The organism is Gilliamella sp. W8128, assembly GCF_016100545.1.
GTDB lineage: Bacteria > Pseudomonadota > Gammaproteobacteria > Enterobacterales > Orbaceae > Gilliamella > Gilliamella apis.
Map to the genome: position 1 here is coordinate 1 of NZ_JACFSE010000010.1, position 57,671 is coordinate 57,671.

A 57,671-nucleotide genomic window follows, 5' to 3' on the forward strand; every position below is an offset into this window, starting at 1 on the left:
TTAATGATATTGGTATGTTAGTACCAAGGGATACTGATTCTATTGCATTAAGTTCACTTATTGGCACACCGTATAATTATTGGGGGGATGATGATGGCGATGGTCAGGGAGTTAATGGTGTCACCGCTACCGGTAGTTTAAGATTATCCATTGTCGATAAAAATGGTCGAACTGTTGCCCGTAATGAAGTGTTGACTATTTGTGACGATAAAGCGCCTTATAAACTAACATTATCTAATACTAACGGTACATTAAAAACACGTTATGGTGTACCTAATGAAAGTCGTTTTACGGCAGGTAATGCCACTTATTATATTAATCCTAAGCAAACGCCAGTGATTTGTGTGGTAAAACCTGATGACGCCTCTAGGGATGGTTTTTCTGATGCTGCCATTTGGGACGACCATCTTAGGGGGTTTCTACCACAGTCAGTTACGCCGTCGTCTTATGGTTTAAACTTCCCAACTACTGGTGCTAATAAGTTGTATTTTGATTTAAAGTTAGGTGGTATTAGTCAGGCCTTATCTTGGGCTCCGGTTTCTCATGGTGGTATTACGGCAACGATGACCAATTCAACAAGTACCAGCGTTCGAGTCACCCTAACTGGTCCTGTTGCTACACGCTCGCAATGGAGTTCACTTAATCCAGGTCAAATCGCCAGACCATCTTTGCCGCAGGTGTTTGAGTTAGTCGGTCGTGATAGAAGAGGTAATGCCGTCATCAAATATGGATTTGAGTTAAAGCAATGGTTTGTTGTTCAAGGTTTTTCTCCTGATTTTAGTAGTAACTATGGATATTACTATTCTAATGTGTCATCTTGGTGTAATAGTCTTGGATACCGTCTCATAAAAGTCAAGGATTATACTAATGTGAATTGTGGTAGTTTGGTTGGATGCCAAAGTGCAACGCCTACGTCACCAGATAATGTTTTCGTACGTCACATTGGTGCAGGGCTCATCGCGGAGTGGGGGTATATGGACTATTACACTGATTCCGGCTTCCGTGCTGTAGGTTCTGTGTATACGTTTTGGACGAGTGATAAGTATGAGCTTGCTAATAACCACTATTTTGTAGTTTCCTGGTGGTCTTCTGGTGCTACCGTGTATATTTCTGATCCGAGTTCCTACAGCAGGTTTGGAATCTGTGTCTATCCTTAGCTATTATTTCTTAGTTCTTAGGTATTGAAGCTAAGGATAAGAAAAATAACGTTAGGGTGATAAAAACGATTTTGTGGTGCGACATTGGCAACGTGCTGACAACTGAGAGAGGTTAGCATGGCAAACAGGGATGTTTGCCAAGGCGGTGCTTTGTCAGGAACAAATCACAGCCGGTGCGTTAAAAGCGAACGAAGGCGGAAGGCAGTCACGCAGTGACCACTTGCGTGGTCGCCGCGGGAGATGGTAAAGAGGGTTCGCGGCAACCCTCTTAACTCGGACGTAATCACCATATAGAAACAACCGTAAAACAACAAACGTCCGAAACTCAAAGAATAAAAAAATTTGAGGAGAGGGGTTTTTGAAACTTAAATTCCTACTTATTGCTAACCCTTTTTTTTAACTTAAAATAAAATAATTAAAAATCAACACTTTGAAAAATGGCTCAAAAAAAGGGTTTTTATTGGTAAAAATGGACTTTGCCTTTTTGCCAACTGCATTTATAGTATACTGGATTCTAGTTCACTGCCGTATAGGTAGTTTAGAAAGATGGTAGTGTTTCTCAATTACGAGATCATCAGTTCACTGCCGTATAGGTAGTTTAGAAAAAAAATGCTCACCGCCAAACCTATAAAATGTCGTTCACTGCCGTATAGGTAGTTTAGAAATCGAGTTACAACTCCTCAAATTGCAGAACACGGTTCACTACCGTGTAGGCGGTTTTTTTATGCCTGTCATACGACCACTCAGCAGATGAAGTAACCAAACTTTTACAAAGAGCTAAAATTATCATTGATGTACAAAAAAGCAACGATAAGCTACGTGAAAATTGTAGGTAAGGATTATTTTAAAGATGATTATGAGAATGGAAATTTGTCTCAATATTGAGTGACCTTGTTTGTTGATTATGAAGCTAAAAATGATTTTGGTGTTGATTTAAAAAACACTTCAATATGTTATTTTTATTCTATTTTAATAAGAAATGATTATTTTATGTTCCCAGATTTTGATAAAATGGCGATCTCAAATAAAATATATAGTTATATTGATTTAATGGCATCAATAGAACATTTTCATTCTTCTTTATTTGATATTGGAAAAATAAGTATTGTCGATAAAATATCGTACCAGATTGATAAAAATAATTTCCTCTATTATGAGAATGATTGAATTAATAACTTTTATTGCACTTGGCTAACAAATTTTATACTATCTATCAAAATTATTTATAGGAGAATGGGGTGAAAAAATTATTATTATTAACGTGTTTAGGTTTTGTTTTCTCTGGTTGTAGTGTTCATCATCAATTTAATGATAGGTTGTCTTATCAATCATTAAAGCAAATAAAATCAGAGATACATATTACTAAAAAACAAAGCTTGGATATAACATGGATTCCTAGTGATTTTACGTCACGAATTGATATACAAGGGGCCTCAGGATTTGTTGGTGGTGGGACTCGTACTAGAATTCCGATTGGAATAGGTCTTTCATCAAGAATTGAAGAAGCAATTAGCACGTACGCAGATTTAAATTCTGGCGGTAGAAAGTTAACATTAATAGTTAATAATGCTAAAACAAAATTCACTTATGGAGTAACGAATATTGATAGTGCGAGCGTAATTTTAAATGTAACATTTGAATTATCAGGCAATAGATGGACTAAAGAATTTTCTACTAAACAGAATGATAGCGGAGTAAAAGATGCAAAAGTTACTTCGGTTATTGAGTATGCGTGGGATCAGATAGCTTTAGACGTGGCTAGAGAAATAGCTACACACTTATAATCAAACCCTCTAAAAGGGTTTTATAACATGTTCCCTATATGCATAGTGATAAACCGGATCCGATATTATTGAGAAATAAATCCAATCCGAGTTCCCTATACATAAAGGGATAAAAATAAAAAAATATTACAAACTGCCTAAGTGTTAGTTTAGAAAGTTAGCGGTGATAATGATATCGTCTGTGACTAGTTCACCGCCGCATAGTTAGTCAAAAAATTCTGTTGAAACACTTTATTAAAAATGTCTAACTCATGATTTAGGCATTTGTCACTTTTTGACTGCTGCAAAATGGTGAAATTGGCATTTAAAAAATTGAGGAACGGGGTTTTTAATCACCGCAAATTTAGCGAAAAAATTAAATGTTAATCCGGAAAAACAAAATTGTAACTTAAACTTGAACGCTTTAGCAGATCGCTATATTATACGCGCGTTAAAATTCATCAATCAGTCTGATACTGAAAGAGTCCCAATGTTAATTAATGCCAAAGATATTCTCGAAAAATTAAATCCACATAATAAAGTAAATTATGATTCAGTTTTGCAAGAGGTGATTGCTGATTGGCAGTTGGCGTCGGCGCGACCAAAGTTACTAATTCATAGTTGCTGTGCACCATGTAGTACTTATGTACTGGAGTATTTGGCGCAGTATGCCGATATTACGATTTATTTTGCTAATTCCAATATTCACCCGCGCGTGGAATATGAATATCGCAGTAAGGTTCAGCAGAAGTTTATTGCCGACTTTAATCAAAAAACCGGCAACAATGTACAGTTTTTAGAAGCCCCATACCAACCAGCAGAATTTATTAAGCAGGTCGAGCATCTACGTGATGCACCAGAAGGCGGAGAGCGTTGTCATCTTTGTTATAAGATGCGCTTAGATTTGGCAGCGATTAAAGCACAAGAGTTAGGTTTTGATTATTTCGCTAGTGCTTTAACGCTAAGTCCGAAAAAGAATAGTCAAAAAATTAACCAAATTGGTTTTGAGATTCAAGAGCTTTTTTCGGTAAATTATCTGCCTTCTGATTTCAAAAAGAATAATGGTTATAAGCGTTCTATCGAACTTTGTAAGGAGTACGATGTTTATCGTCAATGTTATTGCGGTTGTATTTTTGCTGCAAAAGCACAAGGGATCGATTTAAAGAATGTTATTGCTACGGCTAAGCAAGGTTTGGCGCAGGATTAGCGCCAATAAGATTTATTTTCTTTAGTTTCTGCTAGTTAAAAAATATCCAAAAATGTCATTTTTCAAACAAATAGATTAAAAATTAGAAAGATTTCGCTATAATAATCCCATAATAAAAATATAGTTATTTAGTAATATTTGTGACCCTATTATAGGTTAAGTCTAATTTTGCAAATGTGAGTTTGTTTATGTCAAAAATGTATAGACTTGGATTGGATGTTGGTTCTACTACTGCAAAATGTGTCGTGCTTGATGAGCAAGATAATTTTGTTTATACCAATTATGTTCGCCATAATACCCATATTGTTCCTACAGTTTTATCACTATTAGATGAAATTAAACAGCAATTGGGTGAAGAGATTGTATTATCGGTCAAGGTGACTGGTTCTGCTGGGATGGGGATTTCGGAAAAAGCCGATATCGCCTTTATTCAAGAGGTAGTTGCCGCATCGGAAGTGGTGCAGCGCAAATATCCAGAGGTTAGAACGTTAATCGATATTGGCGGGGAAGATAGTAAGATGATCTTCTTTTTCCCTGATCGTCCGCCTGATATTCGAATGAATGGTAGTTGTGCTGGAGGCACAGGGGCATTTATCGATCAGATGGCGACCTTGCTTAATACCCCAGTGCAGGAGTTTGATCTGCTGGCAACTCAACATGATAAAGTCTATCCGATTGCTTCACGTTGTGGTGTATTTGCTAAGACTGATGTGCAAAATTTAATTAGCCGAAATGTCTCTAAAGAGAATATTGCCTATTCAGTTTTACATGCCGTTTGTATTCAATTGGTCAATACGTTAGCTCGTGGTTATGATATTGTACCGAAAGTAATGTTGATTGGTGGACCGTTTTCGTTTATTCCTACGTTAGGCAAGGCCGCGTTAGAGACACTAAAGTTAAATGAAGATCAGATAGTTACCACCGAACATCCTACTTTGTTGTCAGCTTGGGGCGCAGCGATTCATGCTATTGAACGTAGTCAACTTACACTCACTGAATTTATTGATAGATTAAATGCCTCAACCAAGATTCAAGTCAATCAGTCTTTTAGGTTAAAACCGCTCTTTAATCAAGCTTTGTCTTTTGATGATTGGCAACAAAAACGCAAATATATTCAAATCCCTCGTCTAGCTTTAAGCGCTTATCAAAAGCAGAAAGCGTATTTGGGAATTGATAGTGGTTCAACTACCACTAAAATTACCTTAATTAGTGAGGATGACGAGCTACTTTTTACTTATTATGCGCCGAATAATGGCCACTCAATTACCGCATTAATTAAAGGTTTAACGGTATTAAAAGATGAGATTGCGGCATCAGGTAAAGAGATTATTATTGCTCGCACTGGCGTTACTGGTTATGGTGAGGAACTGCTAAAAGCCGCTTTTGCCATCGATGATGGTTTAGTCGAAACAATGGCGCATTTTGCTGCCGCTAAACATATTGAGCCTAAGGTCAGTTTTATCATGGATATTGGTGGCCAAGATATGAAAGCCATCTTTATTGCCAATGGCGTGGTAAATCATATTGAGTTAAACGAAGCATGTTCTTCTGGCTGTGGTTCATTTATTGAAACTTTCGCCAAATCCCTTAATTCCAATACCATCGATTTTGCTGACGCAGCGTGTAAATCTAATAACCCTTGTGATTTGGGCACACGCTGTACAGTGTTTATGAACTCAAAAGTGAAACAGGCACTGCGTGAAAACGCAACAATGGGCGATATTTCTGCCGGGCTGGCTTTTTCGGTAATTAAAAATGCCATTCATAAAGTACTGAAATTACATGATATGCGCAAATTGGGCGATCATATTGTGGTGCAAGGCGGGACGTTTAAAAATCCGGCGGTGTTTCGTGCCCTAGAGCAGTTAACCGGCGCACAGATTGCTAGCTCCAATATACCTGAGTTGATGGGGGCTTATGGTGCGGCGTTAGTGGCGAAAAATCACTATCAGCAAGAGCAAACTCCATCACAATTTATTGGATTAGATAATTTACATAAAGCTGAAGATAATAAAGCGAAACCATCACGCTGTAAGGGCTGTGAAAATAAATGCGATATTATGATTTATCGTTTTGCTAATGGTCAGCGTTATTACTCTGGTAATAAATGTGAACGTTTTTTAAGTAATAATCAATATCAAGATAAAAATGCATTTAATATGTTTGATTATAAAAATGCGTTGTTATTTGATCGAACCAATATCCATAATGCTGAATCTAAGCTTAATGTCGGTATTCCTCGGGTGTTAGGACAATATGAAAACTTCCCATTCTGGCACACGTTGTTAACCAATAGTGGTATTAATGTAACGTTATCACCATACTCGACGCATGAGATTTATGAAAAGGGCGCCGGTACAGTAATGTCGGATAGTATCTGTTTTCCTGCCAAATTAGTTCATGGGCATATTATGGAGTTGATCGAGCAAAAGGTTGATCGTATTTTTATGCCGATGGTGGTGTTTGAATCTGATCAGTTTACTAATGCAGTTAATAGCTATAACTGTCCAATTGTCAGTAGCTATGCAGAGGTGGTGAATAGTGCTATCAATCCTAGCCAAAAATATGACGTGCCACTGGATTATCCAGTAATCAATTTCAGTAATCAAAAATTATTGAAAAAGGGCTGTATTAATTATTTAACTTCGCTTGGTATTGCAGAAAAGATAGCTAATCAAGCATTTTCTGATGCATTAGCGGCTCAAGCTGAATATAAGAAATCGCTGTATAATAAGGCGGTTGAAGTACTAAATAATGCTAAACAAACGGGGCGTTATGTATTTATTTTGGCAGGTCGTCCTTATCATAGTGATAGTTTAATTAATCATAAAACACCAGAGATTTTAAATGCGCTTGGTTGCGATGTAATAACCGAAGATTCAGTGTTAGGTGCGATCAGTCAATTATCGCCCGAACTACAAATTTGCTCACAATGGAGTTATCCAAATCGCTTATATGCAGCAGCTAGTTTTGTTGCTGAACAACCAAAAAATATTCAGTTTGTACAACTTAATTCGTTTGGTTGTGGGCCTGATGCGATTGTTACCGATGAGTGTAAGGCGATTTTAGAGTCGAAAGGTAAGACATGTACAATAATTCGAGTCGATGAGATCACCGCAACAGGTTCGGTGCGATTGCGTTTACGTTCGATTATTGAGTCAATCCGTATGAATCACCAACAACCGTTAAAAGTTGTTGAGCGTAAAAAGACGGCTATTTTTGCTAAACAAGATAAACAGAGAAGGACTATTTTAGCACCTTATATCTCCGATTTTTATTCACCATTATTACCGCCGATTTTTGAGTTGTCAGGTTATAAACTTGAAACCTTGCCAAAACCAGATAAAAGTTCGGTTGAGTGGGGACTTAAATACTGTAATAACGAGATATGCTATCCAGCGACCATTATTGTTGGTGATATTATTAAAGCGCTTAATTCGGGTAAATATCAACGTGATGAAGTGGCTATAGGCATTACTCAAACGGGTGGCCAGTGTCGAGCGAGTAGTTATCTTTCTTTGATTAAGAAGGCAATGATTAGTAATGGTTTCGAAGATATTCCTATCGTGTCGCTCAGTACCGGTAATATTAATGAAATTGAGCAACCAGGTTTTAGAATTAATTGGCTAAAAACTTTACCAACGACGTTTTTTGCGATGTTATTTACTGATTCGATTTCGAAGATGTTTTACTCGATTGCGCCTAGAGCCAAATTTAAACAACAAGCTAACCAAGCGAAAGATCTTTATATTAGAAAATTACAACAACTTATCAATCAACATAAAGGTAAAAAGGCGATCTTTGCGCTGTTGAAAGAGGCGGTCGATCATTTTAATCAAATCGAGACATTGAATAAAGATTGCCCACAAATTGGTATTGTTGGTGAAATTTATGTTAAATATAACAGTTTTGGTAATCAACATAGTGTTGATTGGCTAGTCGATCAGGGTATTGAACCTGTTATTCCGCCAATGATTGAGTTTTTTGCGCAATGTTTTGTTAACTATGATAGTAATGTCGATAATTATATTGTTAACAAGAGTTTCGTCGCTTATTTTGTGCACTTTTTTGAAAAGGTGGCACAAAAGTATATTGATAAAACTAATCAGATTTTATCTGGCTTTAAACATTATCAACCATTTCATAATATTCGTGATATGGCGAAAAAAGCAGAGGAAATTTTGAATTTGGCCAATCAATATGGCGAGGGTTGGTTAATTCCTGCAGGAATTATGACCTTTGCTGAGCATGGTATTAATAATGTTATTAGTTTGCAACCGTTTGGCTGTATTGCTAATCATGTTGTTTCTAAAGGGGTTGAGAAGCGGATGCGCGATCTTAATCCAAAACTGAATCTGCTCTATTTGGATTTTGATGATGGTGCAGGTGAGGTCAATGTACTTAACCGTTTGCATTTTATGGTAAGTTCATTAAAGTATGCTCAACTACAACGAATTGTATAATTACCTATTAAGGGACGATCTGTGTTTTCTATTTATCAATTAAAATCGCGCTTTCAAGCACTGCTTCGTCCTTATGTGAATTCGCTTTATTATTCACGAATAACTGCTAATCAAGTTACGTTAGCTGCTTGTGCTGGGTCGATATTGGTTGCTTTATTAGTTGGCTTTTTTGCCGATCATCAATGGTTATTTTTGTTAATACCCATATGGATGTTTATCCGGATGGCTCTTAATGCTATTGATGGTATGTTAGCCAGAGAATTTCGTCAGAAATCCAATTTAGGTGCCTATTTAAATGAGATTTGTGATGTGATTTCCGATTGTGCTCTGCTGTTAATCTTTACTCAAATAAATCAAGTTAATACCAATTTAATGATATTAGTGATCTTATTATCATTTCTAACCGAATACGCGGGTGTACTCGGTGTGATGATTGGTAGCTCTCGACGTTATGATGGACCTATGGGGAAAAGCGATCGAGCTTTAGCTTTTAGCCTAATTAGTTTAGGCATTGCAACCTATCTATTGCCGCTTGAATGGCTAAATGTTCTATTGTGGTTTATCTCCTTTTTGCTACTAATTACGGTGATTAATAGAGTGAAAAAAGGATTGCAAGAAGCAAAAAATAATAAGGAATAATTAATGCGTGAACAGCAGCAAAACACATTTATTAGTCATGATGGCTGTCAATTATTTTATCGTTATTGGCCAGCAGTCGATAGTGATACTAAAACAGCTTCAAAAGCAATTGTACTTTTTCATCGTGGCCATGAACATTCTGGACGCATTGCCCATTTAGCCGAAGAGCTGGAATTACCTGATTTCCATATTTTTGCTTGGGATGCACGAGGAAATGGCCAATCTGATGGTCAACGTGGTGATGCGGTAAATTTTGCTACTCTGATAAAAGATGCCAACTGTTTTATAGAGCATATCATTAAAGAATATGCGATTGATATGCAAGATATTGCTATTATCGCTCAAAGTGTTGGTGCAGTAATTGCTGCTGGTTGGGTGCATGATTATGTACCGAATATTCGCGCTTTAGTTTTAGGTGCTCCAGCTTTTAGCGTTAAATTATATGTGCCATTAGCGGTGCCTGGACTTAAGTTATTATATAACTTGAAGGGCAATTTCTTTGTAAATAGTTATGTTAAACCGAACTTGTTAACCCATGATGGCAGTCGAGCAGACTCTTTTAATAAAGATCCTTTAATTACTAAACCTATTTCGGTTAGATTACTGCTTGATTTGTATGCGGTAGCGGATCGAATTGTTAAGGATGCCAATGCTATCACTGTCCCTACTCAGTTATTAGTTTCTGGTTGTGATTTTGTGGTGCGACGAAAACCTCAACAGGCGTTTTATGATAATTTAGGAACCAATCAAAAAGAGTTTCATATCCTCCCAAAATTTTATCATGATACCTTTGGTGAAAAAGATCGTTATATGGCAATTGATAGAGCAAGGCGATTTATTCAAGGCTGTTTTGCGAATCAACCCGATGTTCCAACGTTAACCAATGCCGATCGGGTTGGTTATACTCGATCTGAATCCGATAAGTTAGCTTTACCGCCTTCTGGTTGGCTTAAACCATGGTATTGGAAGTTAGTTAAAGCGACCTTGAAATATGCGAGTAATCTGTCGGATGGAATTAAACTAGGCTTTGAAACCGGTTTTGATTCAGGTAGTACACTTGATTATGTCTATCGAAATGAACCGTCTGGAACCTCTAAACTAGGGCGTTTTTTTGATTATCTCTATTTACAATCTATTGGTTGGCGAGGGATTCGGCAACGAAAAATTCATCTTGAACAACTCTTAAAGCAAGCTATTGAACAGTTACAACAACAATTTACTGAAGTAAATATTGTTGATATAGCCGCAGGGCATGGTCGATATATTTTAGAAACCATTAGTCAAATCGCTAATAAACCTAATTCGGTGTTGTTGCGGGATTATAGTGATATTAATATCCGTGATGGACAAGCACTAATTGCGCAACAAGGGTTAAGTGATATTGTCCGTTTTGAAAAAGGCGATGCCTTTAGTCGTGACGAACTTTCACAATTATCACCTAAACCTAATTTAGCGGTAGTATCAGGATTGTATGAATTATTTGGTGATAATCAACTGTTACAGCAATCTTTATCTGGCTTGGCTGATGTAATTCCACAAGGGGGGTATTTACTTTATACCAATCAACCTTGGCATCCGCAATTAGAATTTATTGCTAGAGCGTTAACTTCACATCGAGAAGGGCAACCGTGGATCATGCGACGCCGAACACAGATCGAGATGGATCAGTTAGTTGCTGAAGCAGGTTTTAGTAAAGTGACCATGTTAGTAGACCAGTGGGGGATTTTTACAGTATCACTGGCACAACGAACTTGGCATTGATTATGTTAAAACTCTTTGACCGTCTAAATGTTTATAAATGTTTGTGGTTAGCCGGTTTATCAGTATTCTTTTTTGCTAGCTATAATTTTGCTAACTGGTTAACTTCGCAACGTCAAGATGTGCCAAGTCTATTTTTTAGTTGGGAATATTCTATTCCACTTTGGTCATGGACGATTGTGCCTTATTGGTCTATCGATCTGATGTATGGTCTTGCTATTTTATTGCCAACTTCTTGGCAATCCCTGAAAACTCTTGGTTTGCGACTGTTAACCGCGCAAGTAATTTGTATCATCTGTTTTCTAATTTTTCCGCTTAAGTTCTATTTTGAACGGCCTGCTTTGGATGGATTTTTTGGCTTGATGTTTGATATTTTAATGGGATTTGATAAGCCGTTTAATCAAGCTCCTTCATTACACATCACTTTATTAGTTATTTTGTGGCAGTTTTATGCGCAATATTTTCGGGGGATTGGACGTTATCTATTACATTTTTGGTGTTTGTTAATTGCTCTTTCAGTTTTAACCACTTGGCAGCATCATTTTTTTGATATTCCAACTGGATTATGGGTAGGGTGTTTTTCTATTTGGCTATGGCCAGATAATATGACGACGCCATTAAAACATCGACCATTAACTAAAAATTATACTTGGGCGATGATCTATTTTTGTTTATGCCTACTGTCACTCACTATAGCTATTTATTTTTCTGGCTGGGCACTCTGGTTGTTATGGTTGGCTGGTGCCTGGTTATTGATTGCCGCTAATTATTGGTTGTTTGGCGCATCTGGTTTGCAAAAACAGCAAAATGGTCATTTTAAGTTAGCTGTTTATCTGCTCTATTTGCCATTTTTTGCTATTATGTGGCTCAATTCACGGTTATGGACAATTAAACATCCAACTGATGATTTGATTATTGATGAAGTCTATTTAGGTCGCATTCCATCCTCAAAATCGCTAAATCAAAATCATTTTATATCGGTTGTCGATCTTTGTGCCGAGTTGCCAATTGGATGTTTTAACGGTAACTATAAGCTTATTCCGGTTTTAGATATGACGCCACTTTCACAAAAGGAGTGTCAGCAAGTTGCACAAATTATTGAACAATATCGGCAGCAGGGTAAACTATTAGTCTGTTGTGCTTTAGGTTATTCAAGGAGTGCAACTGCAGTTATTGCATGGTTATTGTGGACTAAAAGAGCTAACACTCTGCAACAGGCGATAGGAATAGTAAAAGAACAGCGGAATTCAATTGTGATTACTCGCCAGCAACAACTGATTTTATCCAATTGGTTGGCTAACTTTAAAGATGAGACAGTGATATGTTGAGTAGTAATAATAGTTGGCAAAATAGTGTAACTAAACTAGATTTAGTAACGTTTTGTTGTTTTTTATCGTTAAGTAAACATATTGATATTTTTTCGATGCTATTAACCATATTAGCTGCTATTGTCGCTTTGTTTCATGTTTCGCTAACATCATTAACTATCTGTTGCCTAATCATTTTTATTCTCGGTTTAATGAGTAAGTATTATGCAATAAGGATAGATTTTGATAGAAAATTGTTTGTATATTTATCTGAGCATGTTGATCATTTGCCAGAAGAGCTATCAGCTATGGATAAAGCATTAGCCAATTTGCAACTAATCAAACCTCATCAATCATCAAGAACGGTCGCTGAACGGCAAAAAGGGATTTTATCCTTGTTTAAAAAGCAGATAATTCTATTTTTATTACAAAATTGTTTAATCGTTTTTATGGTGATTAATGCTATTATCACAAGTTAATAGATTAGAACTACAGCAATATAAGGAGCGCTGAGATGTCCCATTTCCAATATGATACGCTATTATTATTTTTGGGCATCGGCTTGTTTTTGTTAGTGGCAACAATTATTGGTCAATTGTTAAAATATCGTCTTACATCGCCTAATAGTGTTATTGATAATTTAAATACTCGCATCAATGCGTGGTGGGTAATGGTTGCCATTATTGGTGTCGCGTTTTGGTTTGGACAACTGGCAGTAATTTTTTTGTTTTTTGTTATTTCAGCTTTGGCATTGCGAGAGTTTCTTATTTTAACTCCTATCAATCGCTCTGACTTTTTTGCCCTAATCTTTGCTTTTGCAGTTGCTTTACCTGTGCAATATATTTTGGTTGCCTTAGCATGGTATGGTCTATTTAGTATCTTTATTCCGGTTTATGCTTTTTTGTTTCTGGCGATATTTGCCACAATAACTGGTTCAACCACTAATTTTTTGGCGAGAATAGCCGATGTGCAATGGGGATTGATGATTACGGTATATAGTATCTCGTGTGTGCCGGCATTATTAGTATTAGATATCGAAAATTACCAAGGGCGTAATCTATTACTCATTGCTTATTTAGTGTTAATCGTTCAGTTATCTGACGTGTTGCAGTACGTATTTGGTAAATTGTTTGGTAAACATAAAATTAGCCCAAATGTATCACCATCAAAGACGATTGAAGGCTTTATTGGTGGCGTTTTATCTGCTAGTTTTATTGGTGCCTGTATGTGTTGGATCACACCGTTTACTTTTCTGCAATCAGGTCTTATTTCTTTAATGATCACTTTGTTAGGATTTATGGGTGGTCTAGTTATGTCGGCTATTAAACGTGATCGCGGGGTAAAAGATTGGGGCAAACTAATAGGTGGTCACGGTGGAATACTTGATCGTTTTGATTCTATTTGCTTTGCCGCGCCGATATTTTTTCATATCGTAAGGTATTTTTGGTTAGTATAGTTTTTTATGTGATGAAAAATTATATTAAAACTGAAATATAATCAAATAATTTCAAAAATTGATGCTAAAAAAGAGCAAAAAAAGTTAATTTATGATATAAATACATGCATTGTATTAACGTTATATATATGTAAGGACTATAATATGTTAAAAGAGCAAATGGTAGTAAAAAATGCAACTGGTTTACATGCACGACCAGTAACAACTCTGGTTAAATTAGCTGGCCGTTATAAATCATCAATTGAACTTGTTTATAACGATAAAACCATTAAATTAAAAAGCATGATGGGTTTACTTGGTGCTGGCGTTAAAGGTGGTTCAACTGTTGAAATCATTTGTGATGGTGAAGATGAACAAGCAGCAATGGATGAAATCCGTGAATTATTTGCTACAGGCTTTGGTGAATAATTTTAAGCGATTTTAATTTAGCTTATTTTATTTACTGAGAAATGAAAATTCCGTCGACCTTGGTCGACGGAATTGTTTTAAAAGGGCATCAACTAAATACTTTTAAGTAGACCTAATAGATTACTAATCTTTGATGATTGAATCCAATTCTGTATGATCAATAGAAGGCAATGATTTGGTAAAACATCGAGTTAGATAAAGTAAATAACAGAATCCAATTACTAACCAAATTAAACCTACCGTCATCGCTGTCGCTTCAAGACTGGTCCATAGCCATAACGAAAGTAATACGCCAATTGCTGGCATTAATCCATATTTTAAAAGCATTGGTACTGTTTTTTTCGTACCACTTAGGTAGCTTTTGATTACACATAGGTTAACGAAGGTAAAGGCTACTAAGGCGCCAAAACTGATCATCGAAACGACTAAGCTTAAATCAAGTACCAAAGAGAGTAGGGAAAAACAGGAAACAAAAATAATTGATAAATAAGGTGTTCTAAAACGCGGATGAATTTTATAGAAGATCTGTTTTGGTAACACACCTTCACGTCCCATCGCATAAAAGATTCGTGACACACTAGTTTGTGCGGTCATTGTAGAGGCAAATACACCTGTCAAATAAGCGGTTTGGAAGAAATTATACATAAAATCATTTCCGTATTTGCCAAGTATATTGGTTAGATGACTTATGCTATCAACTCTACGCATTACATATAAACTGGCGGTATCTTTATTATCAATAAAATCTGTCCATTGTGGGTAAGCTAAATGCGCACAATATGAGACAATTAAAAATATACAACCAGCAATCAATACGGTGCCGATAATTGCTCTTGGTAAGGTTTTTTTCGCATCATTGGATTCTTCTGCTAATGTTGCTATGGCATCAAAACCTAAGAAGGCAAGACATAATATGGCAGCTCCAGAAAATAAACCACTAAAATCATCGCTTGTGACTGATATTGGTTTTAACATTGTTTCCGGTGTTAAATGAACATTTGTCAATGTTAAAATAATAAACAATACGATGAATAATGCTTGAAAGAAGTTCAAAGTAATATTGGCCCAATTAATTAACTTGATTCCAAGGTAATTTAATACACTTACACCTATAATCGATGCCAATACATATACATAAGCCGGAATACTATCATAGAGTTCATGTAGATAGATCCCTAAAACCAAGTAATTTAATATTGGTAAAAATAGGTAATCAAGAATTTGTGCCCAACCAACTAGGAAACCAGCTTTTCCACCAAAAGTTCGTTGTACATAGGTATAAGCCGAACCAGCAATAGGTAGTTTATTTGCCATTCGGCAATAACTTAATGCTGTGAAAAAGATCATGGCAAGGGTGATGATATAGGCTACAGGTAAGTGTCCATTACTGACAACGGTAACTTCCCCATAAGTGGTAAAGATCCCTAAAGGAACCATATAAGCTAAACCAAATGCAATCAATGCAGGTGTGGTTAAAACTCGTTTCATTTTTATTGCGGACATGATTTAATTTGCTCCTCTGTCCCAAAAAACAATAAAAAACTACTAAGTATAGTTTTGCCTTTTTACCCGCTTAAAGCGGCAGGGAATTCTCCCACATTATTATAATTATGCAAGCTAATTTTTAGTAAAGATCATAAGTCCGCATAATTTGTGAGCTTTTCCTAAATAAAAATTCAAAACAATAGGTTCAATAGTGTATTACTAGGTTGGATTGGTAAATTTATTAGTTGATTAGTTAATTATCCGATTTTATATAAAAAAATTATATTTTTACCTAAAAATCATGTATAAAGATTGTACAGAGTAAAGTGATTAATTAGGAGGATATATTATGGAACCAATTCCCGTTTTACCTGTTGAATTAACAAGTGATGTTATTACGCATAAGTCATCGGTGATTAAATTGATGGCTGAAAAAAGTGAAGTTTATTTAACGGATGTAAATAAATTTTCTGCTGATGTTATGCAACATGAGCAAGAGATGGAAACTGATGTTTTGCCCAATATTGCATTACCGCATTCTAAAAGTGATGCAGTGAAAACACCTTTTATTGTCGTGGCGAAATATAATCAAGGTATAGTCTGGAATAATGCTAATAAAGTTAAGTTAGTGGTGCTGATCGGCGCACCAAAAAATGCTAATAAAGAGCATTTGACTATTATTGCGAAATTGGCGGCTAACTTGGCTGATGACGATTTTATTGAGGTTCTATTAAATAGTGATATTCAAATAGTAGCAGAAAAAATCCGAGGTTTATATGAGTAAAGAATCGATAAAAAATAAAAAGATTGTTGCTATATGTGCTTGTACTGCTGGTATGGCGCACACCTATATTGCTAAACAAAAAATTGAAAATGAAGCTAAAAAGCGAGGATGGGATTGTAAAGTTGAAACCCAAGGTGCAGCTGGAATTGATAATATATTGACTGAGCAAGATCTGAAAAGTGCTGATGTAATTTTATTAGCGACAGATATTTCAATCGATAATGCTGAACGGCTCGAGCCTTTTAAAAATGTGATTAAGGTTAGCACTGGTGAAGCGGTTAAAAATACAGCTAGTATTTTTAATAATGCCGAAGCCTTATCATCCAAAAAAGAAGTGAAGGAGAGTATTGGTAAAGAGATATTTAGATCGTTAAATACTGGTATTAGTAAATTTTTACCTGTCATCATTGCTTCCGGTATTCTTTTTTCAATTGTGTTAATGACTGGGCATGTGAGTGGTGACACCATTCTACCTAGTAATCAGTTCTTTGCCGATTTGCAACAAGTGGCTTTTTACGGCTTTGCAATGATGGTACCAGTGCTTGCGGCGTATATGGCTTACTCTATTGGTGGTAATGCTGCCTTGGCGCCAGCGTTTATTATGGGCTATGTAGTAAATAATCCAATTGGTAGTAATCATGTATCTACCGGTTTTATTGGTGCAATGATTTTTGGTGTCCTTATTGGTTATTTTGTTAAATGGTTCAAAACTGTTAAGGTCCATCCGGTTATTGCTTCGGTTATGCCTGTGATGATCATTCCAACTGTGACATTATTGATCATGGCACCTATCTATATTTATGGTTTGTCCTATCCGCTCGATTGGTTTGTAAAAGCAATGGTGGAAACTTTAAAAGGTATGTCAGAAGTTAACGCGGCATTTTTAGGCATAGGAATCGGTGTGCTGGCTGCACTTGATATGGGTGGACCTTGTAGTAAAGCAGCCACGGCCTTTACGTTAGCCGCTATGGCGGAAGGTGTTTATGGCCCTAATGGTGTGTTCCGTATGTGCTGTGCTATTCCTCCTTTAGGATTAGCAATATCCTCTTTACTGGTATCACGTTCTAAATATACCAAAGAAGAAAAAGAGTTTGGTATTACTGCGTTCTTTTTATCGTTAGCTGGTATTACCGAAGGCGCGATACCATTCGCTGCTAAAGATCCTAAACGAGTTATTCTTGCTATCGTTGTAGGTACAGCCGTTGCGGGTATGCTAGGTATGATTAATGGTATTGATTCTTTAGTTGCATTTGGTGGTTTAGTTGCACTTGGTGGTGTAACCAAAGGTGCAATGTGGTATGTGATTGATATGTTTATCGGAGCGTTTATTATTGCTGCGATTTTACACTTTACTCGAAAACCAGCAGTTGAAGGTGATGTTGTTGTTGATGCTGACTAGTAATAAAAAACTACCCCGATCCATTGGCGGGGTAGTGAATTTGTTTAAGGTTTATTAGGCTTGTTGATAAACCGTTTTGCCACCAACAATTGTGGTTAGTACTTTGACGTTTTGTATATCTGTTGCCGGGATGGTAAAAGGATTACGATCTAAAATAATTACATCAGCAAATTTGCCTTTTTCAATCGAGCCGATATAGTCATCTTGTTTTAATACATAAGCCGCACCAATGGTCGCACAGCGTAGTACTTCAAGAGCCGTTAAATTACGATCACTGTTTAAACGGGGATGTTCTGCATCAATCTGCCTAGTCATAGCTATTTGGAAATCATACCATTCATTAAGCGGATCAATTGGCCAATCACTACCAAAAGCACAAGTTACACCGGCATCAATATATTGGCCATGGGCTTCTAAACCATTATAACGTTCAGCACCAAACAGTGTTTGGTATTGTTCAACCATTGCCGAGCTACAGCCAGCCCATTGGAATGAGAATACCACACTGGCTTTTAATTGTTTATAACGGGCAAATTGATGCATCGCACTAAGTTCATTATGAGCCGTGCTTGGTCGAATATCCGCATTGGGTAGTGCTTTACGCATTTTTTCAATCGCATTAAGCACCACTTCAATAGCTCCTTCGCCAACGGTGTGCATGTGCGGGTGAAAGCCTGCTCGTGATGATTCTAAAATTAATGCATCAAGCATTTCTATCGAATAATAGAGGTCACCATAGCGATCTTTTTCATTTTCTAATTGATATGGTTTTAGCAAACGTGCTGTCATTAACGGCGCTTGCATTACGCCATCAACGAATAATTTGGTATGCGATACTTTAATTCCTGGTTTTGGTTGCCAGTTTTTGTCATTATAACGTTCAGCAAATTGTTTAACACGATCAATAACAGCTGGGATATCTTCAATGCTACCAACATCATCAGGTGGTAATTCTCGAGCACCAAATAATCGGATTGACAGTTGATCTTGTTGTTGTAATTTTAGAAACGCATCGGCTTGGGTTTCTGTTATCCGCGCATCCATTACCGCTGTTACACCTTGCTTATTTAATTCTTCTTGTGTTAATTTAGCAATGTTTACTGCTTGTTCGTCAGTAAGTTTGGAAATACTGTCAAACGCACGCATTGCAGGGGCATCTTCTAATATACCGTTTAAATCACCATCCTCAGTACGCCCAATTTTGCCATCAGATGGTTCAGGTGTATTTCGATCAAGGCCAAATTTTTCTAAAGCAATGCTGTTGGCAACTAGGGTATGACAGTCATTTGAAAATAGAATGATAGGACGCTGAGTATTAAGTTTATCTAGATCGAATCGAGTAATATCTGTACCAATTGGTAAAACTTCTTGGCGTAACCAGCCTCGAACTTGTAACCAACTATTACTATTGTGAACGGAATCATTGTCTAAATATTGTTGAATGATGGCTAACGTATCATCTACAGTTAAACTCTGGTAATTTAGATTACATGAGGATAATTGCATGCCGCCCCAAAATGTATGTAAGTGGGCATCAATAATCCCTGGCATCATGGTTTTACCTTGTAGATCATAGATTACCGTATAATTATCAACATATTGACTGTTATTTATCTCTTGCGTGCTGCCGGTTGCCATAATATAGCCATTTTGAATTGCAATCGCTTCACAAACCGTATCGTGTTGGTCAGCAGTGTAGATGTAACCATTAATATAAATAACATCGGCTTTTGCCATTATTTTTGATTCCTTAAAAAAGATCTAAAGTTAAGGGTGAACGATAGCAGATTTATAAAAAATTTGTCAAATGCAATAATTTTCTTTATTGTGTGTCAAGATTATGTTACAACTAACATATTTAGTTACAGCGTCACAAGGTGAACCGATGAAATACCAGCAGTTAGAAAACCTTGAATGCGGTTGGAAGTGGCACTATTTAGTAAAAAGACATTTGGAAGGGGAGCTTATCACTCGTTATATTGAGAAGAGTGCAGCAGAGCAAGCCGTAAATGAATTATTGTTATTGGAACACAAACCGACTGCGGTTATTGATTGGATTAAGCAGCATTTAAATCCAGATTTAGATAATCGCATGAAGCAAACCATTCGAGCACGACGAAAACGACATTTTAATGCCGAACAGCAAAATACACGTAAAAAGTCTATTGATTTGGAATTTCTTGTCTGGCAACGATTGGCTAATTTAGCTAAGCGCCGAGGATGTACGTTGTCACAAACAATTACGCAACTAATTGAAGATGCTGAGCAAAAAGAGCAATATGCTAGTAAAGTATCGACAATTAAAGATGATTTACTGTCATTACTCGATGATAATCTAGACGGTAAATAACTTAAACTACAGGATAAATAGGTTTAATTATGGGAAAATCCCTTGTTATTGTGGAATCACCAGCCAAAGCAAAAACGATTAATAAATATCTTGGCAAAGATTTCGTAGTTAAATCAAGTGTCGGACATATTCGCGATCTTCCAGTGAGTGGTAGTAGTCAACGCACTGAAAAAATAAGTAAAGATAAAGCCGAGAAAAAAGTTAAACGATCAGAAAAACAAGTGTTAGTCGATCGTATGAGCGTTGATCCTTACAATGGCTGGCAAGCGCATTATGAAATTTTACCTGGCAAAGAACGAGTGGTTGCCGAACTTAAAAAGTTAGCCAAAGATGCCGATATGATTTATCTCGCAACCGACTTGGATAGAGAAGGGGAAGCTATCGCTTGGCATCTAAAAGATGTTATTGGCGGTGATGATAATAAGTATCGTCGAGTTGTATTTAACGAGATCACCAAAACGGCGATTAAAAATGCTTTTAATCATCCAGCTATGTTGGATATGGATCGGGTTAATGCTCAACAAGCAAGACGATTTATGGATCGTGTGGTTGGCTTTATGCTATCACCACTACTTTGGAAAAAAGTCGCGCGTGGCTTATCAGCTGGTCGTGTTCAATCAGTTGCGGTGCGTCTAGTGGTTGAACGTGAGCGAGAAATTCATGCATTTATTCCTGAAGAGTATTGGGATCTTTATGCTGATTTAAAAACCGCTCATCAAGAGCAATTAACTATGCAAGTGACGCATTATAAAAATGATGCGTTTGAACCTAAGGATCGTGTTGCTATTGATATTGCTTTGGATGAATTGAATAAAAGCCAATATCAAGTTACTAATATTGAAGAAAAACCGACTAAAAGTAATCCAACTGCGCCGTTTATTACTTCAACTTTGCAACAAGCGGCAAGTACTCGTTTAGGTTTTGGTGTTAAAAAGACGATGATGTTAGCGCAACGCCTATATGAAGCTGGTTATATTACTTATATGCGTACCGACTCGACTAATTTGAGTCAGGATGCGTTAACTATGGTTCGGGACTACATTGGACAAAACTTCGGCGAGAAGTATTTGCCTAAATCCGCTAACGTTTATAGCAGTAAGAAAAATTCGCAAGAGGCGCATGAGGCAATTCGTCCATCGGACGTGAACATTCTTGCGGATAGTCTTGGCGATGTTGAGGTAGATGCGGCTAAATTATATCAATTAATTTGGCGTCAATTTGTGGCTTGCCAAATGACATCAGCCGAATACAACTCAACAACTATTACAGTTAAAGCGGGTGATTTTACCTTAAAAGCTAAAGGTCGAACCTTACGTTTCGATGGTTGGACAAAAGTGCAACCACAATTAACTAAAAATAATGAAGATAAGCTGTTGCCGGCAGTATCTATGCAAGATATGTTGGAATTAATTGGCTTAGATCCTAATCAACACTTTACTAAGCCTCCTGCGCGTTACAACGAAGCGTCATTGGTTAAGGAACTTGAAAAACGGGAAATTGGTCGTCCTTCGACTTATGCAACGATTATCTCAACTATTCAAGATCGTGGTTATGTACGATTAGATAATCGTCGTTTTTATGCGGAAAAAATTGGCGAAATTGTCACAGATCGTTTAAGTGAAAATTTCAATGACTTAATGAGTTACGATTTTACTGCTCGCATGGAACATGCACTTGATGAAATTGCCAATAAAAAGCAAGAATGGCGTGAAGTTTTAGATCAATTTTTTGATGATTTCAGTCAACATTTGACCATTGCAGAACAAGATCCTGATCGTGGTGGAATGCAACTTAATCCGCTAGTTTTAACGCCGGAAATTAAATGCCCTAATTGTGGCCGTGAAATGGGTATTAAAACTGCCGGCACTGGTGTATTTTTAGCCTGTTCGGGTTATGCATTACCTCCTAAAGAGCGTTGTAAGCAAACAATTAATTTAATTCCAGAATATGAAACCTTGAATATCTTGGAAGAGGCAGAGACAGCCGAAACTGACGCGTTGAGAGCACTTAAGCGTTGTCCTAAATGTCATACGGCTATGGACAGTTATTTGCTCGATAATGAGCGTAAATTACATATTTGTGGTAATAATCCAATCTGTGATGGTTCGTTGGTTGAAAAAGGCACATTTAAGGTAAAAAGCTATGAAGGTCCAATTATTGAATGTGAAAAATGTGGATCAGAAATGCATCTTAAATCAGGCCGTTTTGGACTTTATATGGGATGTACCAATCAAGATTGTAAAAACACTCGTAAGATCTTAAAAAATGGTGATGTAGCGCCACCTAAAGAAGATCCTGTTGATCTGCCTGAGTTAAAATGTACTAAGTCAGATGCACATTTTGTATTACGAGATGGTGCTTCAGGTATCTTTTTAGCTGCACATAATTTTCCGAAATCAAGAGAAACTCGTGCACCACTAATTGAAGAACTGCAACGTTTTAAAGATCGTTTACCGGAAAAATTTATTTATTTAACCGAAGCCCCAAGTCATGATCCAAATGGTAATCCGAGTATTGTTCGCTTTAGTCGTAAAAGTAAACAGCAGTATGTTACTTCGGAAGTCAATGGCAAATCGACTGGCTGGGTAATGCAATACGTTGATGGTAAGTGGGTTAATAGTAAAAAATAGGTAAGAACACCTGATGATTTTGTTTAAAATCGCTTAGGTTTAGGAATCGTTTTAGTATAAAAAGCTGTTTTTTGTTTGTGCTAAAGTGTGAAAGGAATTACCTTACGATTTCCCTCTTTTTAACTTTTTGAATAGTTTTAAAAAGAGGGAAAGGTATATGGTTAAAGGAGCCTTTGTCATGAAGTTGCAACAACTGCGTTATATTGTTGAGGTCGTCAATAACGATCTAAATGTCTCTCTTACCTCTGAAAAACTGTATACCTCGCAACCAGGCATCAGTAAGCAGATTAAATTATTGGAAGATGAGCTCAATGTACAAATCTTTACCCGAGTAGGTAAACATCTTTCCGAAGTTACGCCAGTTGGTGAGCAAATTATTGCTTTAGCCCGTGAGATTTTAAATAAAGCACAAGATATTAAAATTATTGCTAAAGAATTTAGCCAGCCTAATCAAGGTTCATTAACCATTACAACAACCTATACTCAAGCTCGTTATACTTTACCAATTGTTATTCAGCAATTTATGCAACAGTATCCTAGTATAACACTTCATATGGAGCAAGGATCATCGCCGCAATGTCTCTTACAAGCGCAAACAGGGCAGGCTGATTTTGCTATCGTTACTGATTTATCTGAACTTAGCGATGATATGATTGCTATACCTTGCTATCATTGGAACCAAGCGGTGATTGTAATGAAAGATCATCCATTAGATAAAAGTAGTTTAATTACTATCGAAGAATTGTCTAAATATCCTTTAGTCAGTTATGACTTTTCTAATGATGGGTCTGATTTGAATCAAGCTTTTATTAAAGCCAATCAAATTCCTAATATTGTTTTTAGTACCACTGATGCGGAACTGATTAAGACTTATGTTAAGTTAGGGGTAGGTGTTGGCATTGTCGCTAAAATGGCGGTTAATGAAAGATCTGATAGTGATTTTGTGGTACTTAATGCTGGGCATATATTTCCATATAGTACCACTTATATTGCCTTTGCTCGTTCGCTATTTCTACGCAATTATATGTATGATTTTATTAATCAGTTTTCGGCACATTTAAATAGGCAAACAGTTGATAGACTTATCTTATGTGAAAATAATGTGGCAGTACAGGCTATGTTTAATGGGATCAAGTTACCAGTTAGGTAGTAGGAAAATCTTTTGCTTATCAATTTTAAACACCAAGCACAATAGATTGTGCTTGGTGACTAATGTTATTTATGTCTAGCTTTTAAAATACCGATCACATCTTGTAGAGTAAGGTTTTGATCTTGTAGTAAGACCAATAAGTGATAAATTAAATCGGCTGATTCATTTTTTAACTCTTCTTTGTCGTGTACTGTAGCTGCAAGTGCAGTTTCAACACCTTCTTCTCCCACTTTTTGGGCAATACGCTTGGTACCATCATGGTAGAGTTTTGCCGTATAAGATGATTTAGGATCAGCATTTTTACGAGCACCAAGTAATTGTTCTAGATCGTATAAAAAGCTCCATTCAGTTTGGTTATTGTTAAAACAGCTATTTGTTCCAGTATGGCAAGTAGGGCCAATTGGATTAACTAAAATCAGTAAGGTATCATTATCACAATCGGTCGAGATACTTACCACATTTAAAAAGTTACCCGAGGTTTCGCCTTTGGTCCATAAACGTTGTTTTGTACGCGAATAGAAGGTTACTTTGCCACTAGTTTGTGTCTGAGTTAATGCCTCTTGATTCATATAGCCAAGCATCAGTACTTCACCAGAAACATAGTGTTGTATGATAACCGGCATTAAATTATCAACTTTTTGCCAATCAAGTTGTTTAGTGTCTATTTGCATTTGGGAATGTTGAGTTAACATAATCGGATTTCTACTCCATGTTGAGCTAAATATTGTTTAAGTTCACCAATATTAATTATTTGTTTGTGAAAGACGGAAGCCGCTAATGCACCATCAACATTGGCTTCTTGAAAAGCTTGCAAAAAATGCTCCATAGTACCAGCTCCGCCAGATGCAATCAGTGGTACATGGCAAACTTCTCGAATCCTTTTAAGTTGTTTTAGATCGTAACCATTACGGACACCGTCTTGATTCATCATGTTTAGGACTATTTCACCAGCACCGCGTTTTTGTACTTCTTGCACCCAATCAAGCGTATTCCATTTGGTTGCCACTGTGCGTTTTTCATCGCCAGTGAATTGATAAACGTGGTAACTATCGGAATCTTTATCATACCAAGTATCAATCCCCACCACGATACACTGCACCCCGTAACAATCCGCTAACTGAGTAATTAAGCCCGGATTAGCTAACGCAGGGGAATTAATTGAAATTTTATCCGCACCATAAGTGAGAATTCTTGCTGCATCTTCAACCGTTTTTATCCCACCAGCGACACAAAAGGGGATATCTATTACTTCAGCAACTTTTGCCACCCAACTTTTGTCTACTACCCGACCGTCGGATGAGGCTGTGATATCATAAAATACCAATTCGTCAGCCCCTTCTTCGGCATAGCGTTTGGCTAATGGTACAATATCACCAATGATTTCATGATTACGAAATTGTACACCTTTAACAACTTGTCCATCACGGACATCCAAACAAGGTATTATCCTTTTTGCCAACATGAAATTGCCTCCTGAACTGTAAATTTACCTTCGAGTAATGCTCGACCGACGATGATACCTGCAACACCGCTCTCTTGTAACGCTTTAACATCGTCCAATTGTCCAATTCCGCCAGAAGCTTGCAACGCAATTTGTGGATATTTTTGGCTGATCTCTTGATATAGTTTTACATTAGAGCCACTTAGCGTTCCATCTTTGGAAATATCTGTACATAGTACATGTTTCAAGCCATAGGGTAGATAATCATCAATAACTTGTTCCAAGGTTTGTTTAGAATCTTCTTGCCAACCATGAATAGCGACGTTTTTGTTACCTTGTTGGTCAATACGAACATCTAAGGCTAATACCAATGATTCAGGGCCATAAGTATCAAACCATTTTTTTACCAAATCAGGCTGTTTAATAGCGGTAGAGCCAATAACTACGCGGGTGGCACCTGCTGATAATAATGCTTTAACATCTTCTTCTGTCCGAATTCCACCACCAATTTGTACTGGAACTTGTACACCATTAATCAGGGATTTTATCAATGAGATTTGTCGAGCTTGCGGATCTTTAGCTCCAGTTAAATCAACTAGATGTAATAGTTTCGCACCTTGCTTTTGATAATCTTGTAGACGAGTTAAAGGATCATTACCATAATCACGTTTTTGGTCATAATCGCCTTGATGTAATCGAACCACAGTACCATCAATTAAATCAAGAGCAGGAATAATAATAGGGTAAACTGCCATAGTTACATCTCCAAAAAGTTCTTGAGCAATTTTGCACCGGCTGAGCCAGAACGCTCGGGATGAAATTGCACACCGTAAAAGTTGTCTTTTTGTACGGCAGCAGTAAAGCTTTCGCCGTAATTGGTTTCTGCGATAGTTGATGAGCATAATGGTAAGGCGTATCCATGTACAAAGTAAAAGTAAGCACCATCAGGAATATCTCTAAATAGATGATGTCCGGCTTTTGGGTTGACTTGATTCCAGCCCATATGTGGTAGTGGTAATCCACAATCAGGAATTTGCACTACTTTTTCGTGAATAATACCTAAGGTATCGACATGACCTTCATTGCTATAATCAGCTAAAAGTTGCATACCAAGGCAGATACCTAATACTGGTTGAGTACAGACTTTGATAAGCTTAATTAAATTACGTTCTTCTAATTTTTGCATTGCAGCAGAAGCTGAACCGACCCCTGGTAAAAATAGTTTGTCAGATTCGAGTACCGTATCAGGATCAAGACTAATAATCGGATTATAGCCTAATCTCTGTATTGCATATTTGACTGAGGAAAGATTAGCACAGCCAGTATCTAGAATGACAATTTTCATCTATAACACTCCTTTTGAGCTAGGTAATCTGTCACTTTCAATTTTAATCGCTTGTTTGAGTGTTCTAGCAAAGGCTTTAAATAAGCTTTCGATACGATGGTGGTCATTATCACCGGTTGTTTCAATGTGCAAGGTAATTGCCATCGCATAACTCAAAGAATAGAAGAAGTGCTCGACCATTTGCGTGCTCATATCGCCAACTTTCGGATCACTGAATTGTGCCGAAAACTTGAGGTAAGGCCGACCTGAAATATCCATTGCACATTTTGCTAGACACTCATCCATGGGAATAACAGAGGCATAACGTGTAATTCCCCGTTTATCACCAAGTGCTTGTTTTAACGCTTCGCCTAAGGCAAGACCTGTATCTTCAATAGTGTGGTGATCATCTATATGTAAATCGCCTTCTACTTGAATGTTTAATTTGATACCGCCATGAGTGGCGATTTGGTCAAGCATGTGATTAAAAAAACCAATGCCGGTATTAATTTGACTGCCACCTTGTCTATCTAACCAAACTTCAACTAAAATTTTGGTTTCTTTGGTATTGCGTTCGACTTTAGCATAACGATCTGCTGTGGTTAAACGTTGGGCTATTTCATTCCAATTAAGTGATTCTGGATTATATTGTAATCCGTTTATTTGCATATTTTCAGCAAGTTGCATATCTGTGACCCTGTCACCGATAACGTAACTATTTTGTTTATCTAACTTACCACTAGTTAAATAAGGTAGAACTAAAGTGATTTTCGGCTTACGACATTCACAATTATCTTGAGGAAAATGAGGGCAGATCAGTACATCTTCAAAGTTAACACCTTGTGATTCGAATATTTGCATCATTAAATTATGCGGTCCATCAAAATCAGCTTGCGGATAACTACTGGTTCCTAATCCATCTTGATTGGTAACCATCACTAATTTATAACCAGCTGCTTGTAGTTTTAGTAGTGCCGGGATCACATTAGGTTCAAATGCAAGTTTTGCAAAACTATCAACTTGAAAATCGATAGGCGGTTCAACTATCAATGTTCCATCACGGTCGATAAATAAATATTTTTGTAACATACTTGCTCCTATTTTATCGCTTTGAGTGCGGTTATTACTGCTTCACATTCTGCTTGTGTACCAATCGAAATTCGCACAAAACCATCTTGGCCAATTGATTTGCTTTGATCACGCAAAATAATGCCTTGATTCCATAGTTTGCTAAATACCTCTTTATTACTTTGAAATTTCACGCATAAATAATTTGATTCACTAGGATAAACTTTTTCGACAATTGGTGAAGCAGTAAGTTGTTTAGCAAACTTCTCTTTTTGATTATTTAGATTGATGACATGCAATCTCATCGTTTCGATACCTTCTTTACTCAATGCCTGAGTGGCAATGTCCGCTACAGGGGTAGCGAGAGGGTATGGAGCGATCACTTTCTGTAAAGCATCTATTACTGGTTTATTTGCTAAAGTGAAGCCACAACGTAATCCTGCTAGCGCAAAAGCTTTCGATAAAGTTCGTAAAATAACTAGGTGAGGATAATTTGCAAGCCAGCTCGCAACGGTTGAATTTGGAGAAAACTCAATATAGGCTTCATCAATAATAACTAATGCGCGATCTTTGACTAAATTAAGTAATGCTTTAATATCCTCAGGATTGATTAAATTCCCAGTTGGATTGTTTGGTGAACAGACATAGATTAACTTAACATTATCGAGATTTTGTTTAATACCCTCTAAATCAAGTTGCCAATCAGATTTTGTTGGTACGGTTTTAGTTTTTATTCCTAAAGTTTCAGCGCTGACTTGATACATACCATAAGTTGGTGGGCAGTAAAGCACTGTATCAGTATCTGGCTCACAAAAAGCCCGCATTAACAGCTCTATCGCTTCATCGGCCCCTCGACTGACAATCACTTGCTCTGGAGTGACACCAGCATATTGCGCATAACTATCTATAACTTGCTGTGGTTGTGCTTCTGGATAGCGGTTTAACGTTTGCTCGGTTAACTGATAATAGAGTGCCACTGGGTATTCATTGGCATTTAGCCATACATCACCATTACCGCCTATACGTCTAGCTGATTGATAAGGCGTCAATTTTTGTACGTTCTTTCTGACTAATTGATTAATGTCCATTTTATTCACCTATTTTTCAGAATCTGAGTTAAGTTTAGCTAAGCGAATAGTCACGGCATTTTTGTGGGCAGTGAGTTGTTCTGCTTGTGCCATTAGTTCAACTGCATTACCTATTGCTTTTAACCCTTCAGCCGATAATTTTTGCACTGTCATACGTTTTTGGAAATCAGGTAATCCAAGGCTTGAATAAGTTGCGGTATAACCATAAGTTGGTAATACGTGATTTGTACCAGAGGCATAATCTCCAGCAGATTCTGGTGACCAATCCCCTAAGAATATCGAACCAGCACTATTAATTTTATCAACCAGTTCATCGGCATTTTCGGTTTGAATAATTAAGTGTTCAGGACCATAACGATTGCTGATAGTTACACATTCATCTAAATCTTTGGTTACGATAAGTCGGCTCTCTTGTAACGCTTTTTCAGCAATTCCTTGACGTGAAAGTTGAGCAAGTTGCTTATCAACTTCGACTGAAACTGCTTGGGCGATCTTCTCATCTGGTGTAAGCAGTACAACCTGTGAATCGGGGCCATGTTCAGCTTGAGAAAGTAAATCCGCTGCAATAAACGCCGGATTAGCGGAACTATCGGCAATGACCAGAACTTCTGATGGGCCGGCTGGCATATCTATTGCTGCGCCATCCAATCGTTGGCTAACTTGGCGTTTCGCCTCGGTAACATAAGCATTGCCGGGACCAAATATTTTATCGACTTTAGGAACTGATTGAGTACCTAATGCCATTGCCGCAATCGCTTGTGCGCCACCCAATTGATAAATTTCTGTTACACCACAAAGTTCTGCCGCATATAAAATTTCGTCAGCAATTGGTGGCGGTGAACATAAAATCACTTTACGACAACCGGCAATTTTAGCTGGAATGGCTAACATTAATACGGTTGATAGCAACGGAGCCGAACCACCCGGTATATACAGACCTACCGAATCAATTGGTCTAGTGACTGACTGACATTTGATGCCAGGCATCGTTTCCACTGTTATAGTTTGTCTAACTTGTGCTTGGTGGAATTTTTCGATGTTACTTACGGCTAATTGCATTGCCTGTTTTAATTCTGGTTTAACACGGCTAGTTGCTGTTTTTATCTCATCTTTAGTTAATTTGATTTGCTTAATTTGCACTTTATCAAATTTATTACTTAATTCTTTTAGAGCTTCATCGCCATTTTGTTTTACTTGCGTCAAAATATCTTTAACCGCTTGGCTAATAGTATCAGAAGCAGCTATAGCAGGACGAGTTAGTAATTCTGCTTGTTTTTCTTTAGAACATTGTTGCCAATATGATAGTTTCATTTGATTACTCCATCATTTTTTCAATTGGTAATACAAGGATTGAACTTGCACCTAATGCTTTTAGTTTTTCCATGGTTTCCCAGAATAATGATTCAGTACTCACCATATGTAGTGCTACCCGATTTTGTTCGCCAGTTAATGGTAAAATGGTTGGATTTTCTGCTCCTGGTAATAGTGATACGACTTGATCTAAAACGGCTGTTGGTGCGTGCAGCATAATGTATTTGGATTCACGAGCTTGAATCACCCCTTGAATACGGGTCATCACTTTATCGATTAACGCCTGTTTGGTGGCAGACATTTCACCTTCTCGTTGAATTAAACAAGCTTTCGATTTATAAATAACTTCAATTTCTTGTAGACCATTAGCTTCAAGTGTGGCTCCACTGGATACTAAATCACAAATTACATCAGCAAGGCCAGCTCGTGGTGCAACTTCTACAGAACCATTAAGTAGACAGGTTTTAAAATTGACATTGTATTGTGAAAGGTAACGGCGGAGTAGGTGAGGATAAGTGGTTGCAATGCGTAAATTATTTAAACATTCTGGTCCGCTATAAACAAAATCACGAGGAGCAGCAATTGATAAGCGACAGCCACCAAAATCAAGGCGACGTAAGGTTTTATATTGTGGGTTTTCACCTTCGGCTTGTCTATCAAGAACTTCTTCTTCTAACACATTCTCACCGACAATACCAATATCGACAACACCATCAATGACTAGTCCGGGTATATCATCATCGCGAACGCGTAAAATATCAATTGGCATATTTTCGGCAAAAGCAATTAAGCGTTGTTCTTGCAAATTGATTTTTATGCCACATTGAGCCAATAATTTTTTCGACTCATCGCTTAAACGTCCCGACTTTTGCATTGCTATACGTAACCGTGAATTATCCAACATATTCTTCTCCAACTTGTTTAAATAAATTTATAAACCACAAATAAAAAACCCTCGGAAGACTGATCTTCCGAGGGTTCTCTAAATGCTTTTGCGATATCACCGGAAGACCTTTTGTCTTCCAGCACCAATCGCCCGAAGACTATTCAGGAATGATGGTGATGATGATGTTTAGTAACGAAAACACAAAAACAATTCATAAAAAATAAAACCTTTAAATTTAACTGTTGTACAAAATATAATATAAATGACTAACTAGCAACTTAATTTTGTCGATTTATTAAAAAAATATAAAAAATTCAAATTTTTTAATTATCTGTTTTGTCTTAATTCATTCCGTGATCTTGAATTTAACGGTAATATTATTTCATCGTCAGATGTTCATAATAGCTTTATGTCGGCATTGATGCGATTTGCAACAGTAATGGATATTGAATCATTCATTGAAACAAATTAATAAGTTAAAATACTTTTTCTTAATTTTTGAGGATTAATAAAAAATCCTCATTTTTTGACATAAATATTTATCCGTGATAATCATAACTGAAAGGAATTTTGTTATAGCTAGTTTTATGAATTGGATTTTATATGGATCATCCTGCTAATCATATCGATAGTTACATTTTTGTTTGGTTTTTCATGATACCATTTTTTTATGGTATTTATACGTTTTCGTTAATATTTGTTTTTGTCCGGATACATTGGATTATCAAAGCAATTTTTACAATTCCAATGGTTGTTTGGTTAATATTTTGCTTTATGCATACCAATCTTATTATTTTTCTATTTACGTTAACCGGTATGGTTTTTCCAATAATACTTCGACTATGCCAATTACAAGCAAAAAAATCTTATGGTATAAAACGTAAATTTGCTTCAATATTCAGTTATGTATTATTACCATTATTTTGTACTTTCTTTTGGCCTGCCTATTTAATAGCTCCTATAGTTGTAGAATTTGTAGAAAGTAGACCCAGTAGTGAATGTAGAGAAAATGGACGTTTAGTTGAATTGTCTAAAGATACTATTCTGCGAGTTTATCCTAATTCCAAATATTCACCATTTTGGATTAGAAAATTACATGATTCTACTTCTGTAAATAATTCTGAAAAAGATTTTTGTGAGCAGTTTTCCCATACTCAAGCCTATCAAATTGACAAAATCAGTGAAATTAGAATTAATTCAGGGAATTTATGCATTCATCCAACATCTAAAGCAATAATCGCTTATTGCAGTAATATAAAAAATGAACTTTTAAAATTGGATAGTTTAGACATCGAATTTGTGAAAAAAAATAAAGATGAAGTTAGTGGTATTCGGCTTAAATCATTTCAGAAAAGATTAGAAAATATAAAGGAGATAAAGAGAAATAGAAATTCAGAAGATTGGTATGGAGATTGGTATGGAGATTGGCTTGAGACAAAACAATTCAATAATGGCATAGAATTACATAGATTTTATAAACATGAAAACACACTAATCATTCCTCAAGTAGATTGGTTGCCACCGCAAACAGAAGCTTTAGAAATTAATTGCTATCGTAAAAGTGTTTTAAGGTGTAGTTATAATTATGAGTATAATCAAGATTGGAATGTATCAGTTTTCTATATATTCAATATTGGCGATAGTATCGAAAATGAAAATGACGATAATAATATGCCAGTTTATGATCAAACTTTCATTGATATGAATTTAGAAGGTGCGCAAAAAGCTCATCAAATAGTTGAAGATTTCATTGAAGGTCTAAGTGTGAAATGAATTAATATTATACTTTTTAGTCATAGTAAATATCAAAATAGGAATAAGAAAACTTGAATGCTGCATTATTTTATAGAAAATTTGGAAGACCAGAACAAGTATTAACATTCGATTAAATCATGGAAATTATAATATTTTATTAATTAAGAGCATTTAAATATTTATGCCATTTACTTAAGTCGCAAATTATTACCACTTAGAACTGGATGTTTAATTGATTTTTTTAATTATTGAATTAAAAAATTTACAATGATGAAAAATGATAAATAAAATATTTACTTAATATAGGCAAGTAGATATTATTGCTAAAGTTTTATAGCGTCAATTACTATAAAATGCACTAAATTTGATTTAATTTAAAATAGTTGTCATAAGGAATATTAAATGGGTATATTTTCTCGTTTTTTTGGTAAAAAAACAGAATCAAAACAGATGGATAATTCGATTGTCCCAAATCCTGATATTGAAAATGCCGTTAGCTTAAGTGTTGTTTTTAGCGGTGTGCTTAATATTAATAACGATGAATTATTAGCAAAACTTAAATCGATTAATCCGATCATAAAAGATATTCGATATGAAACACCGTTCGGACAACTTGAAGAAGGTATGTGTATTTTAGTAAGTTGGGGTAAACATGTTATTAGAATAGTTGGTCTCAATGCGCCTTATCCTAAAGCTGTATTAGAAGCATGTGTTACTCCTGCTAGTTATAGTCAAGAAATAAAACAACAAGTTTATGAAAGTGATAGTCATTTATTATTATATTATGTTGGCTATGAACAAGATGTATTAGAGCAGTACTTAGCTTTAACTCGTTTAGTAGCATGCTTTGAACAATTTAATGCGTTAGCAGTAATTAATGAAGATGCTCATACTTCATTACCAGTTAACTTTATTAATTCATTAGCTTCGGAAAAAGATGGTTTAGCCACTTTAGGGGAATGTTTACCTTTATTGTTTTGTGGTTTTGTTAAATATGAAATAGAAAATATTAAAGGGATTTGGATGCGCACTTATGGCGCTAATAAATTTGGTTTACCTAATTTTGCTGCATTAGCCAATAGTTATGAGGAAAGTGAATATTATTTTGACATGTTTAATAATATTTTAAATTATTTACGACAAAGTCAAGCGACAATGAATCCTGGTGATACGATGGAAATGGGTGATAATCGTATGATGTCATTACGAGCACCTCAAGATGATGAATATTTCTTAAAAGATCAGGGTGAACTTTTAGTAATTGAAATTAATAATTAATTTTAACTATGCAATTTTTAGGAAAGGTAATAAATAATTGTCGCTACCTTTCCTAAATATTTAGCATCTTATTGTTGAGTTATTTGTGGATATTTTTTACCTGCTAAAACACTAAACCGACCAGTCCCTAATAATGCCAAACTAAAAGCAGTTAATGACATAAAAGCTGGATACTCCCAACCACCTCCTTGATTAGTAAATGACCAACCATTATTCCAATGCACAATAGTTATTATTGCTAATTGAAAGAAAGCAATTAGCGCTATGGCACGAGTTAAAATACCGAGTAACAATAGTGCACCGCCACCAATTTCAAAAATGATAACGATATAAGAAAAAAAACCGGGAAAGCCAAGAGTATGAAAATACTCTGCAGTACCTTCTGGGGTTAGAACAAGTAGTTTGGTAAAACCATGGGCCAAAAACATCATACCTAAAGCAATTCGTAATACAAATGCAGCTACATCAGTTTGATATTCTCTCATTTTGTGTTTCCTATATTAAGTTAGCAAAATAACAATAATGAAACTCATAAAAATTTCTTACAAACGTTATTACTTTTTTAAAACATAGGATACTGCAGTGACGATTGTCTCACAGTTAACAATCAATAGTAAAGTAGTAGACAATTATCATCAATTTTTATCACTGAAAATTAAGATGGTATAAGTATAATTTGCTTATGTTTGAGAATAGAAAAAATAGCAGTGCGACGCGTGGTCGCACCGTTATTGCTTACTTATTGTTGGTGTCGAATAGACTTAAATCTTTCTGTCGTCTGAGTTAATGCTGTTTCTGTTGGCAAACGTTCCATTGAACTTGCGCCATAAAAACCATTACAATCAGGACAATTTTGTAAAATATATTCTGCATCTTCAGGGGATGAAATAGGTCCACCATGGCAAAGTATGATAATATCTGGACGAATTGCTTTAGCTGCTTTGGCCCATTGATTGATTAAAGGAACACAATCCGCAAGTTTTAATGCAGTTTGGGCACCAATACTACCACCGGTGGTTAAGCCCATATGTGGAACTAAAATATCCGCCCCAGCTTTGGTCATGTCAATAGCATCTTGCTCACTAAATACATATGGTGTAGTTAGCAGATCTTTTTCATGTGCTTTGCGAATCATCTCAACTTCTAATGCATAGCCCATACCAGTTTCTTCAAGATTAGCTCTAAAATTACCATCAATTAAACCAACAGTAGGGAAGTTTTGTACGCCAGCAAATCCGGTAGCTTTAATTTGATCTAAAAACTGATCGAATTGGCAGAAGGGGTCGGTGCCATTAACACCAGCTAACACAGGGGTATGTTTTACAACCGGTAATACTTCTTTTGCCATATCCATAACAATTTCATTGGCATTACCATAAGCTAATAAGCCTGCTAGTGATCCACGACCCGCCATACGATAGCGACCAGAATTGTAAATTACAATCAGATCAATACCACCAGCTTCTTCACATTTTGCCGATAATCCTGTACCAGCTCCTCCACCGATGATTGGTTGACCTTTAGCAATCATATCATGGAATTTTTTTAATAATTGAGCACGTTTACTACTCATAATTTTCTCCATTACTTTATTTAATTATATTTTTAAATTCGTTAATAACTAAATTACAAAATTCTGGTGAATTAATATGATGCGAGGTTTTTATTAACCGTCGTTTTTCAGTTTGAATAAAGACTTTTTCAAACTCATCTATGAAAGCTTGATCCGCTTGCGGTGACCAAAAATCCCCATTTTCAATATCAAGTGCAGAAAAACCACTTTCAGGAATAATAAAAACTACTTCGCCTTGACATTTATTTAGTTTTGTAGCGATCCAATTTGCCATGATTTTATTCTCTTCAGGGGTGGTTCGCATTAAAGTAACTTGTGGATTATGAGGATAAAACAGACGATCTCGATATTTTTCTGGAATAGTATCTGGACTACCGAAATTAACCATATCAAGGGCGCCACATGATCCAATATATGGGACTTCGCTTCTTGCGATGGCTTCAAATCGGTCATCATCACAAGCAAGTACTCCATCAAACAGATGATCACAAACTTCCGTTGTCGTAATATCAAGTACACCTTTTAATAGATGGCTATCAGCTAATTTTTCCATTGCTTTACCGCCACTACCCGTTGCATGAAAAACTAAACAATCATATTTATCATTTAATTTTGCTGAAAGCGATTGAACACACGGAGTAGTAACACCGAACATGGTTAATCCAATTGCTGGTTTATCTTCGATTTGTTCTTGCGTTTTAAATAACACTGAACCTGCAATAGCATTAGCTGCATTGGCGAGTACTTTTCTTGATATAACATTTACGCCAGCAATATCTGTAACGGAATAGAGCATCGCAATATCACTTGCACCGATATACCCAGATATATCACCTGAGGCCATGGTTGAAACCATCAACTTTGGTACGCCAATAGGCAGTGCTTGCATAGCTGGAGTGATTAATGCGGTACCACCCGAGCCACCTAAACCGAGGATAGCGTCAACATCATTTTGCGCTATTAAAAATTGTTTAAATGCATTAGCCATTGCAACGATAGCCTTTCCTCTATCGGTGACAAAAACCGCTTTTTCACCCTCGGGATGATATTTAGCAACAGTACTGGCGCTAATATCAGCAATGTGATTAAAAGAATGCGGTTGCTTAGTGGAGATATCAACTATTTTACTTGCAACATTTCTTTTACTAAGTAAATGTTTGACGTAAACAATCTCTTCTCCTTTTGTGTCTAGTGTCGCGACTAAGTAAACCATATTATGCGATGCCATTTATTTCTCCTTAACAGATAAAATAGAACTCGATACTTCTTACTCAACTATCAGCGATTACTACTTTGATAATTATAAGCTAAAAATGAGACATTAGTCTCATTTTTTTTAAATTTTTTTGAAAATTTTTTAAATATTATAGTTATGTTAAAAAAAGTTGTATAATTTACAAAAGTTTACTAGCTGGCGATAAATAACAATATGAATATAAATAGCTTAATGAATTCTAAGAAATATTCTGGGGCCAAAAAAAGAACTTACGATCGTCTTATCGAAACTGCGATTGAGGCTTTAGAGCAGGGTAAAGATATATCCATTACTGAATTATCAGATAGAACAGGTATTTCTAGAGCTACTGCTTATCGCTATTTCCCGACTAAAACCGATTTAATATCAGCGGCGGTTGAACAATCACTTAGTCCAATATTCTTATGGCAATCAGATAGAGAAAATGTCGAAGATCAGATAAATGATTTTTTAGCTTTTGCTTTGCCGCAAATGTTAAAACATGAAGGAACATTACGTGCAGCTTTAAGCCTTTCTTTAAAACAATGGGCAGATGAACGGTCACAAATAACGGAAAAGACTAAAAAACTTGTGCGAGGTAATCGTAAGGAAATTCTTACCAATTTATTGCAGCCACTCAGAGCTCAATTCTCTGATGAGCTTTTTGATAAAGTTATCTACTCAATTTCAATCATATATGGTTCTGAAATATTCATGGTGTTAAAAGATATTTGGAACTTTGAGAGTGAGCAAGTAATAGATCTTTCACAATGGATTGTTAAAGCTATCATCAATCAAGCTAAACAAGAAGCGCAAGATGAATCGATGACCGAATCTTGATTGCTCTGAGTTCGGTTAACAATTTTTTTCACTCATTTAACTTACAATTCCAACTAGCAGTTTAACTTGATTCAACAACTTTTATAAAAGTTCACTTATATTTTGCTAGAGTAAACAATTTAGCTTATTCGGTGATTTAACATTAATGATAGTAGTATAAATAAAAAAGACACTACCACATTAGATAGTGTCTTTTTATAACAACGGCTGTTAATAAAAAATAATTAAATGGTATGCCAAACACTATTTTTATTTGAAAGGTTAATTTTCAAATTAATGGTATTGAATAGCTGGCTGACTTTGTTCATCGTGAACTAAAAATAAACATGTATCGCTAGTTAATACGGCCTGTTGTAAACGTTGTTTGTCCTGCTCATTAAGATCGTTAATACAAGCAACCACATAACTACAGGTTTTACTTTGTAGTGCCTTTTCTATAGTCGAGACTAAATTATTATTAGTTAAGTTAGCCAAATGTACGACTTTTTGTTTATCAAGCCCGGCAATATTTACCCATGAACGTTTTAACATTGGACGATCTGATAGCCATAATTGCCATTTTTTTTCTTTATTGAATGAACGTAATAAAGGTCTCTGCTGTTGCAACACTTGTTGAAAAGGTGTTTCAAAATTGATAGCCATAAGTTGTGGTGATGAATGTTCAATAAGCATAATAACCTCTATACTGTTTACTTATACAGTGTATATTAATACAGTATTTTACGGTTGTAAATACTATTTATGCTCATTTTTTAGATTATTATGGCGTAATATATCTTCATGAGCGAAAATATTGATAGGTTAAAACACCTAAAAAGGTCATCAATACTGAACCTGCGACATGAATCGCGATGGTAGTTAATCCCCAACCAAAACGTCCTTCCTGAAGAAAATTAACAATCTCAGCTGAAAAGGTGGAAAAAGTCGATAATCCACCACAAAAACCAGTAATTATTAACAATCGCCATTCAGGGGATAGGGGGATGTGATTAAAAAAGGCAATGGCTAAACCGATAATATAACCAGCAATTAAATTAGCAACTAAGGTTCCTAACGGAATAGTAAAAGCAATCACATTTAACTTTAACGATAAAAACCAGCGCAATAAACCTCCAGCAACTGAACCGACCGAGATAGCTAAAATAAGTTTTAACATAAATGGAAAACCTTTAAATCATTAATTAACCATGATCATATCAGTAGACTAATAAAATGGGTATCTTTTTGCTGAGTAAATTATTTCATTTATCAGGCAAGTTAACCAAAATCATTTGATTGTAATCATTATTATTTTTTTATCGTTTGCGCTAAAATAGCTGATAATCATGATGAATAATAAAGGTTATAATAATGTTTACTGGAATCGTTCAAGGTGTTGGTCAAATTATTGATATCATCGATCAAGATAAATTACGTACTTATAAGGTAAAATTACCAGCAAAATTAACACAACATATCGAAATCGGTGCATCCATTGCTAACGATGGATGTTGTTTAACCGTGACCGATTTTCAAGATGATTGGGTTACTTTTGATATTATGCAAGAAACGTTAGCCTTAACAACTCTCGGCAGTAAAAAGTTAAATGATTTGGTAAATATTGAACGAAGTGCTAAATACGGCGATGAAATTGGTGGTCATGTAATGTCTGGGCATGTCTCTTGCCGTGCTTCCATTATTGACATCCAGAAAACAGCAACTAATTGTCAAATGACGTTAGTCATAGCAGAAAAATTTATGAAGTATGTTTTATACAAAGGTTTTATTGGTATAGATGGTGCAAGTTTAACGGTGGGAGAAGTTAAAGATAATCAATTTAACATCCATCTAATTCCAGAAACATTAGCGATTACCACTCTAGATAGTAAAAAGATTGGTGATGAGGTAAATATTGAAATTGACTCACAAACTCAAGCTATCGTTGATACAGTAGAAAGAGTATTAGCAACGAAAAAATAAAGTTAAGCTAATTTGTACCTAAATTGGCTGATTGTTAGTTAATAATGGTTTATTGTTAAACATTCATATGTTAATAAAAAAGGAAACAATATGTTTATAGCAAAAAACTTTAAACCATTATTATTAAGCTTGGCGATGTTTACACCTTTTAATTGTTTAAATTAATCATTCCAAAATTAGCTAAAGATAGATTTACTAGTAAATTTATTGCCAATCAATTTGGTTGTACTGGCGATAACACATCACCGCAAATTGAATGGCTGAATGTTCCAACTAATGCTAAAAGTTTAGTATTGACCATGTATGATCCTGATGCACCGACGGGATGCGGTTGGTGGCATTGGCAGGTGGTAAATATTCCTCTGTAAAGCTAACATATCGCCCAATCAGTTTGGTTATACCCATTATTTCAAAAAACGTTTTGGTATATCGCCTAAGATGTTACGTTCTGCATAAGTTTCTATTTCAATATCTACCTATTATTGATTATCTACATTATTACAACAAATACCCCATCTTAAGCTTGATATTCAGTCAATCCCATCATTTTACATTGATTAAGATCACATTCTATTCCAGATTAATCTGGAAAAAAATGTAATCGTCTTATTTATTTAACTAACTATACTTTAAATCATCAAGTTATGAATGTATTGCAACAACAATTAGAAAAAGGAGTTGAGTAATGGAAAGACAAATCAAATTACTTAAACTACTTTTTAGCCAATCGGAATTTAAACCGGCTGCTTTTTTTAGTTCAAAATTATCTATTTCAACTAAAACGGTATATTACGATATTGAAAAACTAAATGAACAGTTAATAACGGTACCGAATACGGATATTCGAATCGAAAAGTCTCCCCGTAAAGGGCTAATGCTAGTAGGTGAAAAAACCGATATTGAGCCGATTATTAGCTATTTAGAACAAAAAAATAGTCATAGCTATTTCAATCAAAAATCACGACGCTTAAGTCCTGAATACCGTCGATTAGATATCGTCAAACGCTGTTTACTTAAAAGTGAATCAGTATCACTGGAACAATTATCGGATGATTATTTAGTCAGTAAAACATCGTTACACAAAGATATTGAATTTATTAATCGAGCTCTTGAACAAGAAAATATTCTATTAAATGTCACTCATAAAGGAATTTATGTTGAAGGTAATGAAAATCAAATTCAACGAGCGATTAAACATTTCTTATCTTTGTATATTCATAAACAAGATGATTATTATCTCAATCAATTGATGAAATCATTTATTGGCGATAACTCTTTTGAACAGATAACTCAGTTATTATTTGAACGTTTTGAATCAGTAGTCGTACAATCTTCGGAACATTATTTATCTTCATTACTGATATCTATCACCATTCAGCTAAAAAGATTGTGTTTAGGTTATTCAATTCCTGAAGAGAGTGATTTCTTATTTAATCATATCCGATATATGCAATCTTATTTGATTGCCTCGGAATTGGCTAAAACGCTAGAGTTAACTTTTAATGTGACGTTTTCGACCAATGATATTAAATACCTAAGTAAATTGTTTTTTGCTCATCGTATTATTGATGAAAATGTCATTGTTGATGATAGTTTTTATGAGCAAATTATTCGTAGAATTATCAAAAAAATAGGCGATATTGAAAGTGTCGATCTCTCTGGTGATGGAAAATTATTTCACTCATTATTGTCGCATTTTCCACCGATGATTACTCGGTTGCAAAAGCAAATTCGTATTATTAATCCAATATTAGATGAAATAAAACAGGAATATTCGAAATTATTTAGTGTGTTATGGTATGCACTTTCAGACTTAGAACGTAAATTTGATATTCATTTAAATGATCATGAAATTTCATTTTTATTGATTCATTTCCAAATAGCCTTAGATAAAGCCGCTGATGCCAATAACATTGTTATTATTTGTCAATATGGATGTTCATCATCAAATTTAATCTTAAATAAAGTCCGCAAATTTTTGCCATCTAAAGATAATATTGAAGTCTATTCTGTGGCTAAACTGAATTCGACTAAGCTTAGTAATGTCGACTTGATCATCACCACTCTCGATATCAAAAATATTAATAAACCGATGGTCAAAATATCATCTTTGTTGAACAAACAAGACTATCAAAATATTATTCAAGCTTACGCTAACTATGTCTTGAATAAACAATCCGATTTTTCAGATAAAGGTAATTATTACCCATCTACCGCCAAATTTGTCAATGCGGATTTGATTGAATTAAATGTTGATATTCAACATAAAAGTGACTGCCTTAATTTGCTGATAAGTAAGTTAGAAGATAAAGGCTTAGTGACTAAAAACTATCGTGACTCAGTTTTATATCGAGAAGAAATCGGTGACACTTCAATCGAAAACGGTATTGCTTTACCGCATGGCTCGCCAATGTTTGTTATTAAATCGAGTATCTCAATTATGACCTTAAAACGACCAATAAAATGGGGAATGATTGATGTCAGTATTATTATTATGGTTAGTCTTTCCGAAGATAATATCAATAGCATTAATGACGTTTTTACCGAAATTTATGAAATTGTTTCAAATAAACAAGCAATTTCATCCTTAAAAAATCTTATAAATTTTAAACAACTTAAACAATTTTTGGATAATCAAAGAGGAATCAAGAATGTACTTTGATCAACATTTATGCCTATTTAACATTGAGGCAAAAACCAAAGAAGAGATCTTAACCACAATGGCACAAATGTTATTGTCACATGGCATTGTTAAACAAGATTATTTAACAGGTATTTTAGAAAGAGAACAGCAATACCCGACAGGTTTATTAGTTAATTCGATTGGTTTTGCAATTCCCCACACCGATTCCTCAAAAGTGAATCAATCACAAATTTGTTTTGCATCGCTAAAACATCCGGTGATTTTTTCCGGTATGACCGATGATAAAGAGCAAATACCGGTCAAATTTATTTTCATGTTAGCAATGAAGCAAGCACATGAACAAGTTGAGAATTTACAAAATTTAATCGGCTTATTTCAAAATGAGGAGCAAATAAAATTATTAGAACAATGTCAATCAACTAACGAATTTATCTCTATTTTAAATAGCGCTGGTGTTAAATAGGATGGATTATTTTTATTAAGGAGTTACAAATGGATAGTGTCATTAATATTTTTCAATGGCTAATAAATTTAGGTGGGGTCGTTTTTTTACCTATCATCATTTTTATTATCGCCTTGTTTTTCAGAGTTAGCTTTTCCAAAGCGATAATGTCTGGTATTACCGTCGGTATTGGTATTGTCGGTCTTGGTTTAGTTATTGGTTTATTATCAGATACGTTAGGTGTTGCGATTCAAAAAATGGGTGAGCAATATGGAACGTCATTAAGCATCATGGATATTGGTTGTGGAGTAGGTGGTCCGTTAGCATTCTCAACTACGTTGGGATTATTACTCATTCCTGCTTCATTAATTATTAACTTTTTATTTATTTCACTAGGTTGGACTAGAACTTTAAATGTCGATATTTGGAACTTCTGGTTTGCAATTTTCCTCGGCTTAGTGGCTTATTCAGTAACCGGTGAATATTGGGTTGGTATTATTGGTTGTATCACTGCAGTAATGTTGCAATGGTTTTTAGCTGATCTTTTACAAAAACCAATTAGTTCATTCTTTGGATATCCGGGTATTGCCGTTACTCACCTTATGGCATTATCAGGGGCAATTGTTGCAATTCCATTAAATTGGATATTTGACCGTATTCCAGGGCTAAACAAATTAAATGCTGATTCAGAAACATTAACCAAACGATTTGGGATTTTCGGTGATACAGTGGTAATTGGTTTAATCATTGGTATTGTTGTTGGTATCTTAGCTAATTACGATGTTCCACAAATTGGTAAATTAGCAATTTCAACTGCGGCAATCATGAAAATTATGCCAAAAATGGTGGCAATGTTTATGGAAGGTTTACTTCCTGTTGCTGATGCTGCTCGTGAATTTACCAGTAAAAAACTCAATGGCAAACAAGTTAACATCGGTATGGATGCGGCGTTAACTGTTGGTCATCCTGCGGTAATGGCAACTGCGTTAATTATGGTACCAGTTTCATTATTATTAGCCTTAATTTTACCGGGTAATAAAGTGTTACCTTTTGGGGATTTAGCTTTCTATGCCTTTGGTATTTGTTTAATGGTGCCGTTTTTCAAAGGTAATATTATTCGTTCAATTTTAGGTGGCACCATCTATTTGGTCGTCTGCTTATATATGGCAACATGGCTTGCTCCAGTTATTACTGATGTATTCCATTTGGCTAATTACGATGTAGGTACTGCTGGTATTGTTACTGTCATTTTATGTGGATTATGGCCAGTAACCTTATTCGTACTATTGTTAACTCAGCTTGGTTTTATTGGTTTAATTGGTTTAGCGCTAGTTATTCTTTGCTTACTTATCTATATCAACAAAATCAAAAAAATTGAAATGTATTAAAAGGAAATAATCATATGAAGAATTTACTTATCATGTGTGGTGCAGGGCATGCAACTTCAACTATCGCAGTAAGCAAAGTGAATAAATGGCTCAGTGATGAAAAATTAACAGATCAGGTAAAAATCTATCAATCTAAGATTGCTGATGAACTTAATAAGATTGACTCTTATGATGTAGTTGTAAGTACAACGATTGTACCTGATTCAATTAAAGCGAAAGTGATTAATGGATTACCACTACTTACTGGTGTTGGATTAAATGAATTTTTTGCTGAATTGAAAAAGCGTTTAGCTATTTAAATTCAACTTTAAGTTTTGATAATGATTGCCTCATTTATTTTGTGAAGCTTAACCACAAATTAGATGGGGCTATAACAAGGAATAAACTATTATGAATATTATTCATCATGCCATTGAAATTAACACAGTTGCAGGTAGGCATTCATACCACGATATTACCGAGCAATTAAAACAGTTCGTAAAGCAATCCAATATCCAAAATGGTCAATTAACTATAGCTACTAGCCATACAACATGTTCACTTTTTTTTGAAGAATGCATGCACGATACCAATTTTTTTGGTGATGAATTTCTGCAAGTGGATATCAACAATACATTAGAAAAAATTGCTCCACGGATGACCAGCGAAAATCAATATAACTCACCAGGTCCGAAGCATGTTGAATTTGGTTTAAGTCTTAGTGATCCTAATTATCCAGCTGAAAAATGGGTTATGTTAAATACCGATGCTCATATCAAATCATCACTGTTTGGTCATTTTTCAATTGTATTAATTATTAAAGATGGTCAGCCGTTATTAGGGCAGTTAGGACGAATTTATTTTGTCGATTGGGATGCACTACGTGAAAGGAAACGTAATGTTAATTTTATGCTGATGGGTCTTTAATAAAAGGAGATAATTATGATACTGTCTCCATCACTATTTAATTCTGATCTTTATCAGATCAAAGAAACTCTAGAAAATCTACAAACTTTAGGTATTCGCCAACTACATATTGATGTAATGGATAATCATTATGTACCAAATCTAGGCTTTAACGCTAGCTTTGTTAAAAATCTAAAAGCGCATACTGATTTTATTTTAGATTGCCATCTAATGGTTGAAAGACCTGAATTAGCTATAGTTGATTTTATCGATGCTAAAGCTGATATTATTACCTTTCATTATGAAGCGACAGCGCATCATTCATATATTATTAATAAAATCAAAAATAGTAATATTAAAGTCGGTATAGCCATAAACCCTTGTACTCCAGTTGAAAACCTAAAACTGTTATTACCTCAGGTCGATCAGGTTTTAGTTATGACCGTCAATCCAGGCCAAAAAAATGAAAGTTTTTTACCTTTTACGCTACAAAAAATAGAACAATTAAAAAGTTTAAAGCAAATCGGTAATTACCATTACGATATTCAGGTTGATGGCAATATTAACGATCAAAACATATCTTTATGTGTTACAGCTGGCGCCAACAGTATCGTATCGGGTGGCTTTATCTTTAACAATAATCCGCTCGAAAGCAATATAGAAAGATTAAAAGCGGCAATCAAATAGGGAAATAATAATGGATACTAAAGATGTATTATCAAAAATATTAACTGAGATATCAGCACAAGTAAGCTCTATCAATGAGGCACAACTTAGCCAATTTAAAAATGCCATTATTGCTGCACAACATATCTTTCTTGCTGGGACAGGCCGCTCTGGATTAATGATTGGGGCATTTGCTAATCGATTAATGCATTTGGGCTTGAATGTTAGTTTGATAACTGAAATTAGTAAACCAAAAGCAAATGTCGGTGATTTATTAATTTTAGGATCGAGTTCCGGTGAAACCAAAAGCTTAATTGCTTATGCTAATCAAGCAAAAGCACTTGGCGTTAAAATAATATTATTTACTACCAATGGTAACTCTAGCTTAGCTAAGTTAGCGGATAATATTGTGGCAATTCCAATAAAAGTGCTTGAACTAAATCAACCGATGGGCAGTACGTTTGAACAACTATCATTACTCACTTATGACAGCATTATTTACAGTCTAATGACCGAATTGCAACAGACGCCAGAATTAATGAAAAACCGTCATGCTAATATTGAATAGAGTACAAACTAAACTAACAAAGTTGAGATAAAATTCTACTTATTATAGTAATTCCGATGCTCGATGGGACCGATGAATACTATGTTATTAAATGTGGCTGAAAAAATTTTGAGGAAAGCACTTTTTTGAAGCAAAAAAATTGAGGAGAGGGGTTTTTTAGGTTATAAAACTCATAATTATATAAAAAACACCGTTAATTAATCTTATCGATTTAATTAGCGGTGCTGATTTATTGGTCTAAAGCTATAAATGTAAACTATCGATTATACTTAATTAGCTGCTTTTAAATAGTGAGCAATTTGTGCAATATCATTTGGAGTTGTTTGACAGCAGCCACCAATCAATTTTGCTCCTAACTTGATCCAAACTGGCAATTGATTATCAAAGGTACAATTATGTTGATGATCTTTGTGCCATTGTTTAGTGGTTGGATCATATTGCTCGCCCGAATTAGGATAAACAATTAAGGGTTTCGCTGTTAGTGCTTGTAATTTGGTTAATGCCAGAGAGACCTTTTCTAAAGCAATGCAATTAATACCGATACTAACTACCTGATCAATCTGATTTAGATAATCAATCACTTCGACAAGAGGGGTTCCATCACTAAGGTGATTGGCATCTTTTAACGTTAACGAAAACCATGCTGTCATTGTGGGATAATGTTGTAGCAATTTAGCTAACGCTGTTATTTCAACAAAGTTGGGTAGGGTTTCACAAGCTAAAATATCAACTTTTGCCTCAATGAGTGCTTGCATTCTGGCCTGATGAAAATCGATAAATTCATTTTCACTGAGTTGATAATTGCCTGTATATTCTGAACCGTCTGCCAAATAGGCTCCATAAGGCCCCACCGAACCAGCGATAACTAATAACTTATCTGACTTAATTTGATCTAGATATTGCTGCTTGGCTTGTTGAGCTAGCGTTACACTTTGTTTAATCAAATTTATTGATTCGGCAAGTGATATCCCTTTTTGGGCAAAACCTAATGGTGTCGCTTGATAACTAGCGGTAATAGCACAATCTGCCCCTGCGTTAAAATAATTAAAATGAACCTGTCTAATTAGATCGGGTTGTTCAATTAATACTTTAGCTGACCATAAGCTATCATTAAGATCACAACCACGGCGCTGTAGCTCACTTGCTAAAGCACCGTCAATAATTACGTAGTTATTTTGCTTTAATAACTGCGATATAGGATTTTCTTTTGACATTATCGATTTACTCGTTGTTGATAAGCTCGGGTAATATGATAGGCGATATAGCAAACCACTACAAATGGAATACCACAATAAAGGGCAATCCGTTGTTCAGGATCGAAAGCCAGTCCAATACAAGCAATTAAACATAATATAAACCCTAAAATAGGCACTAATGGATAAAGAGGTGCTTTATATTTTAGTGAGCGTATTTCAGAGGTTGAGAGTTGTTTTCTAAAAAAGTAATGTGAAGCACAAATACTTAACCAAACAGCAACGACGGCAAATCCTGAAATTGCCGTTAAGCCTACAAACACAGTATCTGGTGCAATAACGCTGGAAAACAGTGCTAATAAACCACCAATCATACTAACCGCAATAGCGGTAGTTGGAATACCTTTTGGATTTAATTTACCAAAGCATTTTGGCAATGTACCTTGATTAGATAGCGACCATAACATGCGACCAGATGCATATAATCCAGAGTTAGCTGCGGATAAAATGGCAGTTAAGATAACAAAATTCATAATGTCAGCAGCATAAGGTATACCGATACTTTCGAATACTTCGACAAATGGACTTTTAATAACTCCTGCTTGTTCCATTGGTAGCAGGGCAGCTAACACAAAAATGGTACCAACAAAAAAGATAATCAATCGTAGAATAGTGGTTTTAATCGCTAAGGGAATGGTTCTTTCTGGTTGATGGGTTTCGCCAGCGGCTATACCGATAAGTTCTGTTCCTGAAAATGCGAAGTTCACTGATACCATGGTCATAACAATCGGAATAATACCATTAGGAAACCAGCCATGTTCAGTAATATTATGCAAAAATGGCGCAGGTAAGTTATTTTTCATTGGAATAAAACCAAAGATAGCCGCACTACCAGCGATGATAAATACAATAATGGTAATCACTTTAATAATGGAAAACCAAAATTCACTTTCAGCAAAAAATTGAGCGGTAATAATATTTAACAAGAAAATGACTACACAAAAAACTAAGCACCAAATCCAAACTGATACTTGAGGAAACCAGTATTGCATACATAAACCGGCAGCAGTAAAACTTGATCCTAATGCTACAGTCCAGGTTAACCAATAGAGCCAAGCAACCGTATAGCCCGTTGCAGGACTAATAAATTTTGATGCATAAGTATGAAATGCGCCCGTTTCAGGCATCGCGACAGCCAGCTCACCCAAGCAAAGCATAACTAAATAGACAACAATTGCACCAATTAAATAAGCAATAATTGCACCGATAGCACCAGCAGTAGCAATGATATAACCAGTATTAAAAAATAATCCAGTTCCTATAACACCACCTAGTGATAACATGATTAAGTGGCGAGTCTTCATTGATCGTTTAAATTGATTTTCAGGCACGGCAGAAGAGTTAGTGTTCATATAAATATTGACTCATTAAATTGTTTTTAAATGAAATTCCGCCTGATGATAGGCGGAATTTTTTAGATTAGAAGTTTAAATTGTTAAGAAATTCTTGTTTGCTAATTTTATTGCCATTGATGGTTACTTGATCTTTTGATTTTGAGTAATCAAGTTCGCTAAATATACCAGAGGTATTACCTTTTTTAAAGGTGACTAATGGCGAAGTACTCAGTGCCATTTGTGCCATTAATTGTAAATTATTGTTTGCTTTTTGCAGCTGATTGTCGGTTATTTGTTCTGACTCAGGAGCTTCTATTTGTGACATAAATCTTGACATCACAGCAAATGGCGCTTCAAGATTTATTGAAAGTTGGTTAATTTTGTCAATGTCTCTATCATAAATTGTCATTTGGTTAAGGTTAGCAATATCAACTAATGCACTAAAGTTGAAATCACCAGAAGCATTGTGCCAATGAAATTTTTTAATGTCTATTTTAGTATTGGTGATGTTTGAGTTATTAGTTGAATCTAATAACCAAGATATTTGCGTATAATCGTCTAAAAATGATTTATCTAACCCTTGAACATTAAGTTCAAGAGTACCATTTCCCATTTGTTGCTTGCCGTAATTAAAGGCATCAATTGCAATATCCATATTACCTTCAAGGCCAGTTGTTTTATTGGCAAGTTTATAGTCCATTACAAAATTTTTAAGCACAATTGTTGGTTTGTTGGTATTAGTTTTTAAATTAATAAATAAATCATCAACTCTATTTTGTGCTTCGAAGAAATAATTTTGATAATCAATTTTATTAATAACTTTTAAATTTTTTAGTTTAATTTCATCACCATCGTGTCTTTTATAATTTAAATTATCAATAAATATTGAAAAAGAAGGTTTTTCATAGTCTAGGTTGCTAGACACCTCATAATTTATTTGGCCTAGTTCAAGCTTACCTTCAAGAAATTGGAAAATAAGATCTTCATCACTCAAAACAAGCGGTTGGGTGGTCATATTAAAGGTTAGATTATTAGAATAAGACAAATTGATATGCCCATTTACAAATGACCGGTTACCAGCAAGTTTCCATAAAATTGGGTTAGATTTTTCTGTACCTTGATACTCAAGCCACGCCATTTGTGGCGAAAAAGTGCCTTGTTTTAAGGCTGCTAGTGGGAATGGGCCATGATGAATAATGATATCATCGTCGTAGAGTGTAATAGGATCGAATTCATCATCTGGCTGAGCTATAATTTTTATATGTGTTTTAGTTGAAAAAATACCTTTTTCATCATTAGAATGGGTGATTTGTACTTCAACATCATTCTGTAAATTATTAACTTGTTTTGTTATGTTTTTTAATGTGTTATCTAACTCAGCTTCAATTACATTGCCTGTATGCCAAGCTATACCAACATAACCAAGGCCTAATATTGCAATAACGCCAATTGCCAGTGTACTTTTCTTCATGTTTACTCTCTTACCTTCTATTTTCTTTAAATTATTTATAAAATATATTTCATTAAAATATGATTTAGTTAAATTATGACTAAGCTAGTTTAAAATAGACTAAGCATATCATCTTTGTTAAAAATATCACCATTAACGTTAGCTTGGCCACTGTTGTTAGGGATATCAATATTAGTAAATATTCCTTGTTCGTCACCTTTATTATATTTGAATAGTGGTGAATTATTTAATATCTGTTGGTATAGATTTTTAACGATTTGTTTCGATTCGTTAAGTTGTTGTTCAGTTAGTTCATTATTTTCAGGATGATGAAATTGAGCATAGCTACGAGCTAAGACTTTAAGTGGTGCATCAATATTTAATTTAAAACTATTGATTCTATTTAAATTGTCATCATCTAACATGGTGTTATCAAAATTGTTGATAGTCGTTATGCCACTAATATTGATATCACCATCATGATTGTGCCAATTTAGTTGTTTAAGTTCAATTTTACTGTGAATAGGTTGATTATCTGTAGCATCTCCATTTATGAATGCATCACCAAACAGTGCTTTATCTATACCTTGATAATCTATATCTATATTTGCATTACCTAAGTTCTGTTGTCCATATAAGATTGAGTCAACACTGCAAGTGAACGAGCCATTAAGAACGCGAGTATCACTTAAATCGATTTTTTGCTTAATAGATAGTTTGTCTAATTTAGTAGAGGGTAGTTGTTCATCTGATTCAGCCATTAAGCTGAATTTATCAAGATTAGTATTTAAAGTTATATTTTGATTAACGTAATCAATAATCCCATTTGCTTTTAAATTTTCAATTAAAAAGGTATTGTTATCAGGTTTGTCATAGTCATATTCATAATTGAAGTAAATATCTTTTAAATTAGTCTTTAAAGAATCTAAATTCAAATTATAACCAATCATATTTGACTGTTTTTCGCCATCAAGATCAATGTGAAGCTTATCTAATGTAATATATTGAACTGATTTTTTAGTGTGAAATCTATCTAAATTTAGTGTTATCGAAGGGATAGCCGAATCAATATTACTAATAAATGTGAAGTTACCATTGCCTAATTCGGATTCGAATTTAATATGATTATCTGTTTCTCTATGATGAATTATTTTCCTGCTGAAAAGTTTTATAATTATATTATTACTATAATCTAAACTAATATAACCAGTAATAAAGGGGCGATTACCATTAGTCTTCCATAATAATGGATTAGATTCTTCGCTAGTTTCATATTCCACCCAAGCCATTTGCGGTGAAAATATGCCTTGTTTTAAGGCAGCGATTGGTAATGGACCATGATGGATTGTGAAATCTTTATCAGCTAGCGTTAAAACATCAGCAAAACTGCCATCTTTGGAAGATAGGGTCATATTAATATGAGTTTTGGTTGAAAATAGCTGTTTTTCATCATTAGAATGGCTAATGTTGATTTTAAACACATTTTGACTATTGTTAAATTGCTCAGCAACTTGCGTTAATGATTTATCAAGATTGCTTTCAATTAGGTTTCCTGTATGCCAGGCAATACCGACATAACTTAAACCTAATATAGCGATAACGCCAACAGCCAGTGTCGTCTTTTTCATTTTTACTCTTTATATTCTGTTATATTTTTAGCTATTTTTCTTGATGCTCGGCAAAATCAGCTAATAAATTTTTAATATAATCAATGCGATCAACTCGCTGTAAATCAGATTTAAGCAATTTTAATCGATTTGTTCCTTCTAGGCGATAATTTTTTGGCGATTTTTGAATCGTTTCGATTAAATAATCTATCGCAATTTTGTTGTTAGAGCCAAATTCTATAAAGCCGCCTTTTTCACCATATTCGATTTTTGTAATGCCCAATTTACTTGCTTGATAGCGGATTTTAGTCGTTTCTAATAAAAATAGCACCGGATCGGGTAATTGACCAAAACGGTCACTCATTTCAACTTTTATATCGGTGAGTTCATCTAGATTTTCAATACTCGCAATTCGTTTATATAGTGATAATCGGGTATTAACATCTGGGATAAAATCATCTGGAATTAGAGTTGGTAACCGTAATTCAACTTCAGTTTGTTGATTATTAAGTAATGATTCAAGGGTTGGCTCTTTACCTTCTTTAAGCGATTTAACTGCATCATCAAGCAATTCAATGTACAGGTTAAAACCTATTGTTTCAATTTGACCACTTTGATCACTACCGAGTAATTCACCGGCACCCCGTATTTCAAGATCATGGGTGGCTAAGGCAAATCCAGCACCTAAATCTTCTAAAGTAGCAATAGCGTCAAGGCGTTTTTTAGCATCTTTAGTTAATAATTTTGGATGTGGTGTCAATAAATAAGCATAGGCTTGATGATACGAACGCCCAACTCTACCTCGCAATTGATGTAATTGTGCAAGACCAAATTTATCAGCACGATCGATAATAATCGTATTGGCATTAGGAATATCGATTCCTGTTTCGACAATAGTTGTACATACTAATAAATTGAATCGTTGGTGATGAAAATCATTCATAACTCGCTCAAGATCACGTTCATGCATCTGACCATGGCCTATAGCAACACGAGCTTCAGGTACCAATTCCGTTAGTTTTTCTGCCACTTTTTCAATATCCGAGACATCATTGTGTAGATAATAAATCTGACCACCACGGAGAATTTCCCGTAGAATGGCTTCACGAATGACTAAATCATCAGATTCTCGAACAAAGGTTTTTACAGCTAATCGACGCGCAGGTGGTGTGGCAATAATTGATAGATCACGCATACCACTCATTGCCATATTTAGGGTACGTGGAATAGGGGTGGCGGTCAAAGTGAGTATATCGATATTGGCGCGCATTGCTTTGATTCGTTCTTTTTGACGAACACCAAAGCGATGTTCTTCATCAACAATTAATAAGCCTAAATCTTGCCATTTTACATCTTCTTGTAATAGTTTATGGGTACCGATGACAATATCGATTTTACCTTCAGCAAGTTCTTGAATAATGGCTTGCTGCTGTTTAGCGGTTTTAAATCGAGACAAACTTTCGATACGGATTGGCCAATTGGCAAATCTATCACAAAAACTCTCATAATGTTGCTGAGCCAGTAATGTGGTCGGAACTAATACGGCGGTCTGTTTATGGTTAATCACTGCTAAAAATGCGGCACGAATAGCCACTTCGGTTTTACCAAAACCAACATCACCACAGACTAATCGATCCATTGCGTAAGGTGAACACATATCACCAATAACTGCACCAATGGCATTTTGTTGGTCGTCAGTTTCTTGATACGGGAAAGCTTGGCAAAACAGCTCATATTGTTCACGATCTTGTTTAAATTCAAAGCCGGGTTTACTTTCTCGTTCAGCATAAATATCAAGTAATTCAGCGGCAACATCTCGTACTTTTTCGGCTGCCTTTTGTCTTGCCTTACTCCAGGTATCCGTACCCAACTTGTTCAGTGGGGCATTATCTTCATCACCGCCAGAATAACGGCTAATTAAATTTAGTGATGAAACAGGAACATAGAGCTTAGTATCATTTGCATAGAGCAAGATAAGATATTCGGCTGTTATACCACCGGTCTCTAATGTTGTTAAACCCGCATATCGACCAACTCCATGCTCTAAATGTACCACTGGTTTGCCAGGGGTTAATTCGGCTAAGCTACGAATTAAACTATCGGTATTGATTGCCTGTTTGCTCTCTTTTTTTCGCCGAATAACCCGACGACCTAATAGTTCGTTTTCAGTGATAAAAGCGAAATTTTGTTGTTGATTGATAAAACCTTGTTCACTGGCACCGATCATTAAAAAATAGCGATTTTCGGTATTGGCTAATTCATCAAGCTGAGAGATAGTTGTCGGGTGTATTCGTATTCTGCCTAAGATCTCTTGTAAGGCATCTTTACGGCCTTCCGATTCAACTGAAAAAATGATTTTACCATGGAAATCTTGAGTAAATTGCTGAAAATGTAAATAAGGTTGTTTTTGCTGAATTTGTATCGCAATCTCTGGTAATAAACTAAATGGTAAATTAACACTTTTGTTCGAATCACTAATTTCAGTATGTGATATTGTGATTCGAGGGTATTGTTTAAAATGGGCAAAGATCTCATCGGTTTTTGACCAGATTACCGCTGGCGTTAACAATGGTCGCATCGGATCGACTTTGCGACTCTCATAACGTTGCGTGATATCTTGCCAATATTTATTAGCAAATTGTTCAATATTTGCTGTGTTAATGATCAACGTATTCGATAAAAAGTAAGAAAATAGTGGCGTGAGTGGTTCATTAAAAAATAGTGCCTGCCAATATTCGATACCTGTAGGTAAAATATTTTTACTGACTTGTTGATAGATACTTTCAGGATCAAGTCTTACCTCAAATTGTTCTCGCCATTGACTACGAAACAGTTCGATGGATGCTTTATCAAATGGAAACTCATGGGCTGGAAGAAGTTGAATTTCATTAATTTCATCGAGTGTTCGCTGGCTTTCAACATCAAAAGTGCGAATACTATCTATTTCGTCATCAAAAAAGTCGATACGATATGGTTTTTCACTGCCCATTGGAAAGATATCAAATAGTGCACCTCGAGTTGCATATTCGCCATGTTCCATGACTTGACTTACTGAACGATAACCGGCATTTTCAAGTTGTAACCGCAGATTCTCACGACTTATGGCTAAGCCTTTCTTCATCATAAATACATGCCCACCTAAGTAGTTTTGTGGACACACTTTTTGCATAAGAGTATTAATTGGAAGGATTAAGGCACCCTTAGTCAAATGACCTAGCTGATAAAGACATGATAGCCGCTCGGAAACAATATCTTGATGCGGTGAAAAACTATCATAAGGTAGTGTTTCCCAATCGGGGAAAAAAATCGATGGGAAAGTTGAAAATTGTTTCAACTCTTCATGAAGACGAGTTGTTTGTTGCATGTCATCGGTAACAATCACCACTAAACCATCGTGCGCAGCAATAGCCTGTGCACAAAATTGGGATAGGGAAGAACCAACAAGCTGACCGACTTGTTTTACTTCACCTGATTTTTTAGGAATGATGTTAGAAATATTGTATGTTTTTGACATGTTAGAATAATAGATAATTGCGACAAAGTTAGCCTAAGATTATAACGTAATTATATGGTTGTTTTCTATAACTGTTTAATCCTGTATGATAAGCAGTTAAAATTTAACTGGTTAAACTTAATTGAAAACTTTAGGTACTTTATAACTATTATGTCAAAAATATTTCGTCCATTAGTATTTTATATAGGTTTACGCTATGTATACGGGCAAAAAACCGATGGGTTTGGTCGCTTTGTTTCTTGGCTATCTATGATTGGCATCATGCTTGGTTCTATCGGTTTGATTGTGGTTTTGTCGGTAATGAATGGATTGGAAGATCAGATGCAAAATAGTATCTTGAAGTTTTTTCCTCAAGCGCAAATTACTTCAAAAACCGGAAGAATCGACACAACAGTCATTCATTCTAAACAATTTGAAAATATCCCAGGCGTTGAACGAATTACTCCAATAATTACCGGTGATGTGGTACTACAAAGTCAACAAAGTATTACGGTTAGTACCTTAATGGGTATCACCGCAGAGGATCATGATCCAATAGAAAATTATGTTTATACAGGTTCAATCGATTCATTACAAGCGGGTAGCTATAATGTGATACTGGGACAGACATTGGCTAATCAACTTGGTGTTTTGGTTGGTGACAAAATCCGCTTAATGGTTACAGATGCTAGCCAGATAACACCAGTTGGACGCATTCCTTCACAACGTTTGTTTACTATAAGTGGTTTATTTTCGGTCAATCATGATATTAACCAAGCGTTAATCTATATCAATCAATCTGATGCCAAAAATTTATTACGCTATCCAGCGAATAATATTAGTGGTTGGCGATTATTTTTAACACATCCACTGGACATCTCATCAGTAACTAATCGTTCGTTACCCGATGATTTAGTTTTTACTGACTGGCGAGCTAAACGTGGTGAATTGTTTCAAGCAATCAAGATGGAAAAAAATGTAATGGGCTTATTGATCAGTTTGATTGTAATTGTGGCAGCTTTTAACATTATTACTTCATTAAGTTTGTTGGTTATGGAAAAACAAGGAGAAGTGGCGATTTTAAAAACGCAAGGCTTGTCACGTTTTAAAATTATGCTGATTTTTATTATTCAAGGTGCTAGTTCCGGTGTCATTGGTACTTTACTTGGTAGTGCTATAGGGCTGTTACTTGCTTCCTATCTCAATGAATTGATGTCAGTGCTTGGATTATCCTTTGCTGGTATTGAATTACCTAGTTTGGTTGAGCCTTCACAGATAGTATTTATTATTTTCGGATTACTTATGTTATCACTAATTTCAACACTTTATCCTGCCTACCGTGCAGCCAATATTCAACCAGCGGAGGCTTTACGTTATGAATAATTTACAGCCACTTCTTTCGGCTAAAAATCTTTATAAAACCTATAAAGAAGGCAAAATGGTTACTGAAGTACTAAAAAATGTTTCATTTGATATTTATCCGCAATCATTACTCGCTATTATTGGTAGCTCAGGATCTGGAAAAAGTACTTTATTGCATTTATTGGGTGGATTAGACAAACCAACTTCAGGTGAAATTATATTTAAATCACAACAACTTAATCGGTTATCAGAACAAGAAAAAGCACATTTACGTAATCAAGAAATTGGTTTTGTGTATCAGTTTCACCATCTACTTCCAGACTTTACTGCATTGGAAAATGTGGCGATGCCGTTATTAATTGCTGGTACCTCACCAAGTGAGGCTAAAAAACGCGCTATGGCAATGCTAGAGTCGGTAAATTTAGTTAAACGAGCTAATCACCGTCCTGCAGAATTATCTGGAGGTGAACGTCAACGAGTGGCAATAGGCAGGGCATTGATAAATAATCCGGCTTTAGTGATGGCCGATGAACCTACTGGTAACTTAGATAAATCGACCGCTGATGCCATTTTTGATCTGTTAATCAAACTTAACCGTGAACACGGCACAGCGTTTTTAGTCGTAACTCATGATTTAGTTTTAGCGAACAAACTTGATCAACAGTTGATTATGAGTGATGGTCAGTTATCTGCCAGTAATTCTGTTAATTAAGGGTGAATGGATAATTAAACATGAATTTATCATTAATTACAGCCATTAAATTTCGTAAAGGTCGCCGTAAAAGTGGCATGGTTTCGTTGATATCAATTATTTCAACTTTGAGCATTGCTATCGGTATTGCCGCATTGATTATTGGTTTAAGTGC

50 protein-coding genes, 1 pseudogene, 1 CRISPR repeat array and 1 other annotated feature (1 of these 53 running past the window's edge) are annotated in these 57,671 nt (G+C 35.4%); of the genes and pseudogenes, 31 read left to right on the forward strand and 20 right to left on the reverse strand.

Features of this window, described 5'->3' with window-relative positions; genetic code table 11:
* From H3U97_RS10415 to H3U97_RS10465, 11 genes and pseudogenes are all read left to right on the forward strand, one after another.
* Positions 1–1,157 (forward strand): annotated as a pseudogene (locus H3U97_RS10415) (hypothetical protein); the annotation flags it as partial.
* Positions 1,158–1,673: 516 nt separating this feature from the next.
* Positions 1,674–1,882: direct repeats of the CRISPR family, unit length 28 nt; unit sequence GTTCACTGCCGTATAGGTAGTTTAGAAA.
* A 166-nt stretch (positions 1,883–2,048) separates the two neighbouring features.
* Positions 2,049–2,324 carry a hypothetical protein gene (locus tag H3U97_RS10420; RefSeq protein WP_198198908.1) on the forward strand — a complete coding sequence of 92 codons (276 nt, stop codon included), beginning with the start codon at positions 2,049–2,051 and terminating at the stop codon, positions 2,322–2,324.
* Positions 2,325–2,395: 71 nt separating this feature from the next.
* Positions 2,396–2,941: a hypothetical protein gene (locus H3U97_RS10425; protein WP_065578649.1), complete on the forward strand. Its 546-nt coding sequence runs from the start codon at positions 2,396–2,398 to the stop codon at positions 2,939–2,941.
* Positions 2,942–3,410: 469 nt separating this feature from the next.
* Positions 3,411–4,127, forward strand: a complete 717-nt coding sequence (locus H3U97_RS10430; RefSeq protein ID WP_198198909.1) for an epoxyqueuosine reductase QueH — start codon at positions 3,411–3,413, stop codon at positions 4,125–4,127.
* 188 nt (positions 4,128–4,315) lie between these two features.
* On the forward strand, positions 4,316–8,590 hold the full coding sequence (locus H3U97_RS10435) for an acyl-CoA dehydratase activase-related protein (protein WP_198198910.1): 4,275 nt from the start codon (positions 4,316–4,318) through the stop codon (positions 8,588–8,590).
* Between the two features lie 21 nt (positions 8,591–8,611).
* Positions 8,612–9,229: a CDP-alcohol phosphatidyltransferase family protein gene (locus tag H3U97_RS10440; RefSeq protein ID WP_198198911.1), complete on the forward strand. Its 618-nt coding sequence runs from the start codon at positions 8,612–8,614 to the stop codon at positions 9,227–9,229.
* Positions 9,230–9,232: 3 nt separating this feature from the next.
* Positions 9,233–10,990, forward strand: a complete 1,758-nt coding sequence (locus H3U97_RS10445; RefSeq protein WP_198198912.1) for a bifunctional alpha/beta hydrolase/class I SAM-dependent methyltransferase — start codon at positions 9,233–9,235, stop codon at positions 10,988–10,990.
* Between the two features lie 2 nt (positions 10,991–10,992).
* Entirely contained in the window at positions 10,993–12,315 is a 1,323-nt protein-coding gene (locus tag H3U97_RS10450; RefSeq protein WP_198198913.1) for a phosphatase PAP2/dual specificity phosphatase family protein, read from the forward strand.
* On the forward strand, positions 12,309–12,773 hold the full coding sequence (locus tag H3U97_RS10455) for a hypothetical protein (RefSeq protein ID WP_198198914.1): 465 nt from the start codon (positions 12,309–12,311) through the stop codon (positions 12,771–12,773). The genes H3U97_RS10450 and H3U97_RS10455 overlap by 7 nt, the downstream gene beginning before the upstream one ends.
* A 35-nt stretch (positions 12,774–12,808) precedes the next feature.
* Entirely contained in the window at positions 12,809–13,750 is a 942-nt protein-coding gene (locus H3U97_RS10460) for a phosphatidate cytidylyltransferase (protein WP_198191973.1), read from the forward strand.
* Between the two features lie 144 nt (positions 13,751–13,894).
* Positions 13,895–14,158 (forward strand): HPr family phosphocarrier protein, encoded by a 264-nt coding sequence (locus H3U97_RS10465; RefSeq protein ID WP_065578657.1) that lies wholly within the window; start codon positions 13,895–13,897, stop codon positions 14,156–14,158.
* Positions 14,159–14,281: 123 nt separating this feature from the next.
* Here H3U97_RS10465 and H3U97_RS10470 read toward each other — a convergent pair whose 3' ends face one another.
* The gene (locus H3U97_RS10470; protein WP_198198915.1) at positions 14,282–15,661 is read right to left on the reverse strand and encodes an APC family permease; all 1,380 of its coding nucleotides are present in this window, start codon (positions 15,659–15,661) and stop codon (positions 14,282–14,284) included.
* Between the two features lie 331 nt (positions 15,662–15,992).
* On the opposite strand from H3U97_RS10470, the gene H3U97_RS10475 reads away from it, so the two are divergent.
* Both H3U97_RS10475 and H3U97_RS10480 read left to right on the forward strand, forming a co-directional pair.
* Positions 15,993–16,427 (forward strand): PTS sugar transporter subunit IIA, encoded by a 435-nt coding sequence (locus tag H3U97_RS10475; RefSeq protein WP_086357271.1) that lies wholly within the window; start codon positions 15,993–15,995, stop codon positions 16,425–16,427.
* A complete protein-coding gene (locus tag H3U97_RS10480) occupies positions 16,420–17,826 on the forward strand; it encodes a PTS fructose transporter subunit IIC (RefSeq protein WP_065578660.1) in 1,407 nt (468 codons plus the stop codon). Before H3U97_RS10475 ends, H3U97_RS10480 begins: the two co-directional genes overlap by 8 nt.
* 54 nt (positions 17,827–17,880) lie before the next feature.
* Here H3U97_RS10480 and H3U97_RS10485 read toward each other — a convergent pair whose 3' ends face one another.
* Positions 17,881–19,563, reverse strand: a complete 1,683-nt coding sequence (locus H3U97_RS10485; protein WP_198198916.1) for an amidohydrolase — start codon at positions 19,561–19,563, stop codon at positions 17,881–17,883.
* Between the two features lie 148 nt (positions 19,564–19,711).
* Between H3U97_RS10485 and matP the strand changes: the two genes are divergently transcribed.
* The 3 genes from matP to cysB all read left to right on the forward strand — a co-directional run bounded on the left by matP (position 19,712) and on the right by cysB (position 23,956).
* On the forward strand, positions 19,712–20,176 hold the full coding sequence (matP, locus tag H3U97_RS10490) for a macrodomain Ter protein MatP (RefSeq protein ID WP_065578662.1): 465 nt from the start codon (positions 19,712–19,714) through the stop codon (positions 20,174–20,176).
* 29 nt (positions 20,177–20,205) lie between these two features.
* On the forward strand, positions 20,206–22,806 hold the full coding sequence (gene topA, locus H3U97_RS10495; RefSeq protein ID WP_198198917.1) for a type I DNA topoisomerase: 2,601 nt from the start codon (positions 20,206–20,208) through the stop codon (positions 22,804–22,806).
* A 178-nt stretch (positions 22,807–22,984) separates the two neighbouring features.
* Entirely contained in the window at positions 22,985–23,956 is a 972-nt protein-coding gene (gene cysB / locus H3U97_RS10500) for an HTH-type transcriptional regulator CysB (RefSeq protein WP_198198936.1), read from the forward strand.
* 65 nt (positions 23,957–24,021) lie between these two features.
* Here the strand turns inward: cysB and hisIE are convergent, their stop codons facing one another.
* Genes hisIE through hisG form a run of 8 tightly spaced genes read right to left on the reverse strand, consistent with a single transcriptional unit; the run spans position 24,022 to position 31,092 of the window.
* Positions 24,022–24,621, reverse strand: a complete 600-nt coding sequence (gene hisIE / locus H3U97_RS10505; RefSeq protein ID WP_370545690.1) for a bifunctional phosphoribosyl-AMP cyclohydrolase/phosphoribosyl-ATP diphosphatase HisIE — start codon at positions 24,619–24,621, stop codon at positions 24,022–24,024.
* 20 nt (positions 24,622–24,641) lie between these two features.
* Positions 24,642–25,418, reverse strand: coding sequence for an imidazole glycerol phosphate synthase subunit HisF (gene hisF, locus H3U97_RS10510; protein ID WP_198198919.1), 777 nt, complete (start codon positions 25,416–25,418; stop codon positions 24,642–24,644).
* Complete coding sequence (gene hisA, locus H3U97_RS10515; protein ID WP_198198937.1) at positions 25,400–26,137, reverse strand: 1-(5-phosphoribosyl)-5-[(5-phosphoribosylamino)methylideneamino]imidazole-4-carboxamide isomerase; 738 nt, start codon at positions 26,135–26,137, stop codon at positions 25,400–25,402. The genes hisF and hisA overlap by 19 nt, the downstream gene beginning before the upstream one ends.
* A 17-nt stretch (positions 26,138–26,154) precedes the next feature.
* Positions 26,155–26,742 (reverse strand): imidazole glycerol phosphate synthase subunit HisH, encoded by a 588-nt coding sequence (gene hisH, locus H3U97_RS10520; RefSeq protein WP_198198920.1) that lies wholly within the window; start codon positions 26,740–26,742, stop codon positions 26,155–26,157.
* Positions 26,743–27,810 (reverse strand): bifunctional histidinol-phosphatase/imidazoleglycerol-phosphate dehydratase HisB, encoded by a 1,068-nt coding sequence (gene hisB / locus H3U97_RS10525; RefSeq protein WP_198198921.1) that lies wholly within the window; start codon positions 27,808–27,810, stop codon positions 26,743–26,745.
* 8 nt (positions 27,811–27,818) lie between these two features.
* Positions 27,819–28,877, reverse strand: coding sequence for a histidinol-phosphate transaminase (gene hisC, locus H3U97_RS10530; RefSeq protein WP_232343809.1), 1,059 nt, complete (start codon positions 28,875–28,877; stop codon positions 27,819–27,821).
* Between the two features lie 9 nt (positions 28,878–28,886).
* Positions 28,887–30,188 carry a histidinol dehydrogenase gene (gene hisD / locus H3U97_RS10535; protein WP_198198923.1) on the reverse strand — a complete coding sequence of 434 codons (1,302 nt, stop codon included), beginning with the start codon at positions 30,186–30,188 and terminating at the stop codon, positions 28,887–28,889.
* Between the two features lie 4 nt (positions 30,189–30,192).
* The gene (gene hisG / locus H3U97_RS10540; RefSeq protein ID WP_065578671.1) at positions 30,193–31,092 is read right to left on the reverse strand and encodes an ATP phosphoribosyltransferase; all 900 of its coding nucleotides are present in this window, start codon (positions 31,090–31,092) and stop codon (positions 30,193–30,195) included.
* 39 nt (positions 31,093–31,131) lie between these two features.
* Positions 31,132–31,257 (reverse strand) — a sequence feature (His leader region).
* Between the two features lie 420 nt (positions 31,258–31,677).
* Between hisG and H3U97_RS10545 the strand changes: the two genes are divergently transcribed.
* The gene (locus tag H3U97_RS10545) at positions 31,678–32,847 is read left to right on the forward strand and encodes a hypothetical protein (RefSeq protein ID WP_198198924.1); all 1,170 of its coding nucleotides are present in this window, start codon (positions 31,678–31,680) and stop codon (positions 32,845–32,847) included.
* A gap of 384 nt (positions 32,848–33,231) precedes the next feature.
* A complete protein-coding gene (locus H3U97_RS10550; protein WP_198198925.1) occupies positions 33,232–34,107 on the forward strand; it encodes a DUF4261 domain-containing protein in 876 nt (291 codons plus the stop codon).
* Between the two features lie 68 nt (positions 34,108–34,175).
* Here H3U97_RS10550 and H3U97_RS10555 read toward each other — a convergent pair whose 3' ends face one another.
* The 3 genes from H3U97_RS10555 to H3U97_RS10565 all read right to left on the reverse strand — a co-directional run bounded on the left by H3U97_RS10555 (position 34,176) and on the right by H3U97_RS10565 (position 36,908).
* A complete protein-coding gene (locus H3U97_RS10555) occupies positions 34,176–34,592 on the reverse strand; it encodes a DoxX family protein (protein ID WP_065613030.1) in 417 nt (138 codons plus the stop codon).
* 254 nt (positions 34,593–34,846) lie between these two features.
* A complete protein-coding gene (locus tag H3U97_RS10560) occupies positions 34,847–35,680 on the reverse strand; it encodes a phosphoenolpyruvate hydrolase family protein (protein ID WP_086364579.1) in 834 nt (277 codons plus the stop codon).
* Between the two features lie 16 nt (positions 35,681–35,696).
* Positions 35,697–36,908, reverse strand: coding sequence for a Tm-1-like ATP-binding domain-containing protein (locus H3U97_RS10565; protein WP_198198926.1), 1,212 nt, complete (start codon positions 36,906–36,908; stop codon positions 35,697–35,699).
* A 201-nt stretch (positions 36,909–37,109) separates the two neighbouring features.
* On the opposite strand from H3U97_RS10565, the gene H3U97_RS10570 reads away from it, so the two are divergent.
* On the forward strand, positions 37,110–37,754 hold the full coding sequence (locus tag H3U97_RS10570; protein WP_110453369.1) for a TetR/AcrR family transcriptional regulator: 645 nt from the start codon (positions 37,110–37,112) through the stop codon (positions 37,752–37,754).
* A 273-nt stretch (positions 37,755–38,027) separates the two neighbouring features.
* Here the strand turns inward: H3U97_RS10570 and H3U97_RS10575 are convergent, their stop codons facing one another.
* Positions 38,028–38,426 (reverse strand): cell division inhibitor SulA, encoded by a 399-nt coding sequence (locus tag H3U97_RS10575; protein ID WP_065613028.1) that lies wholly within the window; start codon positions 38,424–38,426, stop codon positions 38,028–38,030.
* Between the two features lie 106 nt (positions 38,427–38,532).
* A complete protein-coding gene (crcB, locus tag H3U97_RS10580) occupies positions 38,533–38,910 on the reverse strand; it encodes a fluoride efflux transporter CrcB (RefSeq protein WP_198198927.1) in 378 nt (125 codons plus the stop codon).
* A gap of 194 nt (positions 38,911–39,104) precedes the next feature.
* On the opposite strand from crcB, the gene H3U97_RS10585 reads away from it, so the two are divergent.
* The 9 genes from H3U97_RS10585 to hxlB all read left to right on the forward strand — a co-directional run bounded on the left by H3U97_RS10585 (position 39,105) and on the right by hxlB (position 46,306).
* Positions 39,105–39,713 carry a riboflavin synthase subunit alpha gene (locus H3U97_RS10585; protein ID WP_086357256.1) on the forward strand — a complete coding sequence of 203 codons (609 nt, stop codon included), beginning with the start codon at positions 39,105–39,107 and terminating at the stop codon, positions 39,711–39,713.
* Between the two features lie 152 nt (positions 39,714–39,865).
* Positions 39,866–40,081, forward strand: a complete 216-nt coding sequence (locus H3U97_RS11490; protein ID WP_086357255.1) for a YbhB/YbcL family Raf kinase inhibitor-like protein — start codon at positions 39,866–39,868, stop codon at positions 40,079–40,081.
* Positions 40,082–40,398: 317 nt separating this feature from the next.
* Entirely contained in the window at positions 40,399–42,375 is a 1,977-nt protein-coding gene (locus H3U97_RS10595; RefSeq protein WP_198198928.1) for a transcription antiterminator, read from the forward strand.
* Positions 42,365–42,820: a PTS sugar transporter subunit IIA gene (locus tag H3U97_RS10600; protein WP_034901957.1), complete on the forward strand. Its 456-nt coding sequence runs from the start codon at positions 42,365–42,367 to the stop codon at positions 42,818–42,820. The genes H3U97_RS10595 and H3U97_RS10600 overlap by 11 nt, the downstream gene beginning before the upstream one ends.
* 29 nt (positions 42,821–42,849) lie before the next feature.
* Positions 42,850–44,187: a PTS galactitol transporter subunit IIC gene (locus tag H3U97_RS10605; RefSeq protein ID WP_065651065.1), complete on the forward strand. Its 1,338-nt coding sequence runs from the start codon at positions 42,850–42,852 to the stop codon at positions 44,185–44,187.
* A 14-nt stretch (positions 44,188–44,201) separates the two neighbouring features.
* Entirely contained in the window at positions 44,202–44,486 is a 285-nt protein-coding gene (locus H3U97_RS10610; protein WP_034901958.1) for a PTS sugar transporter subunit IIB, read from the forward strand.
* A 91-nt stretch (positions 44,487–44,577) separates the two neighbouring features.
* On the forward strand, positions 44,578–45,093 hold the full coding sequence (locus tag H3U97_RS10615; RefSeq protein WP_065613023.1) for a YjbQ family protein: 516 nt from the start codon (positions 44,578–44,580) through the stop codon (positions 45,091–45,093).
* 15 nt (positions 45,094–45,108) lie between these two features.
* On the forward strand, positions 45,109–45,759 hold the full coding sequence (locus tag H3U97_RS10620) for a ribulose-phosphate 3-epimerase (protein ID WP_198198929.1): 651 nt from the start codon (positions 45,109–45,111) through the stop codon (positions 45,757–45,759).
* A gap of 10 nt (positions 45,760–45,769) precedes the next feature.
* Positions 45,770–46,306 (forward strand): 6-phospho-3-hexuloisomerase, encoded by a 537-nt coding sequence (gene hxlB / locus H3U97_RS10625; protein ID WP_198198930.1) that lies wholly within the window; start codon positions 45,770–45,772, stop codon positions 46,304–46,306.
* Between the two features lie 269 nt (positions 46,307–46,575).
* Here the strand turns inward: hxlB and mmuM are convergent, their stop codons facing one another.
* The 5 genes from mmuM to mfd form a co-directional block, all read right to left on the reverse strand.
* Positions 46,576–47,520, reverse strand: coding sequence for a homocysteine S-methyltransferase (gene mmuM, locus H3U97_RS10630; RefSeq protein WP_198198931.1), 945 nt, complete (start codon positions 47,518–47,520; stop codon positions 46,576–46,578).
* Positions 47,520–48,911 carry an S-methylmethionine permease gene (gene mmuP, locus H3U97_RS10635; RefSeq protein WP_065651069.1) on the reverse strand — a complete coding sequence of 464 codons (1,392 nt, stop codon included), beginning with the start codon at positions 48,909–48,911 and terminating at the stop codon, positions 47,520–47,522. Before mmuP ends, mmuM begins: the two co-directional genes overlap by 1 nt.
* Positions 48,912–48,978: 67 nt before the next feature.
* Entirely contained in the window at positions 48,979–50,364 is a 1,386-nt protein-coding gene (locus H3U97_RS10640) for a YdgA family protein (protein ID WP_198198932.1), read from the reverse strand.
* Positions 50,365–50,453: 89 nt separating this feature from the next.
* The gene (locus tag H3U97_RS10645; protein ID WP_198198933.1) at positions 50,454–51,971 is read right to left on the reverse strand and encodes a DUF945 family protein; all 1,518 of its coding nucleotides are present in this window, start codon (positions 51,969–51,971) and stop codon (positions 50,454–50,456) included.
* Between the two features lie 31 nt (positions 51,972–52,002).
* Positions 52,003–55,464 carry a transcription-repair coupling factor gene (mfd, locus tag H3U97_RS10650; RefSeq protein ID WP_198198934.1) on the reverse strand — a complete coding sequence of 1,154 codons (3,462 nt, stop codon included), beginning with the start codon at positions 55,462–55,464 and terminating at the stop codon, positions 52,003–52,005.
* A gap of 159 nt (positions 55,465–55,623) precedes the next feature.
* On the opposite strand from mfd, the gene lolC reads away from it, so the two are divergent.
* The 3 genes in view from lolC to lolE are tightly spaced (at most 20 nt apart) and all read left to right on the forward strand, a layout consistent with a single transcriptional unit that may run on beyond the window.
* A complete protein-coding gene (gene lolC, locus H3U97_RS10655; RefSeq protein WP_110453577.1) occupies positions 55,624–56,826 on the forward strand; it encodes a lipoprotein-releasing ABC transporter permease subunit LolC in 1,203 nt (400 codons plus the stop codon).
* On the forward strand, positions 56,819–57,517 hold the full coding sequence (gene lolD, locus H3U97_RS10660; RefSeq protein WP_065578691.1) for a lipoprotein-releasing ABC transporter ATP-binding protein LolD: 699 nt from the start codon (positions 56,819–56,821) through the stop codon (positions 57,515–57,517). The genes lolC and lolD overlap by 8 nt, the downstream gene beginning before the upstream one ends.
* Positions 57,518–57,537: 20 nt before the next feature.
* Positions 57,538–57,671 carry the 5' end (the start) of a lipoprotein-releasing ABC transporter permease subunit LolE gene (gene lolE, locus H3U97_RS10665; RefSeq protein ID WP_065651073.1) on the forward strand. It continues 1,105 nt past the right edge of the window, so 134 of the gene's 1,239 nt are visible here — the first part of the coding sequence; the start codon lies at positions 57,538–57,540; its stop codon lies off the right edge, out of view.

Bases quoted from the DNA above. Each gene is read 5' to 3' on its own strand.
- H3U97_RS10430 (WP_198198909.1), top strand. From the start codon at position 3,411: ATGTTAATTAATGCCAAAGATATTCTCGAAAAATTAAATCCACATAAT.
- H3U97_RS10435 (WP_198198910.1), top strand. From the start codon at position 4,316: ATGTCAAAAATGTATAGACTTGGATTGGATGTTGGTTCTACTACTGCA.
- H3U97_RS10445 (WP_198198912.1), top strand. From the start codon at position 9,233: ATGCGTGAACAGCAGCAAAACACATTTATTAGTCATGATGGCTGTCAA.
- H3U97_RS10450 (WP_198198913.1), top strand. From the start codon at position 10,993: ATGTTAAAACTCTTTGACCGTCTAAATGTTTATAAATGTTTGTGGTTA.
- H3U97_RS10455 (WP_198198914.1), top strand. From the start codon at position 12,309: ATGTTGAGTAGTAATAATAGTTGGCAAAATAGTGTAACTAAACTAGAT.
- H3U97_RS10460 (WP_198191973.1), top strand. From the start codon at position 12,809: ATGTCCCATTTCCAATATGATACGCTATTATTATTTTTGGGCATCGGC.
- H3U97_RS10465 (WP_065578657.1), top strand. From the start codon at position 13,895: ATGTTAAAAGAGCAAATGGTAGTAAAAAATGCAACTGGTTTACATGCA.
- H3U97_RS10470 (WP_198198915.1), bottom strand. From the start codon at position 15,661: ATGTCCGCAATAAAAATGAAACGAGTTTTAACCACACCTGCATTGATT.
- H3U97_RS10475 (WP_086357271.1), top strand. From the start codon at position 15,993: ATGGAACCAATTCCCGTTTTACCTGTTGAATTAACAAGTGATGTTATT.
- H3U97_RS10480 (WP_065578660.1), top strand. From the start codon at position 16,420: ATGAGTAAAGAATCGATAAAAAATAAAAAGATTGTTGCTATATGTGCT.
- H3U97_RS10485 (WP_198198916.1), bottom strand. From the start codon at position 19,563: ATGGCAAAAGCCGATGTTATTTATATTAATGGTTACATCTACACTGCT.
- matP (WP_065578662.1), top strand. From the start codon at position 19,712: ATGAAATACCAGCAGTTAGAAAACCTTGAATGCGGTTGGAAGTGGCAC.
- topA (WP_198198917.1), top strand. From the start codon at position 20,206: ATGGGAAAATCCCTTGTTATTGTGGAATCACCAGCCAAAGCAAAAACG.
- cysB (WP_198198936.1), top strand. From the start codon at position 22,985: ATGAAGTTGCAACAACTGCGTTATATTGTTGAGGTCGTCAATAACGAT.
- hisF (WP_198198919.1), bottom strand. From the start codon at position 25,418: ATGTTGGCAAAAAGGATAATACCTTGTTTGGATGTCCGTGATGGACAA.
- hisH (WP_198198920.1), bottom strand. From the start codon at position 26,742: ATGAAAATTGTCATTCTAGATACTGGCTGTGCTAATCTTTCCTCAGTC.
- hisB (WP_198198921.1), bottom strand. From the start codon at position 27,810: ATGTTACAAAAATATTTATTTATCGACCGTGATGGAACATTGATAGTT.
- hisC (WP_232343809.1), bottom strand. From the start codon at position 28,877: ATGGACATTAATCAATTAGTCAGAAAGAACGTACAAAAATTGACGCCT.
- hisD (WP_198198923.1), bottom strand. From the start codon at position 30,188: ATGAAACTATCATATTGGCAACAATGTTCTAAAGAAAAACAAGCAGAA.
- hisG (WP_065578671.1), bottom strand. From the start codon at position 31,092: ATGTTGGATAATTCACGGTTACGTATAGCAATGCAAAAGTCGGGACGT.
- H3U97_RS10545 (WP_198198924.1), top strand. From the start codon at position 31,678: ATGGATCATCCTGCTAATCATATCGATAGTTACATTTTTGTTTGGTTT.
- H3U97_RS10550 (WP_198198925.1), top strand. From the start codon at position 33,232: ATGGGTATATTTTCTCGTTTTTTTGGTAAAAAAACAGAATCAAAACAG.
- H3U97_RS10555 (WP_065613030.1), bottom strand. From the start codon at position 34,592: ATGAGAGAATATCAAACTGATGTAGCTGCATTTGTATTACGAATTGCT.
- H3U97_RS10560 (WP_086364579.1), bottom strand. From the start codon at position 35,680: ATGAGTAGTAAACGTGCTCAATTATTAAAAAAATTCCATGATATGATT.
- H3U97_RS10565 (WP_198198926.1), bottom strand. From the start codon at position 36,908: ATGGCATCGCATAATATGGTTTACTTAGTCGCGACACTAGACACAAAA.
- H3U97_RS10570 (WP_110453369.1), top strand. From the start codon at position 37,110: ATGAATATAAATAGCTTAATGAATTCTAAGAAATATTCTGGGGCCAAA.
- H3U97_RS10575 (WP_065613028.1), bottom strand. From the start codon at position 38,426: ATGCTTATTGAACATTCATCACCACAACTTATGGCTATCAATTTTGAA.
- crcB (WP_198198927.1), bottom strand. From the start codon at position 38,910: ATGTTAAAACTTATTTTAGCTATCTCGGTCGGTTCAGTTGCTGGAGGT.
- H3U97_RS10585 (WP_086357256.1), top strand. From the start codon at position 39,105: ATGTTTACTGGAATCGTTCAAGGTGTTGGTCAAATTATTGATATCATC.
- H3U97_RS10595 (WP_198198928.1), top strand. From the start codon at position 40,399: ATGGAAAGACAAATCAAATTACTTAAACTACTTTTTAGCCAATCGGAA.
- H3U97_RS10600 (WP_034901957.1), top strand. From the start codon at position 42,365: ATGTACTTTGATCAACATTTATGCCTATTTAACATTGAGGCAAAAACC.
- H3U97_RS10605 (WP_065651065.1), top strand. From the start codon at position 42,850: ATGGATAGTGTCATTAATATTTTTCAATGGCTAATAAATTTAGGTGGG.
- H3U97_RS10610 (WP_034901958.1), top strand. From the start codon at position 44,202: ATGAAGAATTTACTTATCATGTGTGGTGCAGGGCATGCAACTTCAACT.
- H3U97_RS10615 (WP_065613023.1), top strand. From the start codon at position 44,578: ATGAATATTATTCATCATGCCATTGAAATTAACACAGTTGCAGGTAGG.
- H3U97_RS10620 (WP_198198929.1), top strand. From the start codon at position 45,109: ATGATACTGTCTCCATCACTATTTAATTCTGATCTTTATCAGATCAAA.
- hxlB (WP_198198930.1), top strand. From the start codon at position 45,770: ATGGATACTAAAGATGTATTATCAAAAATATTAACTGAGATATCAGCA.
- mmuM (WP_198198931.1), bottom strand. From the start codon at position 47,520: ATGTCAAAAGAAAATCCTATATCGCAGTTATTAAAGCAAAATAACTAC.
- mmuP (WP_065651069.1), bottom strand. From the start codon at position 48,911: ATGAACACTAACTCTTCTGCCGTGCCTGAAAATCAATTTAAACGATCA.
- H3U97_RS10640 (WP_198198932.1), bottom strand. From the start codon at position 50,364: ATGAAGAAAAGTACACTGGCAATTGGCGTTATTGCAATATTAGGCCTT.
- H3U97_RS10645 (WP_198198933.1), bottom strand. From the start codon at position 51,971: ATGAAAAAGACGACACTGGCTGTTGGCGTTATCGCTATATTAGGTTTA.
- mfd (WP_198198934.1), bottom strand. From the start codon at position 55,464: ATGTCAAAAACATACAATATTTCTAACATCATTCCTAAAAAATCAGGT.
- lolD (WP_065578691.1), top strand. From the start codon at position 56,819: ATGAATAATTTACAGCCACTTCTTTCGGCTAAAAATCTTTATAAAACC.